Source organism: Streptococcus sp. HMSC034E12 (assembly GCF_001835915.1).
GTDB classification, from domain to species: domain Bacteria; phylum Bacillota; class Bacilli; order Lactobacillales; family Streptococcaceae; genus Streptococcus; species Streptococcus vaginalis.
The window spans coordinates 57,672-115,342 of the sequence record NZ_KV826440.1; the positions used below are offsets into that span (position 1 = coordinate 57,672).

Annotated in this window: 53 protein-coding genes and 9 pseudogenes; 8 read left to right on the top strand and 54 right to left on the bottom strand. The window is 38.8% G+C overall.

Going from position 1 to position 57,671, the window contains the following annotated elements; all coding sequences use genetic code 11:
* Positions 1-311: 311 nt before the first annotated feature.
* The 10 genes from HMPREF2574_RS05075 to truA form a co-directional block, all read right to left on the bottom strand.
* Positions 312-2,291, bottom strand: a complete 1,980-nt coding sequence (locus HMPREF2574_RS05075; protein WP_070812239.1) for a peptide ABC transporter substrate-binding protein — start codon at positions 2,289-2,291, stop codon at positions 312-314.
* 197 nt (positions 2,292-2,488) lie between these two features.
* Positions 2,489-4,465, bottom strand: a complete 1,977-nt coding sequence (locus tag HMPREF2574_RS05080) for a peptide ABC transporter substrate-binding protein (RefSeq protein WP_070812240.1) — start codon at positions 4,463-4,465, stop codon at positions 2,489-2,491.
* A gap of 166 nt (positions 4,466-4,631) precedes the next feature.
* Complete coding sequence (locus tag HMPREF2574_RS05085; RefSeq protein ID WP_070241965.1) at positions 4,632-5,318, bottom strand: B3/B4 domain-containing protein; 687 nt, start codon at positions 5,316-5,318, stop codon at positions 4,632-4,634.
* 162 nt (positions 5,319-5,480) lie between these two features.
* Positions 5,481-7,091 (bottom strand): CTP synthase, encoded by a 1,611-nt coding sequence (locus HMPREF2574_RS05090; protein ID WP_024052704.1) that lies wholly within the window; start codon positions 7,089-7,091, stop codon positions 5,481-5,483.
* A 182-nt stretch (positions 7,092-7,273) separates the two neighbouring features.
* Positions 7,274-7,861 carry a DNA-directed RNA polymerase subunit delta gene (rpoE, locus tag HMPREF2574_RS05095; protein ID WP_003035581.1) on the bottom strand — a complete coding sequence of 196 codons (588 nt, stop codon included), beginning with the start codon at positions 7,859-7,861 and terminating at the stop codon, positions 7,274-7,276.
* Positions 7,862-8,098: 237 nt separating this feature from the next.
* Positions 8,099-9,382, bottom strand: coding sequence for a trigger factor (gene tig, locus HMPREF2574_RS05100; RefSeq protein ID WP_003035482.1), 1,284 nt, complete (start codon positions 9,380-9,382; stop codon positions 8,099-8,101).
* A gap of 118 nt (positions 9,383-9,500) precedes the next feature.
* Positions 9,501-10,064, bottom strand: coding sequence for a TIGR01440 family protein (locus HMPREF2574_RS05105; RefSeq protein ID WP_070812241.1), 564 nt, complete (start codon positions 10,062-10,064; stop codon positions 9,501-9,503).
* A gap of 97 nt (positions 10,065-10,161) precedes the next feature.
* Positions 10,162-10,629, bottom strand: coding sequence for an ECF transporter S component (locus HMPREF2574_RS05110; protein WP_042754123.1), 468 nt, complete (start codon positions 10,627-10,629; stop codon positions 10,162-10,164).
* Complete coding sequence (locus HMPREF2574_RS05115; RefSeq protein ID WP_024052708.1) at positions 10,607-11,380, bottom strand: bifunctional hydroxymethylpyrimidine kinase/phosphomethylpyrimidine kinase; 774 nt, start codon at positions 11,378-11,380, stop codon at positions 10,607-10,609. The genes HMPREF2574_RS05110 and HMPREF2574_RS05115 overlap by 23 nt, the downstream gene beginning before the upstream one ends.
* Entirely contained in the window at positions 11,370-12,119 is a 750-nt protein-coding gene (gene truA, locus HMPREF2574_RS05120; protein WP_070812242.1) for a tRNA pseudouridine(38-40) synthase TruA, read from the bottom strand. Before truA ends, HMPREF2574_RS05115 begins: the two co-directional genes overlap by 11 nt.
* A gap of 123 nt (positions 12,120-12,242) precedes the next feature.
* On the opposite strand from truA, the pseudogene HMPREF2574_RS05125 reads away from it, so the two are divergent.
* Positions 12,243-12,722, top strand: a pseudogene (locus HMPREF2574_RS05125) (NUDIX hydrolase).
* A 12-nt stretch (positions 12,723-12,734) separates the two neighbouring features.
* Here HMPREF2574_RS05125 and dnaJ read toward each other — a convergent pair.
* The 9 genes and pseudogenes from dnaJ to HMPREF2574_RS10180 form a co-directional block, all read right to left on the bottom strand.
* Complete coding sequence (gene dnaJ, locus HMPREF2574_RS05130; protein ID WP_024052711.1) at positions 12,735-13,871, bottom strand: molecular chaperone DnaJ; 1,137 nt, start codon at positions 13,869-13,871, stop codon at positions 12,735-12,737.
* A 476-nt stretch (positions 13,872-14,347) separates the two neighbouring features.
* Positions 14,348-16,180 carry a molecular chaperone DnaK gene (gene dnaK, locus HMPREF2574_RS05135; RefSeq protein WP_070241972.1) on the bottom strand — a complete coding sequence of 611 codons (1,833 nt, stop codon included), beginning with the start codon at positions 16,178-16,180 and terminating at the stop codon, positions 14,348-14,350.
* 211 nt (positions 16,181-16,391) lie between these two features.
* Positions 16,392-16,922 (bottom strand): nucleotide exchange factor GrpE, encoded by a 531-nt coding sequence (gene grpE / locus HMPREF2574_RS05140; protein WP_003026205.1) that lies wholly within the window; start codon positions 16,920-16,922, stop codon positions 16,392-16,394.
* A 60-nt stretch (positions 16,923-16,982) separates the two neighbouring features.
* Positions 16,983-18,017, bottom strand: coding sequence for a heat-inducible transcriptional repressor HrcA (gene hrcA, locus HMPREF2574_RS05145; RefSeq protein ID WP_024052713.1), 1,035 nt, complete (start codon positions 18,015-18,017; stop codon positions 16,983-16,985).
* 266 nt (positions 18,018-18,283) lie between these two features.
* Positions 18,284-18,979 carry a histidine phosphatase family protein gene (locus tag HMPREF2574_RS05150; RefSeq protein ID WP_024052714.1) on the bottom strand — a complete coding sequence of 232 codons (696 nt, stop codon included), beginning with the start codon at positions 18,977-18,979 and terminating at the stop codon, positions 18,284-18,286.
* Between the two features lie 140 nt (positions 18,980-19,119).
* Positions 19,120-19,809: a histidine phosphatase family protein gene (locus HMPREF2574_RS05155; RefSeq protein ID WP_024052715.1), complete on the bottom strand. Its 690-nt coding sequence runs from the start codon at positions 19,807-19,809 to the stop codon at positions 19,120-19,122.
* A 201-nt stretch (positions 19,810-20,010) separates the two neighbouring features.
* On the bottom strand, positions 20,011-21,348 hold the full coding sequence (locus HMPREF2574_RS05160) for a PFL family protein (RefSeq protein WP_024052716.1): 1,338 nt from the start codon (positions 21,346-21,348) through the stop codon (positions 20,011-20,013).
* Positions 21,349-21,360: 12 nt separating this feature from the next.
* Positions 21,361-21,627, bottom strand: a complete 267-nt coding sequence (locus HMPREF2574_RS05165) for an ACT domain-containing protein (RefSeq protein WP_003026213.1) — start codon at positions 21,625-21,627, stop codon at positions 21,361-21,363.
* A 111-nt stretch (positions 21,628-21,738) separates the two neighbouring features.
* A pseudogene (locus HMPREF2574_RS10180) lies at positions 21,739-21,907 on the bottom strand (substrate-binding domain-containing protein); the annotation flags it as partial.
* Between the two features lie 160 nt (positions 21,908-22,067).
* Here HMPREF2574_RS10180 and HMPREF2574_RS10550 point away from each other — a divergent pair.
* From HMPREF2574_RS10550 to HMPREF2574_RS05180, 3 genes and pseudogenes are all read left to right on the top strand, one after another.
* Positions 22,068-22,610 (top strand): annotated as a pseudogene (locus HMPREF2574_RS10550) (zinc carboxypeptidase); the annotation flags it as partial.
* Positions 22,601-22,822: pseudogene (locus tag HMPREF2574_RS05175) on the top strand (site-specific integrase); the annotation flags it as partial. The pseudogenes HMPREF2574_RS10550 and HMPREF2574_RS05175, both read left to right, overlap by 10 nt.
* 173 nt (positions 22,823-22,995) lie before the next feature.
* A complete protein-coding gene (locus tag HMPREF2574_RS05180) occupies positions 22,996-23,193 on the top strand; it encodes a hypothetical protein (RefSeq protein WP_000793100.1) in 198 nt (65 codons plus the stop codon).
* 183 nt (positions 23,194-23,376) lie between these two features.
* On the opposite strand, the gene HMPREF2574_RS05185 is transcribed toward HMPREF2574_RS05180, so the two are convergent.
* The 4 genes from HMPREF2574_RS05185 to HMPREF2574_RS05200 are packed head-to-tail and all read right to left on the bottom strand — an operon-like array spanning position 23,377 to position 26,527.
* Complete coding sequence (locus tag HMPREF2574_RS05185) at positions 23,377-24,612, bottom strand: hypothetical protein (protein WP_070812244.1); 1,236 nt, start codon at positions 24,610-24,612, stop codon at positions 23,377-23,379.
* Positions 24,605-25,774, bottom strand: coding sequence for a DNA cytosine methyltransferase (locus tag HMPREF2574_RS05190; protein WP_083312996.1), 1,170 nt, complete (start codon positions 25,772-25,774; stop codon positions 24,605-24,607). Before HMPREF2574_RS05190 ends, HMPREF2574_RS05185 begins: the two co-directional genes overlap by 8 nt.
* Positions 25,775-26,164, bottom strand: a complete 390-nt coding sequence (locus HMPREF2574_RS05195) for a hypothetical protein (protein WP_070812245.1) — start codon at positions 26,162-26,164, stop codon at positions 25,775-25,777.
* 42 nt (positions 26,165-26,206) lie between these two features.
* Positions 26,207-26,527 carry a DUF5960 family protein gene (locus tag HMPREF2574_RS05200; protein ID WP_070812246.1) on the bottom strand — a complete coding sequence of 107 codons (321 nt, stop codon included), beginning with the start codon at positions 26,525-26,527 and terminating at the stop codon, positions 26,207-26,209.
* 57 nt (positions 26,528-26,584) lie between these two features.
* Between HMPREF2574_RS05200 and HMPREF2574_RS05205 the strand changes: the two are divergent.
* Positions 26,585-27,628, top strand: a pseudogene (locus HMPREF2574_RS05205) (tyrosine-type recombinase/integrase); the annotation flags it as partial.
* 285 nt (positions 27,629-27,913) lie between these two features.
* Here the strand turns inward: HMPREF2574_RS05205 and HMPREF2574_RS05210 are convergent.
* The 10 genes and pseudogenes from HMPREF2574_RS05210 to HMPREF2574_RS05255 form a co-directional block, all read right to left on the bottom strand.
* Positions 27,914-28,267, bottom strand: a complete 354-nt coding sequence (locus HMPREF2574_RS05210) for a type II toxin-antitoxin system RelE/ParE family toxin (RefSeq protein WP_070812247.1) — start codon at positions 28,265-28,267, stop codon at positions 27,914-27,916.
* The gene (locus HMPREF2574_RS05215; RefSeq protein ID WP_070812248.1) at positions 28,257-28,541 is read right to left on the bottom strand and encodes a type II toxin-antitoxin system RelB/ParD family antitoxin; all 285 of its coding nucleotides are present in this window, start codon (positions 28,539-28,541) and stop codon (positions 28,257-28,259) included. The genes HMPREF2574_RS05210 and HMPREF2574_RS05215 overlap by 11 nt, the downstream gene beginning before the upstream one ends.
* A 250-nt stretch (positions 28,542-28,791) precedes the next feature.
* The gene (locus HMPREF2574_RS05220; protein WP_257374201.1) at positions 28,792-29,229 is read right to left on the bottom strand and encodes a hypothetical protein; all 438 of its coding nucleotides are present in this window, start codon (positions 29,227-29,229) and stop codon (positions 28,792-28,794) included.
* A 164-nt stretch (positions 29,230-29,393) separates the two neighbouring features.
* Complete coding sequence (gene mobV, locus HMPREF2574_RS05225; RefSeq protein ID WP_070812250.1) at positions 29,394-30,635, bottom strand: MobV family relaxase; 1,242 nt, start codon at positions 30,633-30,635, stop codon at positions 29,394-29,396.
* 317 nt (positions 30,636-30,952) lie between these two features.
* Positions 30,953-31,354 carry a hypothetical protein gene (locus HMPREF2574_RS05230; protein WP_070584621.1) on the bottom strand — a complete coding sequence of 134 codons (402 nt, stop codon included), beginning with the start codon at positions 31,352-31,354 and terminating at the stop codon, positions 30,953-30,955.
* Positions 31,355-31,389: 35 nt separating this feature from the next.
* A pseudogene (locus HMPREF2574_RS05235) lies at positions 31,390-32,264 on the bottom strand (replication initiation protein).
* Positions 32,265-32,557: 293 nt separating this feature from the next.
* Entirely contained in the window at positions 32,558-33,199 is a 642-nt protein-coding gene (locus tag HMPREF2574_RS05240; RefSeq protein WP_003070636.1) for a hypothetical protein, read from the bottom strand.
* Positions 33,200-33,202: 3 nt separating this feature from the next.
* The gene (locus tag HMPREF2574_RS05245) at positions 33,203-33,529 is read right to left on the bottom strand and encodes a replication initiator protein A (RefSeq protein ID WP_024052729.1); all 327 of its coding nucleotides are present in this window, start codon (positions 33,527-33,529) and stop codon (positions 33,203-33,205) included.
* A 5-nt stretch (positions 33,530-33,534) separates the two neighbouring features.
* On the bottom strand, positions 33,535-33,813 hold the full coding sequence (locus HMPREF2574_RS05250) for a DNA-binding protein (protein ID WP_070812251.1): 279 nt from the start codon (positions 33,811-33,813) through the stop codon (positions 33,535-33,537).
* A 130-nt stretch (positions 33,814-33,943) separates the two neighbouring features.
* On the bottom strand, positions 33,944-34,243 hold the full coding sequence (locus tag HMPREF2574_RS05255; RefSeq protein ID WP_003070642.1) for a hypothetical protein: 300 nt from the start codon (positions 34,241-34,243) through the stop codon (positions 33,944-33,946).
* A gap of 174 nt (positions 34,244-34,417) precedes the next feature.
* On the opposite strand from HMPREF2574_RS05255, the gene HMPREF2574_RS05260 reads away from it, so the two are divergent.
* Positions 34,418-34,984, top strand: a complete 567-nt coding sequence (locus HMPREF2574_RS05260; RefSeq protein WP_070812252.1) for a helix-turn-helix domain-containing protein — start codon at positions 34,418-34,420, stop codon at positions 34,982-34,984.
* 66 nt (positions 34,985-35,050) lie between these two features.
* The gene (locus tag HMPREF2574_RS05265) at positions 35,051-36,223 is read left to right on the top strand and encodes a tyrosine-type recombinase/integrase (protein WP_070812253.1); all 1,173 of its coding nucleotides are present in this window, start codon (positions 35,051-35,053) and stop codon (positions 36,221-36,223) included.
* Positions 36,224-36,538: 315 nt separating this feature from the next.
* On the opposite strand, the gene rpsI is transcribed toward HMPREF2574_RS05265, so the two are convergent.
* From rpsI to pnp, 13 genes and pseudogenes are all read right to left on the bottom strand, one after another.
* Positions 36,539-36,931, bottom strand: coding sequence for a 30S ribosomal protein S9 (gene rpsI, locus HMPREF2574_RS05270; RefSeq protein WP_003035124.1), 393 nt, complete (start codon positions 36,929-36,931; stop codon positions 36,539-36,541).
* Positions 36,932-36,950: 19 nt separating this feature from the next.
* Positions 36,951-37,397, bottom strand: a complete 447-nt coding sequence (rplM, locus tag HMPREF2574_RS05275) for a 50S ribosomal protein L13 (RefSeq protein WP_003026230.1) — start codon at positions 37,395-37,397, stop codon at positions 36,951-36,953.
* A gap of 181 nt (positions 37,398-37,578) precedes the next feature.
* Entirely contained in the window at positions 37,579-38,448 is an 870-nt protein-coding gene (locus HMPREF2574_RS05280; RefSeq protein WP_070812254.1) for a DegV family protein, read from the bottom strand.
* Positions 38,438-38,958: pseudogene (locus HMPREF2574_RS05285) on the bottom strand (NYN domain-containing protein). Before HMPREF2574_RS05285 ends, HMPREF2574_RS05280 begins: the two are co-directional and overlap by 11 nt.
* Positions 38,955-39,683, bottom strand: coding sequence for a 23S rRNA (guanosine(2251)-2'-O)-methyltransferase RlmB (gene rlmB / locus HMPREF2574_RS05290; RefSeq protein ID WP_024052735.1), 729 nt, complete (start codon positions 39,681-39,683; stop codon positions 38,955-38,957). The pseudogene HMPREF2574_RS05285 and the gene rlmB overlap by 4 nt, the downstream one beginning before the upstream one ends.
* Positions 39,684-39,827: 144 nt before the next feature.
* A complete protein-coding gene (locus HMPREF2574_RS05295) occupies positions 39,828-40,958 on the bottom strand; it encodes an ABC transporter ATP-binding protein (RefSeq protein WP_003026236.1) in 1,131 nt (376 codons plus the stop codon).
* A gap of 110 nt (positions 40,959-41,068) precedes the next feature.
* Positions 41,069-41,941, bottom strand: a complete 873-nt coding sequence (locus HMPREF2574_RS05300) for a helix-turn-helix domain-containing protein (protein ID WP_070812255.1) — start codon at positions 41,939-41,941, stop codon at positions 41,069-41,071.
* Entirely contained in the window at positions 41,928-42,332 is a 405-nt protein-coding gene (locus tag HMPREF2574_RS05305) for a Mini-ribonuclease 3 (RefSeq protein WP_024052737.1), read from the bottom strand. Before HMPREF2574_RS05305 ends, HMPREF2574_RS05300 begins: the two co-directional genes overlap by 14 nt.
* Positions 42,325-43,668, bottom strand: a complete 1,344-nt coding sequence (gene cysS, locus HMPREF2574_RS05310) for a cysteine--tRNA ligase (RefSeq protein ID WP_024052738.1) — start codon at positions 43,666-43,668, stop codon at positions 42,325-42,327. The genes HMPREF2574_RS05305 and cysS overlap by 8 nt, the downstream gene beginning before the upstream one ends.
* A 43-nt stretch (positions 43,669-43,711) precedes the next feature.
* Positions 43,712-44,473: a nucleoside phosphorylase gene (locus HMPREF2574_RS05315; RefSeq protein WP_070241992.1), complete on the bottom strand. Its 762-nt coding sequence runs from the start codon at positions 44,471-44,473 to the stop codon at positions 43,712-43,714.
* A 4-nt stretch (positions 44,474-44,477) separates the two neighbouring features.
* On the bottom strand, positions 44,478-45,344 hold the full coding sequence (locus tag HMPREF2574_RS05320) for a GNAT family N-acetyltransferase (protein WP_024052740.1): 867 nt from the start codon (positions 45,342-45,344) through the stop codon (positions 44,478-44,480).
* Between the two features lie 11 nt (positions 45,345-45,355).
* Complete coding sequence (gene cysE, locus HMPREF2574_RS05325) at positions 45,356-45,973, bottom strand: serine O-acetyltransferase (RefSeq protein ID WP_024052741.1); 618 nt, start codon at positions 45,971-45,973, stop codon at positions 45,356-45,358.
* A gap of 15 nt (positions 45,974-45,988) precedes the next feature.
* The gene (pnp, locus tag HMPREF2574_RS05330; RefSeq protein WP_070812256.1) at positions 45,989-48,202 is read right to left on the bottom strand and encodes a polyribonucleotide nucleotidyltransferase; all 2,214 of its coding nucleotides are present in this window, start codon (positions 48,200-48,202) and stop codon (positions 45,989-45,991) included.
* Between the two features lie 426 nt (positions 48,203-48,628).
* On the opposite strand from pnp, the gene pepF reads away from it, so the two are divergent.
* Positions 48,629-50,428 (top strand): oligoendopeptidase F, encoded by a 1,800-nt coding sequence (gene pepF, locus HMPREF2574_RS05335; RefSeq protein WP_024052743.1) that lies wholly within the window; start codon positions 48,629-48,631, stop codon positions 50,426-50,428.
* Positions 50,429-50,656: 228 nt separating this feature from the next.
* Here pepF and HMPREF2574_RS05340 read toward each other — a convergent pair whose 3' ends face one another.
* The 8 genes and pseudogenes from HMPREF2574_RS05340 to HMPREF2574_RS05375 form a co-directional block, all read right to left on the bottom strand.
* Entirely contained in the window at positions 50,657-51,703 is a 1,047-nt protein-coding gene (locus tag HMPREF2574_RS05340) for an ArsR/SmtB family transcription factor (protein WP_024052744.1), read from the bottom strand.
* Positions 51,704-51,776: 73 nt separating this feature from the next.
* Entirely contained in the window at positions 51,777-53,036 is a 1,260-nt protein-coding gene (locus HMPREF2574_RS05345; protein ID WP_024052745.1) for an MFS transporter, read from the bottom strand.
* Between the two features lie 193 nt (positions 53,037-53,229).
* Positions 53,230-53,544 carry a thioredoxin gene (gene trxA / locus HMPREF2574_RS05350; protein WP_003039843.1) on the bottom strand — a complete coding sequence of 105 codons (315 nt, stop codon included), beginning with the start codon at positions 53,542-53,544 and terminating at the stop codon, positions 53,230-53,232.
* Between the two features lie 15 nt (positions 53,545-53,559).
* Positions 53,560-53,781, bottom strand: a complete 222-nt coding sequence (locus tag HMPREF2574_RS05355; RefSeq protein ID WP_003026254.1) for a DUF4649 family protein — start codon at positions 53,779-53,781, stop codon at positions 53,560-53,562.
* Between the two features lie 160 nt (positions 53,782-53,941).
* Positions 53,942-54,211 (bottom strand): 30S ribosomal protein S15, encoded by a 270-nt coding sequence (rpsO, locus tag HMPREF2574_RS05360; RefSeq protein ID WP_003026255.1) that lies wholly within the window; start codon positions 54,209-54,211, stop codon positions 53,942-53,944.
* Positions 54,212-54,345: 134 nt separating this feature from the next.
* Positions 54,346-55,074: pseudogene (locus tag HMPREF2574_RS05365) on the bottom strand (pseudouridine synthase).
* On the bottom strand, positions 55,061-56,233 hold the full coding sequence (locus tag HMPREF2574_RS05370; protein WP_024052798.1) for an MFS transporter: 1,173 nt from the start codon (positions 56,231-56,233) through the stop codon (positions 55,061-55,063). Before HMPREF2574_RS05370 ends, HMPREF2574_RS05365 begins: the two are co-directional and overlap by 14 nt.
* Positions 56,234-56,354: 121 nt before the next feature.
* Positions 56,355-57,631: pseudogene (locus HMPREF2574_RS05375) on the bottom strand (DUF4832 domain-containing protein).
* Positions 57,632-57,671: the final 40 nt, after the last annotated feature.

Consider the following 57,671-nt stretch of genomic DNA (forward strand, 5'->3'; position numbering starts at 1 on the left):
TTATTTTACATGATCTGCTAATTCTTTTTGTATTTTAATGATTCAGCATGAGTCACATCAGATATTCCACTTTAATAACTATGGTTAAGTTATTAAACATAACCTGTCAGCCAAGACCGAAGGAACTGATAGAGAAATGCCACGCGTCACGACAAATACCTATTTCCAATTTTAGAATACCTTCAATTTTTAAACTGATTGTTTAAAATTATATCACAATTTTGGTTAATTGTAAAACCAATTGTCAGAATATTTTTATCATAATTGAACTTTTTTTGTTTTTCTGTTAAAATTTATCTAATTTTTTTCAATTATTTAACATGATCTGCAAGTTCTTCTTGAGCCTTTTTATTAGACTCTGTGCGCTTTTTATTCCATTTTTCCATGGCCTTCTTGTATTGATTTTGAGTCACAGGCTCATCTTGGATTTCAAGGTATTTATAGAAAATTGTTTCACTATTTCCCTTGTTTCCTGACCAAGCAAAGGCATTACTAAATGGTACTGTACGAGAAAGAATTGGGCGACCCGTTAGTGTTGTTGTTGGAATGACCAATGCATTATCAGTCAACCAAGCTTGGGCTGCAGCATATTTTTCATAGCGTGCATTCGTATTGTTGGTTTCTTTTTCAGCCTCATTCAACAACTTTTCATATTCGTTCATACCAACTTGTGCTGCAGCAGCGTTGTTCGTGCCTGCATCAAATCCTAGATAAGTCTTAGTGCTTTCACCGCTTGAAGGTTTGATAACATCAAGATAGGTAGATGGGTCTTGGAAATCTGGACTCCAACCAACATTATCAGAAAGATCCCAATCTTCTGCAGCTGCGGATTCGGCAAAGTAAGTGATATTATTCACGTCGTCTTTAGACATTTGTTGAATATCAATCACAACATTTTCTTTCCCAAGATTTTTTTCAATCGATTGTTTCAATGATTGCACACGTTGAACTTTATTAGTTGCTGTTTGGTCAACTGGCATATCAATGTGGATTGGGAATTGAACACCGTCTGCTTGAAGCGCTGCTTTCGCTTTCGCTAATTTTTCTTTAGCTTTAGTTGGATTGTAAAGACCATCTTGCGCATCATTTAAGTTGACATCTTTCCAACTTTCATCATAACCAACTAATTTTTCTTTGACCAATTCTCCAAAGCTCTTGTCATCTGTTTGAACAAATGTTGGCGGTACAAAGAGATTACGGAGCATCTTCGTCGCACCGTCTTTACCATTCACCTGTGATGCATAAGCTGTGCGGTCAAATGCAAAGGTAATCGCTTGACGGAAATCCTTGTTTAGCAAAGCTTTCTTAGTAGAAGTCTTTTGAGCATCTGTTGTCTTTGAAGTATGTTTGTAAGATTGACGGTCAATGTTTGTAGCTACTAGGTAAGTCGTTGCATCTTGCGGAGTATAAACGATGTTGTTTTTGTATTTCTTGCTGACAGAAGCATAACTTGGACTTGTTGGAAATACTTTGGCATTGGTAAATGAGCCATCACTAAATCCTTTAGCAAGTTTGTCTTGGTCTTGACCATCATAGTAGGACAACTTGATGTTGTCAATGTGCACATTCTTCTTATCCCAGTAGTTTGGATTTTTAGCAAATTCAACAGATGATTTCGCTGTGATAGATTTCAGCAAGTATGGACCATTATAAAGAAGACTAGATGGGTCTGTTGCTTGTGCAAATTTATTGCCTTTTGATTTCAAAAATTCTGCATTAACTGGTGCTAGAACGCCCATTGTTGTTTTAGAATTCCAAAAGCTTTCTGGTCGATTAAGCGTGTATTGAACCGTGTAATCATCAACTGCTTTGATACCGACAGAAGAGAAATCTTTATTTTCACCCTTCATGTAAGCATCCAAGCCTTTGATTGAATCTTGCACCAAGTAAATAGCTTCAGATTTATTATCCGCAGCATATTTTAAGCCTGTCACAAAGTCTTGTGCCTTAACTTCTGCATACTCTTCGCCCTCTGATGTGTACCATTTCACACCCTTACGAAGTGTATAAGTATAAGTCAAGCCGTCCTTGGAGACTGTCCAATCCTTCGCTACAGAAGGAACTAGATTTCCGTAACGGTCATTTTCCAAGAGTCCGTCAATGGCATTACTGGTAAGATTTGCAGTGGCTGCTTTCCCAGTTGTCAAATAGTTCAGGTTATCTGGATCTTGCTCATAAATATATGAGAATGTTTTGTTCCCCGAGCTTGTTTTAGAGCCAGAACAAGCTGCTAGAGCTCCTGTTGCAAGCAAGGCTAGCGCTGCAAGGGTAATGATTTTACTTTTCTTCATGAATATTCCTCCCAAAATCATTATTTTTATACATTCTAGCACACAAAACATAAAAAGTAAATAGAATTTTCTAAATTTTATGACATATTTTTTAAACCTAGTATCAAAGGAATTATATTAACCTTACAATTTCATGGATAGAAAAAAGCAGGTTTTCCTCACCTTTTAGTAAGTTTTACCTGCTTTTATAGGTTGTATTATTTTACATGATCAGCTAATTTATCTTGAGCTTTTTTATTAGACTCAGCTTTTTCTTTTTGCCATTTCTTATTAGCTGCTTCATAGTCTTTCTTAGTGACAGCATCGTTACCAACTTTAATGTATTTGAAGTAGGTTGAGCTACCTTTGCTACCTGTTTGCGCAAATGGACCTGAGAATGGTTCGATACGTGAAACAAATGTTGCTGCACCCGTTGAAGCCATTGTTGGTAAAATCAAAGAGCTATCTGTCAACCAAGCTTGTGCTGCTGCATATTTTTCATAACGTTTTGCAATGTCTGTTGTTTCTGCACCTGCTTCATCGACTAATTTATTATATTCGTCCAAGCCAACTGCTTTAGCACCAGCATTTTCACTACCAGAGTCAAATCCAAACCAAGTTTTCGTATTATCAGAAGATGTTGATTTCAAAATGTCAAGATAAGTAGATGGGTCTTGATAGTCAGGAGTCCAACCAACGATACCTGAGAGATCCCAATCTTCGCTAGCTGCATTCGGAGCATAATAAGTGATGTTCATTACATCATCTTCTGACATCATATTCAAGTCCATGACAACATTTTCTTTGCCAAGCACTTTTTCAATAGATTGTTTCATAGATTGTATACGAGCAACAAAGTTTTTAGAAGTTTCAATTACAGGAACATCTATGTGGATTGGGAATTGCACACCTTGAGCTTGCAATGCTCCTTTTGCTTTTGCAAATTTCGCTTTTGCTTTGTCTGGATTGTACAAACCGTTTTGTGAATCTGCTAATTTGACACCCTTCCAGTCATCACCATAGCTAGCTAATTTTTCTTCTACAACATCGCTAAATGATTTTTCTCCAACTTGGACAAAGTCAGACGGTACAAACATATTGCGGATTGCTTTAGCAGCGCCATCTTTACCATTGACTTGTGCAGCGTAAGAATCGCGGTCAAGTGCAAAGTTCAAAGCTTGGCGGAAGTCTTTGTTCAACAATGCTTTTTTCGTTGAATTTTTTTGTTCATCTGTTTTTTTAGCAGTGTGGTTGTATGTTTGACGGTCAATATTAAGTCCTAAAACCGCTGTTCCTGCACCTGCTTCTGATGTATAGATATTGTCTTTGAAGTCCTTTTCAAAAGTTGCAAAGTTTGAACTTGCTGGGAAGAGACGTGCATACGTATAAGCGCCATCTTTAAAGTTACGTGCTAATGAGTCTTGGTCTTGACCATCATAATAAGCCAACTTGATGCTATCAACGTTTACATTATCCTTATCCCAATAATTGTTGTTTTTAACATATTCTACTGCAGACTTAGCTGTAATAGCTTTCATAAGGAATGGACCATTGTAAAGAATGGAACTAGGATTCGTTGATTGACCGAATTTATCTCCCTTAGATTTCAAAAATTCTGCATTGACTGGCCAAAGAATAGCTGACGTTGTTTTTGAATTCCAGTAAGGTTCTGGTTGGTTCAATGTATACTGAACAGTATAATCATCGACAGCTTTCACGCCTACAGTTGAAAAGTCTTTTGTTTGACCATTTACATAAGCATCCAAACCTTTAATTGAGTTTTGAACAAGATAAAGAGCTTCTGATTTCTTATCAGCAGCATGTTTCAAACCAGTTACAAAGTCTTGCGCCTTAACTTCTGCATATTCTTCGCCTTCTGATGTGTACCATTTGGCATCCTTACGAAGTTTATAAGTATAGGTTAAACCATCTTTTGATACAGTCCATGACTTAGCCATTGATGGTACAAGATTTCCATATTTGTCATTTTCTAACAATCCGTCAACTCCATTTGTCACAAGATCGCTAGTGGTTGCTTTTCCTGATGTTACATAATCCAAAGTTTCTGGATCACCAGTATATACATAACCAAACTTTTTTTCTGTGGAGTTCGATTTTGAACCCGAGCAAGCAGCTAAAAGACCAGACGTTAAAAGAGCAAGCCCCGCAACTGCGATGATTTTACTTTTTTTCATAGTTACCTCCGAAAAGTATGATATATTCTATATTATACTATATCTTCATAAAAAGTAAAGAATTTTCAAACAAATCTTTCAATAAAAAACGTTGTTGTGAGCCGAAATGCTTTCAAACAACGGACTCACTTCTCGTATCCTATTGATGGATACATTGCCTTTTAGGTTATTTCCCCTCTGGGTGAATGACATACGTTTCAAAATCCAGATTCGGCATACATTCTGCTAAATCGTTCTCAATGCGCTTCAGTGCTTCTAAACGCATTTCAACAGATGTATGAGCATTTCCTTGAATGATAAAAATGGCATTCTTTGTCTCATCATCAAATTTATAATGTTCTCCATCACGAACGTCCAACCACGCTAGAATACCTTTTTTATCACGATAGATGTAATCCGTGGGAGAAACATGTTTTTTCGTAGATAAAATCGGCAGAAAAACGTCTTCATTTTGGCTAACAGTAAACTCTATCTGCTCCTCTATTTTATCCAAATCATGCCCACCGATGGCTAATAAAGAATGTAAAGATTCAACATTATAAATATCAATAATACTATTAATATTCGGGATGGATCCACGATGTCGAATATTCCGAATAAGCGCCAAAACGGTAGGAGGATTCTTCTTGACACTACGTCCGACACTTTGCAACAAATCCTTGTAGCCTTGAATAACTGGAGTATCAGACACCTCATCTATATCGCAATTCAATGCCCACTTTTCCATCTCTTTTTGCTTTTTCAAAAATGAAGCAGGTAAAGGTGCATGTGGATCTACATTTTTAGCGATGCCAATAACCACATTTTTAATTCCAAGCATTGCGAGACTTTCATTCAGTATAAACTTCATCATGATCCACCTCCGTTTCATTATTTATTGAGCTCATCAACTATTCAAATTGTATCATTTTTAGGAGAAAATTTCTTACTTTAGTTTTAAAATGCTGTCTTTCATTCATATTGACAAATTTTTCTCCTATGAGAAATGCTAAAAAGACTGGAATTGCTTCCAATCTTATTTCTCACTATTTTCAACCGCAGCTGTAACAAAAGCTGTGTAAAGTCCTTCTGGACGATTAGGGCGGCTGGATAATTCTGGGTGATATTGACAAGCCACAAAGAATTGATTTTCTGGAATTTCAACAATTTCTACCAGACGATTATCAGGTGAAACTCCTGAGAAGACAAATCCTGCGTCTTCAAATTGTTGACGGAATTCATTGTTAAATTCGTAACGGTGGCGGTGACGACGCTGAACAACTTCTTGATTATCATAAGCTGCAGCGGCTTTGGAACCACGTTTCAACTTAGACGGATAAAGTCCTAAGCGAAGCGTTCCTCCCATATCTTCTACATCAATCTGATCACGCATCAAATCAATAACAGGATGCTTCGTATCAGGATTTAATTCTGAAGAATTAGCATCTTCAAATCCTAGCACATGGCGAGCAAACTCAACACAAGTCAACTGCATACCAAGGCAAATTCCAAGCATTGGCACATCATTTTCACGCGCATATTGAATGGTCGCAATCTTTCCTTCGGTTCCGCGATGACCAAATCCCCCCGGCACAATAATACCGTCTGCATCTTTCAACAATTCGGTGACATTTTCAGTTGTGACATCATTTGCATTGACCCAATTCAGCTTGATTTCTGCATCATTGGCATAACCAGAGTGCTTGAGAGCTTCTACAACAGAGATATACGCATCTGGCAACTCCACATATTTCCCAACAAGCGCAATTTTTACTTGTTTCTTCAAGTTCATGACTTTATCAACCATAGCAGACCAATCTGTCATATCTGCTTCTGGCACGTCCAACTTCAAGTGATCACAAACGATTTGGTCCATGTTTTGTGCTTGCAAATTCAGCGGAATTTGATACAAATGTTCCACATCTAGCGACTCAATCACTGCTTCTGGTGCTACATCACAAAATTGTGCCAATTTGTTCTTAATATTTTGGCCAGCCGGTTTTTCAGTACGAATAACAAGCATGTTCGGTTGAATTCCAAGACCACGCAATTCTTTTACAGAATGCTGAGTGGGCTTCGTTTTCATTTCCCCAGCAGCTTTCAGATAAGGAAGCAATGTCGTGTGGATATACATCACATTATCTGCACCAACATCTGCCTTCATTTGACGAAGTGCTTCTAAGAATGGCAAACTTTCAATATCTCCAACAGTTCCTCCTACTTCTGTGATAATCACGTCAGAGTCGGTTGTCGTTGCAGCGCGTTTAATCTTTTCTTTCAAAGCATCTGTAATGTGTGGAATGACTTGAACTGTTGCTCCAAGGTACTCACCTTTACGCTCTTTTCGAAGAACTTCACTATAAATCTTACCAGTTGTGACATTTGAATATTTATTTAGGTTAATGTCAATAAAACGTTCATAGTGTCCTAGATCTAAGTCTGTTTCTGCGCCATCGTCTGTCACGAACACTTCCCCGTGTTGGTAAGGACTCATCGTTCCTGGGTCAATATTGATATAGGGGTCAAACTTTTGAATGGTTACCTTAAGACCACGATTTTTCAAAAGACGGCCAAGACTTGCTGCCACAATCCCTTTACCGATTGAACTAACTACACCACCTGTAACAAAAATATATTTTGTTGCCATAAATACTCCTTATCTAAAATACAACGTCCATTGCTTTTTAAGACGTGTTCATGAATAGCAAAACAAAAATAGCTCCCTAGAGCTAGGGAGCTTCGACTTCTTAAAAGAAGTGCCCAATATTATAATATCGCAGAATAAAACTTTTGTCAAATAAGAAAATAAGAATATATCATTAAATTTGACTATTCTTCATCTTCTCCATCTACTTCATCGTCAGAATAATCTTCGTCCTCTTCATTGAGTTCGACTTCTTCACCTAAATCATCAGGTGCAATTTCATTGATTTCAGCATCATACGCTTCAACTTCACTCTTCTCGTCGTCCGGATTGTCCTCGTCATAATTAAGGGCAGGGTCTGCTTCGTATGAGTCTTCATCTTCTGGATCATCGTCATTGTAATCAATGGCATCTTCATCTCCGTCCATAAAGGCGTTCACACGTTTCTTCTTCCGTTTCTTCGGAGTTTCTTCATCATCTTCTTCAAGTGTGATAATTTCTTCATCCACCTCGTCAATCGCATACCATGAACGCAAGCCCCATTTGTTATCTCCAAGAGGAATGAAACTGCCGTCTACATTTAGCTCTGTATAAAAAAGTGGCAAGGCTTCACGAATATCACTATTTGATTTTTCAAGGTAATTTTGAATTTCATTGACAAGATCATTAAAATACATTTCATGATGACGACCACGCGTTTCTAAGATAGCACGCGCTACTTCAATCATAGAAAGTTCACTTTTTTCTTGTCCAGCAAATACTTCTAATTCCAAAGTCGATCTCCTTTTAAGTCTGAGGGCTTCTGCCCTGTTAGCTCTCAAATATTTAATTTATTGAATTTTTCGCTACTTTTTATTGTACGATAAAAATCTTCTTTCGTCAAAAGAATTTTATCTTCTATTCAAGAAAATCACCATTTTTACCAAAATGACTTCCGCTTTTATATAAAAAGAAGCAAAAAGGCAATTCAGCCAATTCTCTGACTGAACTTGCCTTATGTTATCGCTCGATTATTTTACTTTTGCAGTACTTGTAATCAATTCAACGGCTTTTTTAATCACAATATCATGTTTCAACATATCTGCTGAAAGAAGTTGACGAACGCGTTCTACTTCCATATTGTAATCAGCGGCAAGAGAAGCAATTTCTGCTTCAATATCTTCATCACTTGCTTCAAATCCTTCTGCTTTCGCAACAGCTTCAATCACAAGGTTTGTCTTAGTACGTTTTTCAGCATCAGCTTCATGTTGCTTGTGAAGATCTTCTTGCGTTGTACCAGTAATTTGGAAATACATATCTGGTGAAATACCTTGACGTTGCATGTTTCCAAGGAATTCATTTACAGAGCGGTGAACTTCTTCGTGAACCATTTCTTCTGGCAACTCAACGATTTCTGCATTTTCTACTGCAAGATCAAGCGCTGCAGATTCGACTGCGTCATCAAAAGCAATTTCTTTTGATTCAGCTAATTCTTTGCGGTATTTTTCTTTTAATTCGTCAAGTGTCTCAACATCTTCATCAATGTCTTTCGCTAGTTCATCATCTAGTTCTGGAACTTCTTTTTCTTTGACTTCATGAATGGTTGTAACAAACTTAGCATCTTTACCTGCAAGGTCTGTTGCTTGATAGTCTTCTGGGAATGTCACGTTTACTTCTACTGTTTCACCAGCAGCATGTCCAACCAATTGATCCTCAAAACCCGGAATGAATTGACCGCTTCCGAGTTCAAGTGAGAAGTTATCTCCTTTACCGCCGTCAAATTCAACGCCGTCAACTGTTCCAACAAAGTCAATCACAACTGTGTCGCCATTAGCAGCCTTGTCTTCTTTCAATACTAGCTCTGCTAAATTGTTGCGTTCGCGTTCAATTTTTGCGTCTACATCTGCGTCAGATACTTCTTTAGAGACATCAACAGACACTTCTAGATTTTTATATTCACCTAATTTTACTTCAGGTTTTGTAACCACTTCAGCGGTAATAGTCCAATCTTGACCTTTTTCCATAGACGCCACATCAAATTGTGGTTGAGCAACAACTTCAATTTCTGCTTCTTTAACAGCAGCTTCATAAGCAGCTGGGAGAAGGGCGTTTAGTGTGTCTTGGTAAAGAGCTTCTTCCCCAAATTTTTGGTTAAACACCGGACGAGGAAGATGACCTTTACGGAAACCTGGTACATTCAGAGTTTTCTTAACTGAGTTAAACACGCGATCCAATTCTGGCTTGATTTGTTCTTGACTGATTGTAAATGTCAAAACTCCGCGATTTGTTTCTTTGTTTTCAAATGATACAGACATTCTGTCATTTCTCCTTAAAATTTATTGAATACAATCAATTATACCATAAATACACGTTAATTCACAAATTTTCTAATGAAAATTTAATGATTTTCCATCAACTTGTTTATTTTTCTCTTTATGCTTTCCGAATTTTATCCTTTTGGTAAGCAGCACGTACTCCACCGATTAGCTTAGGGCGACTGGCAAGAGCAGTCACATGCGCTTCTCCTAATTCTCTCAAAATTGGTCGAACTGGGATTTGGACATGTTTGATATGCATACCAATCGCTGTATCTCCGATATCTAGCCCCGCTTGAGCCGTAATAAATTCCACTTCAACTGGGTTGTTCATATATTTAAAAGCTGCTAATTGACCACTTCCACCAGCATGAAGAGTTGGCAAGACATTGACAATTTCCAGGTTTTGTTTTTGCGCCAATTCTTTCTCCACGACCAAAGCGCGATTCACATGTTCACAGCCCTGAACCGCCAAGTAAATTCCGCGAACTGACAACGTATCCAACATAGTTTTGACAATAACTTCTCCCACTTCTTGACTGGAATTTTTTCCAATATGCCCTCCAATCACCTCACTGGAAGACAAGCCCAGTACAAAAATATCACCGGAAGAAAGAGCTGATTTTTCTAAAACATCTGTTAAAATGATTTGTGTTTGTATTTTCAATTCTTGTAAATCCATGATTTCACCTCGTTTTAATTGTATTATAAATGATTTTTATCGCTTTTACAAACTGAAATTCTTAAAAGTAAAAAGGGCACAACGCCCCTTATTTACTTTATTTTTTCAAAACATCTGCCAACAATTTATTCAAAATAGCTCCGGCAATCATTCCTAAGGTATTTTGGCAAAAGTTAGGAAATATTTCTGGAAAAGCTGCTCCCCAACCATGCATAATCGTGGAAGCGAGAGCATAACCTCCTACCATAACAAGCGTCGCCAATACTAAACCAAGATAGCGACTTTTTTCTTTAAAACCTGCAAAATAGCCTTGTAGACCATGAAAAATCAGGCTGAAAAACATCCACTGAGGATAACCCGAAATCAAATCAATAAGAAATCCGGCTAAACCACCAACAATTGCTCCTTCTTTTCTACCAAAATAAAAGGCGGTAAAGAAAATTCCTGCATCAAGGAAAGTTAAAATCCCTGTTGGTGTTGGAATTTTCAAATAATAGCCCAAAACAACTGTCAATGCAGCAATCATGGACAAAAGAACAAGTTTATATGTCTGATTTTTTTTCATATTGAACAACCCCATATTGATCTGAATGTTGGATAGCTTGATAAACAAATTTTTTGGAAATTTGAACAGCTTCAAAAGTTGATTTTCCTAGTAATAGCTGACTGGCAATGCTAGAAGCAAAGGTGCAGCCAGCACCCGTGTTATTGTTTTCTAAAACAGGTGATTCCAAAATTTGAAATTGTTCGCCGTCATAAAAAACATCTATCGCTTTTTGAGCATCTAAGCGATTTCCTCCTTTGATAACAACGGATTTAGCACCCAAGGAATGGAGAAGTTTAGCCGCTTCTTTGACATCCTCCAATGTTTGCAACTCTTTTTGAACTAACAGTTCGGCTTCTGGTAAGTTGGGCGTGACGATGCTTACGTAAGGAAAAAATTTAATCAGTTCATCTCGAAGTGCCGAAACCTCCACATCATGGGTTTCCTTGCAAACTAAGACAGGGTCTAACACAACAGGAGTCTCTGCATGAGCTTTCACAAAATCTAAAGCCAAATCTGCCACTTCTACATTGGGCAAAAGCCCCAATTTAATAGCTGAGAAAGGTACATCCTTGAGAGAATTGAGCTGCTGAGCAAAGACGGTCGTGTCTACAGGAACAACCTCAAAACCTTGCTCTGTCATAGCGGTCAAGCAAGTCACCGCCACAAAACCATGCAGTTGGTTGACCGTGTAGGTTGCTAAATCAGCATGCAGTCCGCCACCACTAAAAATATCATTTCCTGATATAGCTAAAATAAAGTTATTCTTCATATCGTATCTCCTTTAGATAAAGTCCGTTTGGTGCTGCTGTTGGTCCAGCCAAATGACGATTTTTCTCTGTTAAAATTCTATCAATCTGCTCAACTGGCATTCGTCCGTTGCCAATCTTCAGCAATGTCCCGACCATATTGCGGATTTGCTTATATAAAAATCCATTGCCAGAAAAAGTAAAAATCAGAAAATTACGTTTCTCATCAAAGCCTAAGCGTGCTTCTGTAATCGTCCGAACTTTATTTTCCACACTAGTCCCTGAAGCTGTGAAACCCGTAAAATCGTGAGTTCCTTCGAGCTTTGCAATAGCATTTTTCATTAAAGAAATGTCCAAAAGATAAGGAAAATGGGTTGCATAATGGCGCATCATAGGATTTTTAGGACGCCCAATATCCACTATAAATTCATAGGTCTTGCTGTGTTTACAATATCTTGAATGAAAATCTTCATTCACCTCTTCTACGCTAATAAAATCAATGTCTTCTGGTGTCTGCGTATCAAGTGCGAAACGTAGTTTTTCTTCATCCCTTTTTTGTGGTAAATTAAAATGAATTACCTGCCCCAAAGCATGAACGCCACTGTCTGTGCGTCCAGCTCCATGAACGATGACAGGCTTTCCTCTATTGATTTTAGTTAAAGTCTTTTCAATCTCTTCTTGGACGCTGCGAGCATGAGGTTGCCGCTGAAAACCAGCAAAATCATGACCGTCATAAGAAATAATCGCTTTATATCGTGTCATGTGTTTATTGTAACAAGAAAAAAAGCCCCTCGCAAGACTGTAAAAACAAAACTGTCTGGGTACAGATTGGGCTTGACAAGACTGACAAAAGACTATACACTTAATTAGCTAAGGAGGAGCCAAATGGCAGAAGATATTAGTTACACAAACGGGCATCAACGCTTTCGCTATCGAGCAGCCGCTATCATTATTGAAGAGGGAGCTATTTGCTTCATGAGCAGTCCTTCCGAAGACTATCATTACTCCGTTGGTGGAGCTGTTCAATTTGGCGAAACAACCGAAGAAGCTGTTCTTCGAGAGGTTATAGAAGAAACTGGACAGCAATATGAAATTGACCGCTTGGTCTGCTTTCACGAAAATTTCTTTTCAAATTCAAACGGTGTCTTAAGAGGGTTAGATTGCCATGAAATTTGCCTATACTATCTTATGAAACCAAAAGGAAAACAATTCCAAAGTCAAATAGAGGACGAAACAGTTCACTAGATTCCTATTCAAGAATTAGAAAACCACAGGGTATTTCCAACCTTCATTCCACAGATTTTAAAAGGATTAGATATGGGAATACAGCATATCATTACAAAAAATGGAGAACAGAAAAACTGATCCCCATTTATTTTATTCTCCTTCAAAGGCATCTTTCATTTTATCAAAGAAGCCTTTCTTTTTAGGAGTAACGGTTATATTTCCAGCAGCAGCAAAATCTTTCAATGCTGCTTTTTGTTTGTCATTAAGTCCTGTCGGTGTCACAACGTTGACCGTGACATATTGGTCTCCCATGCTACCACCACGAAGACTTGGCGCTCCTTTTCCACGAAGACGGAATCGTTTGCCTGTTTGCGTTCCTTCTGGAATGGTTAATTCCACATCTCCGTGAACAGTCGGAATTTCAACGCTATCACCTAAGGCTGCTTGAACAAAGTTGAGGTTCAGTTTGTAATAAATGGTAGAGCCATCTCGCTCAAATTTATCACTTGACTCCACCTGAACGACAACATATAGATCTCCGTACGGTCCACCATTGAAACCAGCCTCACCTTGACCAGACAAACGAACTTGTTGACCAGTTTCAACACCTGCAGGGATTTTCACATGAACACTATGGGCTTGTTTTTCATGCCCTGTCCCATTGCAGGTTTGACAAGGGTCTTTGATTTCTTGTCCGCGCCCATGGCAGACATCACAAGTGACTTGACGACGCATCATGCCAAGTGGAGTTTGCGTGTCCACATTGATGACACCAGATCCGTGACAACGACTACAAGTTATTGGGCTAGTTCCTGGTTTCGCACCCGAACCGTGACAAGTATGGCAAGTCGCCTCACGATTGTATTTAATTTCTTTATCTGTACCAAAAATCGCTTCTTCAAACTTAAGGTTGACCCGATATTGCAGATCATCCCCTTGACGAGGTGCGTTGGGATTGCGACTTGCACCACCTCCACCAAAGAAGCTAGAGAAAATATCTTCAAAGCCACCAAAGCTAGAACCGTCAAAGCCACCAAAACCGCCAGCTCCACCGCCGAAGCCTCCATTAGCACCCGCAGCACCATATTGATCATAGGCTGCCCGTTTTTGCTCATCACTCAAGGTTTCATAAGCCTCTTGGACTTCTTTGTATTTCTCTTCAGCACCCGGTTCTTTATTGATGTCTGGATGATATTTTTTTGATAATTTCCGATAGGCTTTCTTAATCTCATCCTGAGATGCGTTTTTTGAAACGCCTAAACGGTCGTAAAATTCTGTATTATTCATAATATAAGATACAAAGGGCGTTAAGCGGGCACAGCCAAAATAGGAGTTTTGACGAAGAAGCCAGAGATTCTAGGAAAAACTATCTTTTTGGCACAGTCCGTAGCCCGTGTTCAGTTACGAACACTTTCCTTTCGTTTTAATTTAACAGAACGAACTTTTTTAGGGCAGGTTCAATTCTAAGATTCCATTATCCAAAAACAGAGGTTGGTTTATCAACCCCTGAATTTATCTGTTACAAATCGGCTACAAGTAAGATTGAGCAAGCACTAAAATATAATCCGCAATCGTTCTTTCCAAGATGTGACAAAGGAGGTCTTAGGATTTTCCTGAGGCACTCCCATCTCATCGTTACGACGGGAAAAGACAAAGACGATTTTTTCTTTGTTTTCGAGCTAGTAAGCCGCCTAGCTCGACCGCCTTATAGTGGCAAGCGTTAGCAGATGAACTGCTTCGAGTAGCCATTTTGCTTTGGCGTCTTATTTCTCAGTAAACTCACCGTCTACGACATCATCACCTTTGTTGTCGTCTGTATTTGTTTGACTTGCTCCTTCTGCTCCTGCTTGAGCTTGTTGGGCTGCAGCCGCTTGTTCGTAAAGTTTCACAGCGAGGGCTTGAGCTTTTTCATTGAGGGCTTCAAGTTTTGATTTCATGTCATCCAAGTTGTTGTTTTCTTGGGCTTTTTTCAATTCATCAAGAGCAGCTTGAGCAGCGTCACGTTCTGCATCAAAGCCTTTGCCTTCTGTTTCTTTGATAGTCTTTTCAGTCGCAAAGATAGCTTGATCCACTTCGTTGCGAAGATCTACTTCTTCTTTACGTTTTTTATCTGCTTCGGCGTTTGCTTCTGCATCTTTCATCATGCGGTCAATTTCTTCATCTGTCAAACCTGAGTTCGATTGGATAACGATATGTTGTTCTTTTTGCGTACCAAGGTCTTTAGCCTTAACAGACACGATACCGTTTTTGTCAATATCAAATGTTACTTCAATTTGAGGGATACCACGAGGTGCAGCAGGAATGTCTGTCAATTGGAAACGTCCAAGTGTCTTGTTATCTGCTGCCATTGGGCGTTCACCTTGAAGAACATGGATATCCACAGCTGGTTGGTTATCAGCAGCAGTTGAGAACACTTGTGATTTAGAAGTTGGGATAGTTGTGTTGCGGTCAATAAGTTTTGTAAATACACCACCCATAGTTTCGATACCAAGTGACAACGGTGTTACGTCCAAAAGGACAACGTCTTTAACATCACCAGTAATCACACCACCTTGGATAGCAGCACCCATAGCAACCACTTCGTCAGGGTTTACAGATTTGTTTGGTTCTTTACCAGTTTCAGCTTTTACTGCTTCCACAACGGCTGGGATACGTGTTGAACCACCAACAAGAATAACTTCATCAATTTCTGACAAGCTAAGACCAGCGTCAGACAATGCACGACGAACAGGTTCTTTTGTGCGATCCACAAGCTCACGAGTCAAGTCATCAAATTTCGCACGTGTCAAGGTCATTTCTAAGTGGAGAGGTCCAGCTTCTCCCGCAGTGATGAATGGCAAGCTGATTTGAGTAGACGTTACACCAGAAAGGTCTTTCTTAGCTTTTTCAGCCGCATCTTTCAAACGTTGAAGAGCCATCTTGTCAGTTGACAAGTCAATACCATTTTCTTTCTTGAATTCTGCTACCAAGTGGTCGATAATCTTTTGGTCAAAGTCGTCACCACCGAGTTTGTTGTCCCCTGCAGTAGCTAACACATCAAAGACACCGTCGCCTAATTCAAGGACTGACACGTCAAATGTACCACCACCAAGGTCAAATACAAGGATTTTTTCTTCTTTATCTGTCTTATCCAAACCATAAGCAAGAGCCGCTGCTGTTGGTTCGTTGACAATCCGTTCTACTTCAAGACCAGCGATTTTACCAGCGTCTTTGGTTGCTTGACGTTGCGCATCGTTGAAGTAAGCAGGAACTGTGATAACTGCTTTGGTTACTTTTTCACCAAGGTAATCTTCAGCATAGCCTTTCAAGTATTGAAGAATCATAGCTGAGATTTCTTGTGGAGTATATTCTTTTCCATTTGCTGAAACTTTTTCAGAAGTGCCCATTTTTGATTTAATGGAGATAATCGTATCAGGGTTTGTCACTGCTTGACGTTTTGCTGCGTCACCAACGATGATTTCACCGTTTTTGAAAGACACAACTGATGGTGTTGTACGGTTACCTTCTGGATTTGCGATAATTTTGCTTTCAGTTCCTTCAAGAACTGCAACTGCTGAATTTGTTGTACCTAAGTCAATACCAATAATTTTGCTCATTATTTTTTCCTCTTTATTTAGAATTTCTTTTTTGATACTCTTCTTAAGTGGCGACACCATCAGAGCTTGACTAAGTCAATCTCTTTATTAAAGTTTGTGCAGAGAGCGCCACGGCGAGGAGTATCGCCAATTGTTCGCTTCGCTCACGGTTTAGCAGAGCGAAAATATATTTTCTTTCTTCATAGTTTACCGTCGTTTCGGACGAGATTTTTTATTCTGCTACTACTACCATAGCTGGTCTTAGGAGACGTTCATGGAGTTTGTAGCCCTTTTGGAAGACTTGTGCGATGCTTCCAGCTGGGTGATCATCATCTGCCGGCACCGTCTGAATAGCCATATGGAAGTTGTGATCAAATTCACCGTCTGTCGGAACTTCTTCAATTCCTTCATCTTTAAGAGCGGCAATCAAGCTTTCTTGAACCATTTCCAGGCCTTTTTTGACATCCTCAGTCAATCCCTCAACAGCCAAGGCGCGTTCTAAGTTGTCCAACGAAGGAAGGATTGCTTTCCCTAAGTCTTGGCTACGATATTTCTGCAATTGCTGACGCTCTTCATTTGCTCGGCGCTGAATATTTTGCATTTCAGCAGCTGCACGAAGATATTTGTTTTCAAATTCGTCTGCACGCTCATTTGCCAAGTCCAATTCGGACTTCTCAGGAGCTACCTCTGTTGTTTCTTCAGACGTTTCTTCTACCGAAACGTCCTCTTTTTTTGCTTCTTCTTGCTGTTTTTCTTCTGCCACTAGGCACCTCCTTATGGTATTTTAAGTATTTTTCTATCTATAACTATCAGCTCTGTCGCCTTAATGCACTTCATAATGATTGCTACTCAGATATCTATAAAAATCTGTGAGCTTCATCGTTAAAACGCGATTGACAACATTGAGTTGACTGACAACTCGCTGATAATCTAAATTGACTGGTCCAATGACCGCTAGCATACCAAATCCTCGGTAAGGAATGAGAAATTTGCTAGAGATGAGCGTCAAATTCGCCAGACTGCTTTCTCTGCTGTCTGCCACGCGCACCGTCTGCATTTGATCTTCAGCTAAACTATCTCGAATTTCAAAAGCCACTTTTTGCGGTTGATCAAAGAATTGATAACTCTTTAGATCTGAAAAATTCAGCAACTTCACCTTACCAGATACAATGACATTTTCTTTGAAAATATCACTAAAGATATGCTCGAAAAGATCCATAACATTATCGGTCGTTGTAAAATAACGCTGGATAATTTGTGGAATCTCTGTCCGAATCTTATAGTGAATATCAAGAACTGTCTGTCCTAAGAAACGCTCTTGTATCAATTCCTTCAGCTGAATCAAATCACTTCGCAAGAAATTACGGGGAATCATGAATTGACTGGTAATCGTATTGGACTCATCCAAAGTAAAGACTGCTAAAGCTGTATGCTGGCTGAGAATCACAATGTCAAAAGCCGTCAAGCGTTGTTGACTTGGTTCTACATCAAGTGCTACCACCGTACATCCACTTAACGTTGAAAGAACGTCCGCTGCCTGTTGAAGAACATCCTCTAATTTGAAGAATTCACGGTCAAATGCCTTGATCACTTCGTAGAGTTCATTTTCAGCAAGATGATCAAAGGAAAGGGAGTGTTTGACAAAGTATTGAAAACCTGCCACACTGGGTTTGCGCCCGCTTGATGTATGTGCTTTTTCTAAAAGACCTTGTTTTTCAAGAACAGCCATGTCATTACGAATCGTCGCGCTGCTAGACTGGATTGATTCTTGTAGGGATTTGGAGCCGACTGGCTCATGGGTCTTTGTAAAGATGTCAATGATCAAGTTTAAAATCTCATTCTGACGTTCCGTTACCATGACATCACCCCTTTCAGCTTTGAGCTGGAATATGAGATTTTTTATTTAGCACTCTACACACCCGAGTGCTAACTCATGATTCTATTATACACTCTTCCACACCAAAGTCAAGACAAAAACTCAAAAAATTAGCACTCTTTTTGCAAGAGTGCTAAAAATCGGTCCGAGGACCTACAAAATATCTTATAGAAGATGTTATAAATCTTAAGCTTTCCTCAATGTTAAATAAAACCGCAGCAAATTCACACGAATTGCACTACTAAAAACTAATCTTGCTCACCGTCATCCAAATATTTTTTGCCAACAGTGCGGTAAGACATATCTCCGATGCAATCAACTGTGAAGCGACCAGTCTCGTATTCAATGACGGTCACACTACCATTGTCTAAACCATGTGGTCTTGTTTGGTCAATGAGGTACACAAATGTTCCAATGGTCATACCGTGGCTAACAATCAGTGCATTGCCACCACCAGCAGCTTCGATTTCCTTGGCAATATCTGAAAATCCTTCCCAAATGCGGCTACTCAATTTTTCCCAGCTTTCAGCCCAACCAGCTGTATCAACCTCTACCAGACCCTCAGCCAACTCAGGATAACTCAATTGATGAACATGCTCTACATTGAAAACACGAGGCATCACTCCCATAAACAATTCACCATCATAAGCTCCATCAAAACTGCCAAAACACCATTCGCGAAGTCGTTTGTCTGTGCGATAAGGAATGCGTCCGGTTAATCCGAGTTCCTCTAGCATAATTCCCATGGTTTGAATCGTCCGCCCGCTATCGCTAGAAAAAGCTTTTGCAAATTGCAGCCCCGACTCGCGAAGTCCAATTCCTAGCTCACGAATTCCACGTTCTCCCACAGCGGTCAAAGGCGTATCAGACCAGCCTTGCGCCCGACCGATGGTATTAAACATGGTTTTCCCATGGCGAACAATGTATAATCTTGTTTTTGCCATATTTTACCTCCGTTTTTCTTACTATATTATATCATTTTTTGCAGAGAAGCATTTAAGAATGAAAGAAAAATCGGGAGTAAGATAAACGTCACCATTCGTAAAAAATAACTTTTCTCACATTCCCGTTTTTATGATTATTTCTATTCTTCCAATATCTTAGCACCTACTTGGCGATAAGACATATCTCCTAACGCTTCAATGGTGAATTTTCCATTTTCATATTCCACGACCGTTACACTGCCATTTTGTACGCCAGGATTTAAAATAATAGACGGATCAATCAAACAAGCAAAGGCACCGATTGTCATACTGTGGCTGACGACAAGAGCATTGCCCCCGCCAGAAGCCTCTACATCTTTTGCAATGGCTGTAAAACCTTCTAAAATACGTCCACTCAGCTTTTCCCAAGGCTCTGCCCAGCCAGCTGTATCCACTTCGACTAGACCGTCTGCCAATTCCTGCAAGGTTAGTTTCTTATAGTCTTCTACATCCAGCACTCGTGGAATCACGCCATGAAACAGATCGCCACCATAAGCACCGTCAAAACTGCCAAAACACCATTCACGAATCCATTTGTCAAAGGTATAAGGAATTTTGCCGGTTAAGCCGAGCTCTTCAAGGACAATCCCCATGGTCTGAATCGTCCGCCCAGAATCGCTAGAAAAAGCCCTTGTAAATGTAAGTCCTGATTCTCGCAGACCAATTCCTAATTCATGAATGCCACGTTCCCCTTCAGCTGTAAGTGGCGTATCACTCCAACCTTGTGCCCGACCAATTGTATTAAACATCGTTTTTCCATGACGAATAATATATAACTTCGTTTTTGCCATTTCAATCTCCTTTTCAAAAGAAGAAGCTGGGACAAAAGTGCTCAGCTTCCTTTGCTTATATAGTCATAATTATAAGACGCAGTGGCTGAGTGGACTCTAACACGTTGATAAATCAACTTTTACAACCCTACTCAACCGTGCAGAGGTGGGACGATGAAATCAAGTTTCTACGAAACTACTGATTTCTGTCCCACTCTCATTTTAATTTTTAAAACTATGAATCGGTGCTGGAATTTGTCCACCACGCGCAATAAAATCAGCTGATGAAGCTTTATTGACTCTCATCACTGGCGCAGTCCCTAAAAGACCTCCAAACTCAATCATGTCGCCTTCTTTTCCTTTAGGAATAATCCGTACCGCTGTTGTTTTCTGATTGATAACCCCAATAGCGGCTTCGTCTGCAATCATAGCTGCAATCGTTTCAGAAGGCGTGTCAGCCGGAATGGCAATCATATCCAATCCAACCGAGCAGATCGCGGTCATTGCCTCTAATTTTTCTAAATTGAGAGATCCGTTTTGAACCGCTGCAATCATCCCCTCGTCTTCTGAAACTGGAATGAAAGCACCAGACAAACCGCCGACTTGATTGCAAGCCATTACGCCACCTTTTTTGACTTGGTCATTAAGCAAAGCCAAAGCTGCCGTCGTTCCATGCGTACCGACTGTTTCCAAGCCCATTTCTTCCAGAACACGGGCAACAGAGTCGCCGACAGCAGGTGTTGGCGCCAAGCTTAAATCAACAATCCCGAATTTAACACCCAGCCGCTCACTAGCCATCTGTCCGACAAGCTGACCGATCCGAGTGATTTTAAAAGCTGTTTTCTTGACTGTTTCCGCCACTACATCAAAACTTTCGCCACGAACTTTTTCAAGGGCACGTTTGACGACACCAGGACCAGAAACGCCTACATTGATGACGACATCAGCTTCGCCAACGCCATGAAAAGCACCCGCCATAAAAGGATTATCCTCGACCGCATTGGCAAAAACAACTAATTTCGCTGCCCCCATGTCAGAAAGTTCTGCAGTTTCCTTGATGACACGTCCCATATCTGCAACTGCTGTCATATTGATTCCTGACTTGGTGGATCCAATATTAACAGATGAGCAAACCTTATCAGTCTCCGCTAAAGCTCGCGAAATGGAGCGGATGAGGATTTCGTCCCCTTTTTGATAGCCCTTTTGCACCAGTGCAGAAAAACCACCGATAAAATCAACACCGATTTCTTTTGCTGCTCGATCCAGCGCTTTTGCTAGAAGCACATAGTTATCACTATCTGTCGCAGCACCAATCAAGGAAATCGGGGTCACCGATACACGTTTGTTCACGATGGGAATACCCAGCTCCGCAGCTATTTCATCACCAACTGCCACCAAATTTTTAGCTTTCCTTGTGATCTTTTGATAAATTTTTTCTGCTGCTCGCTCAATATCCGTATCAATACAGTCGAGAAGTGAAATCCCCATGGTAATCGTCCGAATATCAAAATTTTGCTCCTCAATCATGGAAATGGTTTCAGTAACTTGCTTTATATCCATTTTTCACCTCTATTAGATATTGTACATAGCGTCAAAAATCGCTGCACTTTGAATGTTAATTTTAACATTGAGTGTATTGCCAAAGGCTTCAAATTCATTGCGCAATTCTGTAAAATCTTTCTTTTCTTCACTAGAAACAACCGCCATCATAGTGAAAAATTCATCTAAAACAGTCTGTGAAATATCATCAATATTCAAACCAAGCTCTGCAATTTTGCTAGACACTCCTGCCACAATCCCCGTTCTATCCTTGCCAACAACCGTAATAATTGCTTTCATTTTTTACTCCAATCAACATGCTTTTCCCTATTGTAGCATAAGTAAAGGAAATTTGCATAAACCGAAAGAGAAAAATACGACTTTTATCCCTTAAGCTCTGCCTAATCGTTATCAATTGATTGTTGATTCTTTCCAATGAACACTACAATCCAGCACTTGTTGTTTTTCTTCTTGATGACGCCCATCAATCTGGTCAATCAAAATCTTGGTTGCACGCTGGCCTTCTTCAAAAGCTGGTTGGCCTTGTCGTGATACTCGGCGAAGATAAGCTCGTCATCTCGATCAACGGACTGAACGAAAACTCGTTCACTTCATCCGAGGGTCAGACAGGCTACCCGAAAACTGGTTTACTCTGCCCTAAAGCGTTTTGTCAAGTATCTTTTTGATTTATTGATGCTTTTTCTTTTGACCTCATCCCCATTTTGAGCAAGAAAAACAGTAATGGTTCTGACCTCAAACTTTCTCTCAAATTCAATGAATTATTTGGAAATGACTTAAGTCTTCGGACACCAAACAATATCCGCAGAACCTATCGACAATTCATCGGAAATCATGAGCTCGTTGGAACAGATGAAGAGTCCGGTCTAACGATTCGAAAAACACTTGTTTTCCGACCATATGAAAACTTCCATACTCACGAAGAAATGTTAGCGGCTATCGAAAAAAGTCGTCAAGAAGCTAAAAATGATCGGCTTGTTCAAATTGAAGACATTGGTACCAGCGCTCAAGGACGGAAAATTAAGTTAAGCATTATCAGTTCTGATCAAAAAAGCATTGATGATTACCTCAACTCAACCAATAAAATGGCGCTAACCAAACCTGCTGAAATGTTAGCAGCCCTCAAAGACGGCAAATTAGACTACAAACTTCCTATCCTCATCAACAACACACATGCTGATGAGCAACCTGCTATTGATATTATTACCGGCTTGTTCAACTCTTTCGCAACCCAAGACCAAATCAGCTTTAAAACGACTCAAGCAGAAGACGGCACCCACGGTTAAAACATGCTACTCCGCATAAATTACGACACACTAGAGCAACACTTGCTAAGAAAGCTGGAATGAGCTTAGAAGCTATCTCAGAAGCATTAACTCATAGTGATACTCTCACAACTAAGACCTATGTCAACACTTCTAATGTTGTCCCTCTATCTGCTGGTCATGTCGCCTATCAACATCTTAAAAATGAGTAGTGCAAATTTAGGGCAAATTTTAGGGCAATTAGGATTAATCACCTATTCACTACCTTTTATGAAATAAGAAACTGATTCGTTTATTTAAAAAGAAGAGGAATTATAAAACGAATATTTTGATCATTTGAGAAAAGAAACATTATTTTTAAGAATTTATCTGATAAGATAGGAGTATGAAAAATTTAAAAGAAGATAACATTCAAAAATCCTTATGGCACATCAAACGACATTGCGAGAATATAGAGAAAAATACTGATGTTCTTAGAAGAAAAATCGAACTCCTTCATCTGAAGGAAAGTGTCGAGATACTAAAGAGAGTTTTTAACGATGAAAAACCCTATCCGAATTTGGATAGGGAGGAAGTTTTTTGAAACTTCGAACCATTTATTGCTTTTGAGCTAGGAAGTTAAGTAGTTCTGAGGTAAACTGAGTCATAGGAATAAATCTCTTTCTAGTAATGTTTCGCAACTCTACTATAACAGATTTATTCCTTTTTGTGTTTACACAATTTATTGTCTACTCTATTTTCATTTTTAGAGCGATTTAATTATTCGTTAACCCTCTCGCCATAAAGCGCCATCTGGAAACAACAAAGCATCTGAGAAATAGCTGTATACCCTAATTTCTTTAGGCTTACTGAACGTCGATCCAAATCTTAGTTGCATAAAATATCTCGGTAATTCTTCAAATTTTATATTGCTATAATCCTTTGTTAAAATGTCTTGTCTTAAAGCATTTACTTTAACCATATCAAACAAGTTGTTTATTGTTTGTTTTTTCGCAGCAATTATATCTAACTTTTGAGTCTTCTCATCATATTTTACATCTCCCCAAGCAAGAACTAAATTCATACTTCGATCCTCATATGTTTCACCTGTTCTTGTCAACATATAATCAAGAGCTGCCAAACATCCTGGATATGGATCACCTCTGAACCCAGCATTAACCTTATATATTATTGTTTCTTTGCGTTCAGACCAGATAGTATTGTCAAAATACATTCCTGGCATACCAGTTTTCACTCTTGATATGTAATCAATTACAGAACTTGATGGAACTTTAATCGTTGAAGTTATAGGTGATGCACTAGGGGTAGAGTTCCCACCCTTTCTATAATACTCTTGTTGCATATACATTTTTCTAGCACTCACAGCTGGCTGAGAAATCAAGGTACCTTGATTTTTATTCTGGTGAAATTGAATAATTTCATTTATACACTTAAACATTTCAGCCATCTCTCCATCAATAACAGGTTGGTCCGAGTTTGGTTGCAATAGTAACCCCTTATTCGTATTATTAATTTGAGCCGATGTCTTATTACTTCTAAAATCACTAGGATAATAATATAGGAGAGCCGGTGCCTCTGGATAGATATTTGATAGCTTTTCCATTGCATAAAATATCAACGGGTTTATGGGATCCCATTTCCAAGTATCTGATTTTTGTCTGTAAACTCTTGCTGCCTCTGGATAGATATAAATTGTTGGGACTTTATTTTCTACTGCTGCTGCAAGTCTAGCAAATCGTTGAAAAACATTATGACCTGTTCCTGCTTCCCGAGAAATCTCAATAGAAAGAATTGGCTCCCCATTTAAATCAATAATTAAATCTGGTGAATCAAGATATTGAATATTTTTTATATGAGTGGGCAATCTATGAAAGGACTTTGGTTTACTAGCATCGCTTTCTGGTAGGTACTTAAAAGAAACATTCTCATTTTTCAGTATTGTATTGGTATGTATAAACTTTGAAAAGCCATCTGTGCTTCCCCATAAAACAAATTTATCCATTTTTTTCTCCTAAAGTTTTCAATAATTCCTGTGCGACACTATAGGCTAGTAGTGGTGGAACTGCATTTCCCGTCTGTACTCTTCCTTGGACGACTCCACCAACGAAAATGAAATCATCTGGGAAACTTTGAATTCTAGCTCTTTCGCGCACGGACAACCCTCGAGGTTGATCTGGATGCCCAAACTGAAATTGCGGTCTAATTCCCCCTGCTAATTGTGTTGGGCTTTGGATATCCCATGCAAGTCTAATTCTTTGCTTATAATTTTTATACATTGGCTTTCCGGGAGTCGTTTCCCTTATCTTCGCTATTGTGCTTTCTGGATGTTTTGGGGACTTATGATTGTTTAAAGTCTCAATATTGGAATTCGCTCGCATCTCAACCTGATATTGGGTCTGAGGAGACTCATTATACTTTGTCACTTCATCATTGTTATTTAGTTTTGGCAAATCACCTATTGCATCTCGAATTGTTCTATAAGGCCTATCTGATGTCCCAAACTTAGGATTAGGAAAATGAAACTCACTTTCGATATCATTTCTAATGGCAACAAAAATTAATCTTTTCCGAATTTGAGGTACACCAAAATCAGCAGCATTAAGCAACTCTCTCTTAACTTTATATCCAAAATCTCCAGCAGATGAGAGTGCTTCTGCAATAGCTTTTTCAAACTCACCATTTTTAAGCGATCTCATACCCGAAACGTTTTCAATAACTACGACTTTAGGATTAAATAAATTTATAAATCTAATAACTTCTAAAAATAAGAAATTCCTTTCATCCTCAACATTTCTTTTTAAATTAGCCAGAGAAAATCCTTGACATGGTACTCCAGCAGCCACAATATCCACTTGCTGAATACCAATTGCCTCCTGATACAATTCATCAGTAATCTGCCTCACGTCTCCCAAAATAGTTGATGTATTGGGATTATTCAATTCATACGTTTTTAATGCCTCTGTGAATATATCAACACCTAAGATAGGAGTAATTTTGTTAGTGTCACTTAACCCCTTAGATAAGCCCCCTGCTCCACAACAGATATCAACTAGTGTATATTTTTCGTGTGTATCTTTATTTAGTTTCTTTTTTAAAATAGGGTCTCCATCCCAATAATAGCTACTTTTCTCTGTAAAACTTTTTATTTTTTCTTTAAAAATCATTTATACACCCCATACTCCATCAACTATCTGATAGTAATTATCTTTTACCCTTTGTTTTGCTTTTTTTGGTAAACCAATAAAAGTTTTCAGATCTAGTATTTCCAAGTCCAATCCTAATTTTACTTTAAAAGCATCTTTATATTCTTCTAGATTTTCTCTTAGAAATTTTAATTTTTCAAAATCTTTTTTATAAAATCTATCTTTGTTTTCAAATACCCACAATTTATCATCCTTTACTGCAATTATATCCAAATTTATTTTTGGTAACTTTGTATTTCTAGGGTATAAAATCACCCCAGTTCCAGACTGAGGATAGTCAAAAGCTTTTATTGTAAAACCTTTGTTAACTAGTTCACTTATAATCTTTTTTGTTACTTGCTCTTCTTTCATGCTATCAACTACATCTATTTTATTAATATTTCTTCTATTTTATCACATTTCTAACGAATTATGATTTATAAGATATCCCTTCAATTTTTTTAAATTGTGTACTTTGTATTTAAAGAGTCTTAAATTGTTTTTAAAATTGGATTCAAAATAAAAATAATGATCTCGTCCATCCTTAGAATTTTCTTTATTAAGTTTGAAGTAGTTTTTCTGATTCATAGCCATAGTTCTGAGAATATCATCAACTAGAAAAGTAAGTGGTATGTCCATTGCTGAATATTTTTGGAAATCTTCTTCAAAGTGGATATAGTCATCTGAGAAATAATCCATCTGTAATTTATTCTCATAGAGTTCTTTTCTATTCATAGGCAACCTCTTCTAGTAACTGTATGCTCAAAAAGTCTTCCACTTTAATCAATCGGTATCTTGTTCAAAGAATTTTATCAAGAGGTCTGGTTAGAACCATATAAGGCAGGGCAAACAACAACAACAACAACTATAAAACCTCCTACTAAAGCAACCATTTTTCAAACAGAGAGTCTCTTTATGTTACATATTTTACCAATACTAGGGGATTACTCACTAGAGCATTTAATCAATAATAAACAACTCGTTCTATCACTACTCACTCCTAAAGCAAATAGTTATGCTAATTTCAAAGTAATTAGGAGCTATGTAAACTCTGTTTTTGATTGGGCAGAAGAACTTGATTATATTTCTTCAAATAAGCTTCGAAAAACTATCAGTAGAATAAAAGCTAATAAAAAAATCCTCCTCAAAGAGAATAAACGAGAGGAGGATCTTTCTCTTGCTGAGGAAGAATTAAAACTATGGTTACAAGCTTTTGATACTGATCTTGCAAAGGGTGATATTGATTTCAAGGATTATACACTATTTTACACAACATTCTTCTTATCCGATCGTAAATCAGAAAGTTATGCACTACAGTGGAAACACATTGACTTTTCTACTGGAGAAATACTAATAGAGCAAGCATTAGACCGCTTTGGAAATGTAAAATCTACCAAGGGAAATAAAAGGACAATCTTTAAAGCTCCAATCGAGCTACTAGAAATACTAAAAAAATGGAAAATTCAACAACAAGAAGAGTTAAAACTTTTTGGAATTCGACAAAGCCAAAAACAATTTGTATTTACATATAACGATAGAACAAATAACATTAATAAACCACTCCATACCGACTATCTCAACTATAGAATGAAATCAGTAAGAAAGAGACACCCTGAACTCTCTCCAGCATCTCCCCATAAACTAAGACATACAGGCGCCACATTAGCTAAACAAGCCGGTGTTTCACTAGAGGCTATTTCTGAAGCACTGACTCATAGTGATAAACAGATTACCAAAATGTATGTAAATACAGCTGATACTGTTAATCAGACAGTTGGTGAGATTGTTTTTAGAAACCTAAAATATGACTCAGGGAAATCTCAGGGAAATTCCTGATTTTCAGATAAAAAAAGACATCCAAGAGTAAATTCTTGAATGTCTGTAAACGTTGATATAATCGTATTGATTAACGTTTACTAAATTGTGATGCTTTACGAGCTTTCTTAAGACCTGGTTTTTGGTTCACTCGATTATTTAAACTCAAATACCATTAAAATCAACGTTTCTAAAACAAAAAATCATCAAAAATCTTATTTATAAACAAATATCTAAACCTAAACGGTATCAAAAAGGTATCAATTTTCTATAGTTTCGGAGCTTATAAAATAAACGAAATCTGTCTCAATCATTTGAGCTTTTTTTATTGCTTTTTCGTAGTAAATTCACATAATCACTCTTAGTATGAAAGAGATGCCACAAGAATACAACTTTATCTTCTTCAATCACAAAATACAGTAGCACATATTGTCCAATAATTTTTCCCCTAGTCAAATACTTGCTATTTATCTTAACGCCTATTCGTTCATCAGCATCAAAACCTGCTTCAGGAAAGATTTCTAAACTTTTTAAGCTGTCTAAAATTTTAGTCACAGTATTTTTGGCAGATTGAGGGGATAGAAGTACCGTAGCTATATAGTCGTGTATATTGTCGATAGCTTCCTCGACCTCTTTTGAAGCAATCACTTTATAAGCCATAGCGTGCCCTCATATTGTCTAGGGAAGTGCCTTCTCCTGCCTCGTATTCTCTCAAGGCTCGTTCAGATTGGGCTTGTAATTCATCAATCAACTGTTCTCTATGTAGATCTTCGGCCGTCTTAATAGGCAAATCTTGCTCCAGGACTATTTGCTCCACAAATAAAGAAATAGCATCTGTCATTGTCATCCCCTTTTCCTTGATAATATTTCGAGCTTGTTCCATAGTGGCTTCATTCAGTTTAAAATTGTATTGTTTCGATAAAGTTATAGCCATTATATATCTCCAATCTATACGTTATAGATTGATTATATACTAGATATAGATTTTAATCAAGAAAAAAAGTTCTGTTTGATAACAGAACTAAGTTATTTCAATAGACGTCGTAGCGCTTTAGTTGACTGTCGTACAGAGCGGTCAAGAAAGCGTAATGCAGAAAATGCAAGCATCCAACCAAAAAGTGTTTTTCTCATGGCGTTACCTCCTTACTAAATAGTATACCACAGCTTTTTTTAGCTGCGATTTCCTAGACGGTCTTCTTTTTGAAAAATTCAATTTTTTCAATCGGAGTCATATTGCGATATGTTTTGATAAAATCACGATAAATCAGATACTTTTTATCAGGGTCAAGTAAGTCATTAAAGAGTTTAATAACTCCAGTTTTAAAGCTATCAATATCCTCAATAACAAGAAGAATATAAGGTGATTTTTGTATTAGATGGATGTTATAGTTATCCTTGAGACGAATTTCTAAAACATTGATAGCCAGGGCATTTGACCAAAACGATTCTCCCTGTTCATCTGAAGTAAAATAAGGCTCAATAATGCTGAGTGGATAGGCTGATGGTATATAGTTCCCAGTGATTTCCTTAAAAACTGACTGTAGGAAACCCAGTAATATTTTTCCGGAAAATGTACCGGGTTGTTTAATTTTGTGTACTAAAGGTTTGTTAATATTGTTCATCTTTTTCTCCTTGTTCATTTATTCCATGGTTCTCTTGACAACAAGTAACCTAGTCTTTTTTAGCCTTTGGCAATCGGTCGTCAGCTTTTCAGCCTGACGACTCGACTGACTTTAGTCTAAAGTCGACTAGCTTGTTATCAAGAGACTTTCACGGCATAAAGTGCTTAAAATATATTTTTTTCAATCATATTTTTAACACTTCGAGCGACTGACATAATGGTTATTATTGGTGGACGTATTTGATTTATGACATGTAACATTCTGCCGAATTCTTTAGGATGCATGTAATTTCTTGCTGTTTTGCGCCAAAGTGCAAGTTTTTTATTTACGGCATTTAATTGCTCACCTAATCGTTTTATACTTTCATTGAGTTTTTTATTTGCGTGTTTTAGTTTATCGACTTCTGATTTTAGCGTACGATTTTCAGACAATATATGATCACTCTTCATCAGTTCTTTAGCTAAGTTATTCTGTTTAGAAAGTGATTGCTGTAATTGATGTTCAAGTTTGCTGTTTTCGTGCCTTAGCCTATTATTATCTAGTGCATTTTGGGATGCTGTATGAAAGAGTCTGTCATAGGTTGCTTTATCCATTTTTAGTTTTCCGTCAAATGTACGTCTGACTAATTTGTCTTTTTTCATTTCTTCAATCTGTAAAGGTTGAATAGACTCCAAAACAGCTATATCATCTAGTAAAGCATCTTTCTCTTTTTCGTGTTGCTTGATTTTTTCGGTAGCTTGCTTTTCCTGTTTTTCTAGTTGCTTTAGTTTTTCGGTTTTATCAACTATCTTTTTATCAGTATCATCTAGTAAGCGTTGCTTTTCTTTAAATTCTGCTGTTTCGAGGTGTTTCTTCTTGCTATCAGATTCCCCACGTTGCAAATTATATCCGTGTTTGTTCAGGTATCTAGGAAATGCTTCCTGGATCTCTTTCAGTTGGTCACGACTGCCAAATAATGACTTAGAACTTAACTTGCCATTTTGCATAGGTACAAGTCCTAAGTGCATATGGGGCGTACTCTCGTCAAGATGTACCATAGCATAAGCGATATTACTATTACCGTATCTTTCAGCAAAGAAATTTTTTGCTGTTTCAAAAAAATTCTTAATCTGATCCGGACTCATATTCTCAAAAAATGCCTTGTCTGATGTAATAATCCATTCGTTACACAAAACGGCATCTTTACGTAGAGCACGTTTGGATATTTTATTATCGTTGATGTATTGTTTAATCTGTCTATCGTATGGGATAGAGCGGTCACGGTCGGTTAATTCATAGTTTAGGTGAGTTTTTTCTGGGTCAATATCCTTGTTCGAGTGATTTTCAAAAATTCGTTCATTGTGACGATAGGCACCACCAAGATTTCCAGATTTCATTTTTTGCATCCTAGCTACAGCGTAACTCATAGCTTGTTCTCCTTTCTCGGCTCAAAGGGTCGCCGAGCTGGTGGCGGAAGATTGCCACCAGGACTAAGTGACCCATAGGGTAGATTTTTTCCTGAAGAATCGGCACGACTTCCATGTAAAGTGTAACGCACTACACTTTACTCCGTAAATGTGCGTTCTCCGAAGGGTCTTGCAGACGGCACATCGCTCCGAATACAGGAGCGACATCGAATCACCTCTCGAGCCACAAGAGGAGTTTCGACTATACTCGCCGAAGCGAGTAGGGCACTCTGTCGGTGCCCCAGGGTCGGACGCTTCGCATTGTCCGACAAATGCCGTCAGAAGACGGCAAAGGCTAAAGCTACAAGGAAAGCTATAGATACAGTAGTGAGTGCAAGCATTAAGTAAACTCTATGTTGTTCCAATCGTTCAGCATAATCTGCCCAAGCTTTTAAGTTTTGTTGCTCACTCTTCCGATAGCCTCTCAAAAGTTGCAAATCTTGTTCTAGTTGTTTGCCTTGTTCTTTAGCCTCCTCTAATTCTTTCTCAAGTTTAATCACATCATTTTCAAAATGATAATCTTCAAGTATTCTAATGCCTATTAAATCAAGGTTTTCAACCTTTTGGTTGTCTAGGTATAAATGACCTTTCAACCTCTCTTTATATTTTGGAGATCGTATCCGTTTATAGATGGATTGACTACTAACTCCCAGGATATCAGCGTAGTCTTTTATTCTCATTTTAGGCCTCATAACTCCTTGTTAATACTGGATTTTCAACCAAATGGTTGAAAGCTATTTTTGTTTCTCTTCCCCCATAATAGGCAAGCTGTTTTTCTAATATTGGTCGTTCATGTTTTAATAAATCTTTCATCAATTTCAGATAGTCAATATCAGATGTTTTATAGGTTTCTAAAATCTTTTTATATTTAGTTCTTGTATTTCTATGTAATTTTTGCCAAACATTTTTATTGCGTGTATATGCGACTAAATATATCTGAGTTTCAACTGGTAAATCATCAAACATAAAAGGTTTAAAGATAATAGAGTCAATGACCTCGAATATTTCTTCAACCGAGCGACTCCGAAGCTGAAATTCTAAGCGCCACCAATGCTTAAATTGACTTGCAAATTCCTTTTCTTTGTCAGTCCCATTTTCTAGTTGCTCTTTTTTCTTGTTATACAGCCTAACCTGTTTTTCCGAGCGAGAAGCACCTAAATACTTCGTTTCTAGTTTTCCAGTATCTGAACGAAATTCTTTGGTCGCAGTGGGGCGCCCTTTTTTCTCTAGCACAAACTCACTACAATCAACCTCAAACAAATCAAAAGCTAAGTCAGCACGAGATATTGAAATATCTTCAAGATATGGTATAATAGTGTCTATAATTTCAGTATCTACTGAACGGAGTTTATTAGGGTTGAACTCCAAACGGAAAGGGCGAGCATTAAAGGCTTGTCCTTTTATTTTGTCATATTCCATGTGGAGCACAACTTGACCTCCATCCTTTGTGTAAGCTCTGAACATATCAGTCATAGCAGTCTGGACGATAATGGCTATATGACTTTCTATCAAACTTTTGAGATCAAGGAGTTTGATAGGTTTGATATAAGCTGTAATAGTGATGTTGTCTAAGCTAACTTTTAATTCCAAATCAACCTCCTTTCTTGTAGAGGTCGCCTATCGGCGCCAATTTTTTTGACTGCGTAAAGGCCTACGTAAAATGACATTCTCGGGGGAGCAACCCCGAGCCGACTTCGTCGGACCATTTTCATTTTGCTCCAGCCAAACTTGCCAAAAAACGGGTGTAGTAAATGCACATCAGATGTGCACATAGCGGGCTGTTAGAGGGCGCCCTGTTATAAATTTTTCGTAGCACCTCAAAATCTGACCCCTAAAATCTATTTTCATAATATTTTCACAACTGTTTTCATAAATATTTTTGACTAGAAATTTTGTAAATCTGAAGGAGATTTTTTAAAAAAGTCTTCTCGGTCAACTAAAAATATTTTGAGGATTTTTTCAATAATCTCATCAGGTGGCACCTGTTTATTTTTCTTGTAGCTAAAGAAACGGTCTTTAGTTTTTTTGATTTCTCCTAAATCATCTGACTCGTCAGCAAACAACAACTCATTCAATTCAAACCAACGTAGTTCAGATTGTTTGCGGAGTATTTCAAAATTTCTCCAGAATGTCCGACCTTCATCTAACTGATCCATCTTTCTCATCAGTTGAATTCTTTCGATTTTTCGATATTCTTTCGGCAAAAGTACCGTCACATACTCAGGAGACATGTTTGAATAGATAACCTCTTCTGTTACAACAATGGGAAGCTTTAGGGAACTATCAACATCTTTCAAAATCTTTCGAACAAATTGACTAAGGGTAATTTGTGTATTCAACTTATACTTCAACATCTTAGTGCTTAGTAGTTCAAAGATATCAGTTGACCTAAAAAGCCATTCCATCAGTGTTTTAGTATCTATATCTTTGCTTGAAAATGCTTGATAATCAAGATGATAGCTGTCCAATCGTGATTGGATAGCTTGATTAAGTGCATTATCTTTCCCAAAATAAATCTTTATCATTTTTCATACCTCGTTGATATACATTTTATAGGGCAAACTGTGACCATAATAAATATCTACTCTTTCACGTTCAATCAGATTGACTTCTTCCAATCGTCGCATAATGGTTATCATTGTAGTTCTACTACAAGAAAACATCTTGGCTAACTCGTTTAATTTAAAATTTAAATAGACACTCCCCTCAACATCTATCCAACCTTTTTCAGGTGCTTCTATCTGCTTGTCTTTTAGGACAGCATAGACAAACAAGTCTGTAGCAGACAGGCTACTGTAAAAATCATCTTGTAATAAAATTTTAGGTATTAAGTAATTTTCGTTATCATAGTCCATAGCTCTTACCTCTCAAATTGTTGTAACCATTGAGCGACTTTATGCTTGTCATACAAGGTCACTCCGTCAATGACCATGTGGGGCATGCCTTCACGTTGCCATTTGACAATAGTCGTCGTTGAGACATCTAGCCAACGGCACAAGCCAGCCATACGAACCATAGGCTTATAAAGCTCCTTGTCCTCAAGGGCTTTTTCTATAGCCTTCTGGACCATGGTATCGTAGCGAGAAAGCAATTTCTTTTCAGTTACTTTTGGAAGTTGTATAGTAAATCCTTCTGTCATCTGCGAGTTCTCCTTTTTGTTAAAATCATTTTTAAACTATTTTCATTGCCTATTTTCTGGAGATGGCTCAATCTCAAACAGTTCCATAGGGTAAATATACCTGTCTAGTATTTCAGACCGAGCAACACTCCTATTTTTCAAGGCTGGTTCTTGCTTGTTTCATACGTTCAGCAAGTTCTTGACGTTGTTCTTCGGTCATCTTGCGTTTTTTCTTAGGAAATACGTTGATTGAAAAATCCTCACCAATCTTCATAATGGCAGTTAGCCAAATCGTTCTGCCATCTTCTTCCTCAGTGTTTAACACTCCATAGGCTTCAGGAAGTTTTAGCACTTTTTGAATGTGTGGAGAATAATTTGTTTCAATCGTCCATTGTTTATCCAGTGCGTCAAATCGGACAAACGTTTCTTGTTCTTCTAGTGTGTAAGCCATAGCTGACTCCTTTCTTTATTGTATAAGCTTCGAAACAAAAATAGTTACAAATTAACTATAAATCTATTTTAAGTTATTTTTTAACTTATATCAATAGAAATATTCTTTTTTTAACTTTTTTGTTTTATCTTATGCTATAATCATCTATATATAACAAAATGAAGGGCGCTAGATATGACTATACGACTCAAAGAACTAAGAAAACAAAAAGGAAATACACAAGCTGAGGTAGCAAAAATACTAGGGACAAATCAATCCCAGTATGGCAAATATGAAAATGAACGAACACAGTTATCACTAGACAATGCTAAAATCCTTTCCGACTACTTCGGTGTCTCCGTCCCTTACTTACTAGGGCTTGATGATAATCCTAATCTCGTAGACCCAGGAGCACCTAAAGAAGTTTTGAAAGGTTTTACCAAGATACTCCAAGGAAAAAGTAGTATAGACAATAAAATCACCAAATGGACCCCTTTTGGAGATGAGTTAGCTATCATACTTGCGAAAATCAATCAGTCGGAAGCACTAGCTGATTATATTGACTTTCTAGCAAGTAAAAATGACTTTAACCCTATTTTAGTTAAAGCCATCAAGCAATTTATAGCCGACGAAAAACAAGGACTAATTCCTTTTCTGATTAACAAGTCAGGAGGGGAAAACTCACCATATCACTACGTTTGGCAAGCATGGGAAAACTCCGACGAATACAAGAGAAGAATGGCTGAAAAACGTAAAAAATAATTATAAAAACTCGTAATTTCTTTATTTTATAAGCTTCGAAACCTAAAAAATAAAGGAGAAATTACAATGTCCATTCACAAATACCCAAGTAAAAAAGCTAAGTCTGGCTATTTGTATTTTGTCAAGGTCTATATGACTAAAGACGGTCAACGTGCAGACCATGTAAAGCGTGGCTTTCGTACTCGAAAAGACGCCAAAGACTACGAAGCTAGACTCATCTATCTTAAGGCTTCAGGAAAGTTGGAAGAGTTCATCAAGCCATCTCAAAAATCTTATAGCGAGATTTTTGAAAAATGGTATCAAGCCTATCAAGATACGGTAGAGCCGACAACGGCTTCACGTACTCTTGATATGTTTAGGTTGCACATTCTGCCAGTCATGGGAGAATTACCTATCAGTAAAATCTCCCCTTTAGGCTGCCAGAACTTTATCACGGAAAAAGCAAAGACTTTCAAGAATATCAAGCAAATCAAGTCTTACACTAGTAAAGTCTTTGACTTTGCGATTAAGATGAAATTGCTTAAGCATAATCCTATGACAGAAATCATTATGCCAAAGAGGAAGAAGATACGGACAGAAAATTATTGGACGGTTCAAGAACTACAAGAGTTCCTAAACATTGTCCTTCAGGAAGAGCCTTATAAGCATTATGCACTCTTTAGATTACTAGCCTATAGCGGCTTAAGGAAAGGCGAGCTGTACGCTCTTAAATGGGCTGATATAGACTTTCAGAGCGAGGCTCTCAGCATAAGCAAGAGCCTAGGACGATTAGACGGTCAGGCAGTCGAAAAAGGCACTAAAAATAATTTTTCAGTTCGAAAGATTAAGCTAGATAGCGAAACTATCTCTATTCTGCAAGAATGGAAGTCAAATTGCCAAAAAGAAAAGGCACAACTAGCAGTCGCACCTCTTTCTATCGAGCAAGATTTTATCTTCACTTACTGCACACGTACAGGCTCAATAGAGCCACTACATGCAGACTATATCAACAATGTACTTTCAAGGATTATTCGAAAACATGGCTTAAGGAAAATCAGTCCTCACGGCTTCAGACATACTCATGCTACCTTGATGATTGAAATCGGAGTCGACCCTGTCAACACTGCCAAAAGGTTAGGGCATGCAAGTAGTCAAATGACTTTAGACACCTACAGCCATTCAACAGCTAACGGAGAAGATAGATCCATCAAACAATTTGCGAGTTATCTAAAAAACAATACAAAAAACTCCAGACAGTAAGTCTAGAGTAGAGTAATGCGGGCGATTTGCATCGCAATCCCGATTTTTTAGAAGAATTTTCTCCAAGGACAGCATCGAAGCCTGTTAGGAATGAATCCCAACCTGATTTTCCTGTCATTACACTCTCAAAGTTTAACATAAACAGGAAGTATACGTCAATTATATAAACTATTCAAAGATAAGAATATAATCAAAAAAGATGTAAAAGTTTTTCCAAAACGGTATCAAAAAAGGTATCAAAAGCAAAAATCAACTAAAAAAAGCACCTTGCAAGAGACTTGCAAAATGCTTGTAATCGTTGTTGTAAAGCGGTTCTTAACGTTTAGAGAACTGGCTAGCTTTACGAGCTTTCTTAAGACCTGGTTTCTTACGTTCTACCATACGGGCATCACGTGTAAGAAGACCAGCACGTTTGAGTGAGTCGCGGAAGTCTGGGTCTACTTGAAGAAGGGCACGAGCGATACCGTGACGGATAGCTCCTGCTTGACCAGCGTAGCCACCACCGAGAACGTTTACGAGAACATCGTATTGACCAACAGTTGAAGTAACTGCGAATGGTTGGTTGATGACAAGGCGAAGATCCGCGTGTGGGATATATTCTTCAACATCTTTTTTGTTTACGGTAATTTTACCAGTTCCTGGAACAAGGCGAACGCGTGCAACAGCGTTTTTACGACGTCCAGTACCTGCATATTGTGCTTGTGACATAGCTTATTTGTTCCTTTCCTTAGATAAGTCCTGAAATATCAAGAACTTCTGGTTGTTGTGCAGCGTGCGTGTGTTCAGCGCCTACAAATACTTTCAATTTCATACCTTGAGCACGGCCAAGAGTATTATGTGGAAGCATACCTTTAACTGATTTTTCGATCAAACGAACAGCGTTCTTAGAACGGAGTTCACCAGCAGTGATTGATTTCAATCCACCTGGGTACATTGAGTGAGTGTAGTAAACTTTATCAGTTGCCTTTTTACCAGTTAATTTTACTTTTTCAGCATTGATAACGATCACAAAGTCACCTGTATCAGTATGAGGTGTGAAAGTTGGTTTATTTTTTCCACGAAGTACGCTTGCTACAACAGCAGAAAGGCGTCCAAGAGGTACATCAGTAGCGTCTACTACATACCATTTACGTTCAACTTCACCTGGCTTAGCCATGTATGTTGTTTTGTTCATGATTTCTCCTATATGAATATCGTTTTTGTTTACAAGGCGGATGTTCCGGTCCGCAAGTTATTTGGAAGGTTCCGGGGCCTTACAAATGGGGTAAACAATACCGTTTACTATCATACCAAATTTTAGGGGTAAAAGTCAATATATTTGATAAATTATTTATGAAAGAACGGTTTCATTTCGCTTAATCTTGATTTTCATGGGCAATACTGAATAGCCCCAAAGTTCCAGGACCCGTGTGAGTGGAAATGACTGGTCCTAATGGTAAAATTAAAACTTCATTGACTTGCTCAGAGGCAAGAAGCTGATTTTTTAAGACTTGAGCCACCTCTTGGCTGTCTGCTCCTGCATAGGCAATTACCACGCGCGGATCGGCAATATCTTCCAAGGTCATGCGCACCACCTCAGTCTGATCCTTTTTCTTCCCACGGACTTTAGCCACAGAATCTAGCCTTCCATCTCCCTTAACTGCAATGACTGGCTTAATATTGACTAAACTTCCCATGAGAGCTGCGGTCTTTGAAATTCGTCCACCACGCATAAGATGATTTAGGTCATCTACTAGAAAATACGTTTTCACTTTTGGAACTAAAGATTTTATTAAGGCTACTACTTGTTCCAAACTTTGACCGGCAGCTTTCGCTTCCACCGCTTTCATCACCAGAATACCTTCTCCCATAGATGCCGCCTTGGTATCAATAATCCGGATAACTGCTTTTGGAAAATCTTCCAAAACCATATCCCGTGCCATAACCGCACTTTGGTAAGTTCCTGACAAGACTGAAGCAAACGCAATATAAAGAACTGGCATGCCGACCTCAGCATAGCGACGAAAGATATCTTCAAACTGACCGACATTGATTTGGCTGGTTGTTGGTTGGCTCCCTGCTTCCATTTTAGAGAGGAGCTGCTCACTCGTCAGTTTCTTATCCCCGACCGTTTCATAAGTTATCCCGTCCAACTGAATAGTCAAGCCAAGGATTTGAACATCATTTTTCAAAGCCCAGCTTTCTGGAAGATCTGTGGTTGAATCAGTTAAAATTTTAAAAGTCATCTTTCTTTTTCTCCATCATTTTCTGTAAATCGCGCAAGGTTGGATTGTCCATAGGACGCAAAGGTGGTTTTCCCATTTTAAGCTGTTGGCTCATTTGATTGAGATTTGACTTTGTAACAGCTACTCGCTTTTCTAGTTCACGAGTCGAAACACGCAAAGCCCCTTAAAGACAGTCCACTGCTCATTTAAGTCGCTCGTTGCCACAGATACCTGATTTCTAGGATTGTTGAGATCAGTTGCCAAACGCTCAATGTAATCGTCTGCTGTTTCTTCTTCCTCAGTGAACACAACCGTAACATTGAATTCATCATAAGTCTGGCGAACTCCCGGCATATACTGCGCATCAAACACACAGATAATTTCCAACTGTTCAAAACTGGCGTAATTACTGAGTTTGTTAAGCAGAATGGTTCGTGCTGCATCTAATTCCCCTTTGTTAAAGAGAGAACGAGTCTCTTGCCAAAAAGCCACCATATTATAGCCATCTACTAATAAAATTTTCCGTTTCATAGGCGATTTCTAAATACTTCATACATGAGAATAGCCGCCGCCACACTAGCATTAAGGCTCTGCACATGTCCATTCATAGGAATGGTAAGCATTTCATCAACTCGCTTTTTAATATTAGCAGAAATGCCCTTGCCTTCATTGCCGATAATCAGAGCCAGTTTACCTGCCGTATTCCACTTAGTCGAAGGGGTGCCATTCATATCTGTGCCAAAAATCCAAAAACCTGCATGTTTTAGTTTATCCAGAGCTTGGCTAAGATTGGTCACACGAGCAATAGGAATATGCTCCACCGCACCAGTAGAGGTCTTGGCGACGACCGGCGTGACACCAACCGCTCGATGCTTAGGAATAATGACACCTGTAACATTTGTCGCATCAGCCGTCCGTAAAATAGAGCCTAAATTATGCGGATCTGTTAGACCATCTAAAATGAGCAAGAGAGGATTGTCTTCCTGAGTTGCCATTTTCAACATCGCCTCAAAATCCGTATAAGCAAATTCTGAAACACGCAAGACAAAACCTTGATGAACGGCACCGTCTGTCATTTCCTGTAGTGTTTTTTTACTAGTCCAAGAAATGGAAACCTTTTTTTCTGCTGCCAAATCTTTCATCTTAGCAACATTTTTTCCACGTAGGTCATCTTGAATATAGAGTTTATTTCCAGTATTGGTCATGAGAGCTTCCGTCACAGCATGTACGCCGTAAACAATATCGTTATTTTCCATAGCTTTAGTATAACATAAAATTTAAAATGCTTCTTCTTATTTATAAATCACCTTATAGTTAACTTCTATAAAAAAACGCAGGAGTCTTGCATCAAACAAGGCATCCTGCATTTTCTTATTAATTTATTCTAGAGGCGTTGTAAATTAGTAAACTGTCTTTTCTGTTTCTGGATCAAAGAAGTGTGCTTTGTTCAAGTCAAAGCCAAGGTCAATACCTGCTCCAGCTTTGAGGTAATCACGAGCGTCTACTTTGGCAATAAATTCATTATCTGCAATTTGGCAATACAAGTGAGATTCAGAACCAAGCAATTCAGATACAGAAATTTTAGCATGTACAACTGAATCTGGGAAGGTTTCAAGGAAAGCAGCTTCTGTATTGATGTCTTCTGGACGAATACCAAAAATGAGTTTCTTGCCTTCATAGCCTTTTTCACGAAGTACCTTCAAGGCACCTTCTGGTACTTTCAGAGAAAGGTCTTGTGCTACAATTTCATCACCTTTCAAAGTTACATTGATGAAGTTCATCGCTGGGCTTCCGATAAAGCCTGCAACAAATTTATTGACTGGGTTTTTGTAAACTTCTTGTGGGGTACCGATTTGTTCTATACGTCCAATTGTCCCCGTTCCTGAAGGATTCTTTGTTGCAGACATGATAACGATACGATCAGCCAAAGTCATTGCTTCTGTTTGGTCATGGGTAACATAGATAGTGGTTGCCCCAATACGACGGTGGATTTTAGCGATTTCTGCACGCATAGATACCCGCAATTTCGCATCCAAGTTAGAAAGTGGTTCGTCCATAAGGAATACTTTTGCATCACGAACAATAGCACGTCCCATGGCTACACGTTGACGTTGACCACCTGAAAGGTCAGCTGGTTTACGATCCAAGAATTCTTTCAAACCAAGAATGTCCGCTGCTTCATTTACACGTTTTTCAATATCATCCTTGCTGTATTTACGAAGCTTCAAACCAAAAGCCATATTGTCGTGCACGGTCATATGTGGATACAAAGCATAGTTTTGGAAAACCATAGCAATATCACGGTCTTTTGGCGCTACGTCGTTCACCACGCGCCCGTCAATTGAACATTCACCTTCTGTAATATCTTCAAGACCAGCAATCATACGAAGTGTAGTAGATTTCCCACAGCCTGAAGGTCCTACGAAAACGATAAATTCTTTATCTTTAATATTCAAGTTGAAATCTTCTACAGAGTAGTGTTCGCTGTTTGGATATTTTTTGTAAATGTTTTTTAAATTTAATTCTACCATAAGATGGAACTCCTTTGTTATTATGATTTTATTATATATGAAAACGCTTCATTATCCTATGGCAAAGTGAACAAAATAAAAAAAATGTTTTGTGCAGGATGCACAAAACATTACACTAAATCATTGATGACAATATGGTAACACAGGGTCAAATCTGTCAGGTCTTTTAGCTGTAAGCCCGTCAGTTCTTCCCATTTATCAATGTGATATTGCAATGTGTTCCGATGAATATACAACTGCTGGGCAGCTTTTGTCACAACCGCCGTATTTTCCCACAAAGCAGCGATAATATCAATGAGCTGTTCCTGACTTTCAATCAATTGGTGAAGTTTCTTTGTTAAAATTGGCAATATGAAATCGTTTTGGCTAATCCCCCACAAAAAGAGTTGAGAAAAAGAATGCACATTGGAATGCTGAGCCTGTTCCCACCACTTGGAAAAAAGGGTATTCTCTGCTTGAAATAGCTCAGGATAGTTTTCCTCAAAAATGCGAGTCCAAATCTGTCCGATTTGAATTGTCAGAGTTAAGCTAAAGTCATATTCGATAGCCGATAAAGTATCACGGAGAACATCTTTTACAGGGACTAATTGCGTTTGATCCAGCACAAAGATGTAATCCTGAGAGGACAGCTGAAAATCTGCTATTCTATTAGGCAGTATGATTCGCATCATTTCCAACCAAGACCCAATTGTTTCATTTTCATAATGGAATAAATGACAATGGACGAACTGTAGCTTTTGAACGTTTTGAGGCATTTTGCCACGGTTATGAACCAAATAATCATACCAAGGTCCACCATCAAATGCAGAGTCTTTCCCAGTCAGTAAAGAAATAAGTTCTTGCTCTCGCTCTGTCAGACTGCTTTTTTTTAATAACAACCATTGCTTACTTGAAATGGGAATTGCCACTTCATTTTCGTTTGCATTTGGATTGGATTGAAGGCTACCTTGAGGGAACCATTCTAAAAGATTAGTTTTTACCATGCTGTGCGCCCTCCACTCTCACAATACACCAATCAATCAGCTCTTCTAAACGCTTGATTTGATCGGTCATGTGTAAATATCCCAGAACAGCTTCAAAACCTGTCGACATGCGATAGGTCACAATATCAGCATTTTTAGCCTTTGTATGGCTGTTGGCATTGCGCCCGCGCTTGTAGATTTCTTCTTCCTTTTCTGTCAGAATTTTTTCTTCCAACATTTGAGAAATGAGGTTAGCTTGCGCACGAGCCGACACATACTTGGTTGCTTCTCTGTGTAGCTGGTTCGGTTTTGTCAAGCCTTGGAAAATCAAGTGACGGCGGATATAAGTTGAGTAGATAGCATCGCCTTCAAAAGCCAAGGCAATACCATTTATAAGATTGACATCAATCACGGATCCACCTCACTCCGTCCTTGGTATCTAAAAGCTTGATCCCTTTAGCTGCCAATTCATCACGGATTTTATCAGCTGTTGCAAAGTCCTTGGCAACACGCGCAGCTTGGCGCTGCTCAATCAAGGCTTCAATATCCGCATCCAGTACTTCTGCTGTAAAGACAATACCAAAAACTTGCAGAAGCTCAGCAAAAGCTGTTTTTACTTCTTGACTGTAATGACCAGAATTGATCCACTTAGCCAGTTCAAAAACAACTGTAATCCCATTTGCTGCATTGAAATCTTCGTCCATAGCAGCTGTAAATTTATCCAGAAAAACCTGCAATTCTGTCAAATTGACCGTTCCCGTAAAGGGTTGCTCGTAAGTATTTTTCAGATATTTTAGATTCACTTCCGCATCGTGGACGGCTTTTTCTGTGAAATTGATAGGTTTGCGGTAATGCTGAGTCGCAAAAAAGAAACGCAGTACCTGTCCGTCAATGGTTTTAAGGGCATCGTGAACGGTAATGAAATTCCCCAGAGACTTAGACATCTTGACATCATCAATATTGACAAAGCCATTGTGCATCCAGTAGTTGGCAAAAGTCTTTCCAGTTTTAGCTTCTGATTGAGCGATTTCATTGGTATGGTGCGGAAATTCTAAATCAGCTCCGCCACCGTGAATATCAATCGTATCTCCCAGAATTTCTGTCGCCATGACGGAGCATTCGATATGCCAGCCTGGACGACCAGGTCCCCATGGGCTGTCCCAGAAGATTTCACCGGGCTTAGCAGCCTTCCAAAGAGCAAAGTCCACTGGATTTTCCTTGCGGGTGGTCTCCTCATCTGTCCGACCAGAAGCTCCAAGCTCTAAGTCTGCTAGACTTTTATTGGCTAACTTAGCGTAATTAGAGGACTTTTCAACCCGAAAGTAAACATCCCCCTCTGACTCATAGGCAAATCCTTTGTCCACCAAGACCTGTACAAAATCAATGATGTCCATCATGTAGTCCACTACGCGCGGGTGCTGGGTAGCTGGTTGAACCCCCAGCGTCGTCACATCCTCACGAAAGGCAGCGATGTACTTGTCCGCAACCTCCTGAGGCGTAATGCCTTCTTCCTTGGCGCGATTGATAATCTTGTCATCCACATCCGTAAAGTTGGAAATATAGGCAACCTCATAACCACGGTACTCAAAGTAGCGACGAATAGTATCAAAGGCTACTGTTGAACGGGCATTCCCCACGTGGATATAGTTGTACACAGTTGGCCCACAGACATACATCTTAACCTTATCGTCCTCAATCGGGACAAATTCTCGCAAATCACGGAACATGGTGTCATAGATTTTAATCACTCACTGTCTCCTTTCTGTTTCTTGTTTATCGTAAAGAGTCATTTCAATCCAACTCTCTAGCAATTACTAATGCTATCTCAAAGAAAGTCATAGCATTTGCTTTTCTGTCTTCGTATCTTGCATCCCACTCATGATTGTGATGGTCAACATAATCAGCCGTATAAAAAAATTGATAAACTTTTGCTTGTCGAAATTGTGCCCAAGCCATGATTGCTGAGGCTTCCATATCCACAACAGTCGCACCTGCTGCTAATCTGCGTTTGACCTTATCGGCTGTTTCACGATAGAAAGCATCTGTGGTCCAAGCCTTTGTTCGAATGTGCTCAATGCAAGATTTATTCAAAGCTTCTTCCATGGTTAAAAGCAAAGTTTCGTCATAAGCTATCTCATCACTTGCAGGAGCGTAATGATAACTTGTACCTTCATCACGTAGAGCTGAACTTGGTAGAATAATCTTATCTGCCTGAATAGACTGATCTAGAACTCCGCAAGAACCCAAAACAATAAAGTTCTTAAATCCTCTTGCTTTGAGTTCTTCTAAGAGTCCAACAAACATCGGGGCTCCAATCGTAGCTATAGCAACGGCTACCTTACTCCCATTTTTTTCATAGATATACCATGGAAGTCTGCCATTTAGATTGGTTAGATAGCCACCTTCATAAACATCTTCAAACTTCTTTACTCGTTCAACGATTTCTCCATTAAAAGATAAAATAATCGTGTCACAGATTTCTCCACCACCACGAATACTTCGATCAGTTGGTTCGATAACAGCAGGTACATTTTCGAATTCTTCTAATAGCATTTTTCTACTCTTTCTCATTCAAATAAACTACCTGTGTCTGTTTGACAAAGCCGATTTTTTCATACAAGCGTTTGGCACCTACGTTGCAGTCCTCTACTGCAATCTGAAATTCCTTATCATTTTGCTCGATCAGTTGGTTGACAAGGGATTTAGCTAAGTAGCTTCCATAGCCTTTTCCACGTTCAAGTTCCGATATTGCTAAACCGTAGAAATAATTCGTATCAGTCGATAAATCTACCGTGCAAGTTCCAATAACCTGACCGTCTTTTAATAAAATATATAGGCGACTTTCTGGATCCTTCAGAGCTTCAGCGACATATCTATCCACAACTTCTCTCGATTCATGTTCCTCTGAAAATGCCTGAAATTTTAACTGGCTAATTTGCTCCTGATACGAACTATCTGCTAACAAAACTTCAAGATTAGAAACAGTTACTAACGGATAAGGTCTTCTATCCTTACCTAACCAGGTTTCTGTCTCTTCTTCCTCGACCAATCCCCAGTTGCTGACAAAATCAGGATAACGCTCTAGAAAAATACGTTCTGTCTGAAAAGTAACTGAATGAATAGGGAAAGGAGCCGTTTCTTTCTCAAAACTCGTAAACAAAGCACGCGCAATTCCCTGACGGCGATGATTTGGATGAACCAGTATCGTCACTTCCACATCTTGGTCATCAGCATAGACAGTTAATAGACCAACAAGTTCGCCTTTTTCATAATAAAGGAAAAAGGCGGGCATGTTGGGGTCAAAATTAAGCATGTTAGAAAGATAGGGATCACGATAAGTTCCATCATAGGCTTGGCAACAGTTAATTAGTTTTTTCGCCTCAGATAACTCCTCTTTGCTCAACTTATTTCTTGCTTGAATCATATAGGTATCCTCTACAAACCAGACGATCTGCGGCTGGCTTCTCTAGCCTGCTCGAGTTTATTGACGTAGTACTCCCGTTTTTCTTCGACTTCATGGATGATAGGCTCATCCTTCCGTCCATGAACTCGGACGATCTTAGCCGGAATACCGACAACTGTTACATCACTAGGTACGTCTGCCACGACTACTGCAGCTGCACCAACCTTGGCATTTTCACCGATTTCTACCGGTCCGATGACTTGGGCATGGGCTGATATGAGAGCTCCTTTACGCACAGTCGGATGGCGTTTGCCAACATCCTTCCCTGTTCCACCAAGAGTCACTCCGTGATAGAGAAGAACGCCTTTTTCAACAATCGCTGTCTCTCCAATCACCAGACCTGAGCCATGGTCGATAAAAACACCTGAGTCAATCTGGGCACCCGGATGAATCTCGATTTGGGTCCAAAAACGCCAAAACTGACTGTGCATCCGAGCCAGGAGTTTGAAGCCGTGCTTCCATAGAAAATGCGAGAGACGGTGGGCAGCTAAGACCTTGACACCTGGATAAGTCAGCAACACTTCCAAACTGTTGCGTGCCGCTGGATCATTTTCTTTTACAATATCAATGGTTTCGCGCCACCATCCCATACATTTCTCCTTTTCTTATTCTGAATCTTTTGGTGTTTCTGTAAATTCTTTCTTAGGTTTGTGGCCCTTATGGTGACGTGGACGGTGAGGTCGCTCAGACTTTTCACCTTTTTCATCATGCTCAGGTTTTGGAGAACGAGGAAGAAGAGCTTTCATAGAGGCATCAATACGGCCTTTTTCATCAATCTTGATGATTTTGACATCTACTTCATCACCAAGTTGTACCAAATCTTCAACCTTATTAGTATGCGTCCAAGCCATTTCTGAGATGTGCACCAAGGCATCTGTCTTGTCAAAGAGATTGACAAAAGCACCGAATTTCTCAATCCGAACCACTTTGGCATGATAAACTTCATCTACTTTTGCTTCACGCACAAGAGCTGCAATGATTTCTTTGGCACGGTTAATCGCATCTTGATCGCTAGAGTAAATAGCAACATTTCCTTCTTCGTCAATGTCAATCTTGACACCTGTTTCTGCGATAATCTTGTCAATCGTTTCACCGCCTTTACCGATGACAATCTTAATTTTATCAACATCAATCTTGATGGTATCAATTTTTGGAGCGGTTGGAGCGAGTTCTGGACGAGGAGCTGGAATTGTACGTTCAATCAAATCTAAAATTTCAAAACGTGCTTTTTTAGCTTGAGCCAATGCTTCTTGCAAGATTTCAGCAGTAATTCCTTCAATCTTAATATCCATTTGAAGAGCAGTAATTCCTTCACGTGTACCAGCCACCTTGAAATCCATATCTCCGAAATGATCTTCTAAGCCTTGAATATCTGTTAAAATCGTGTAATTGCTACCATCTGAAATGAGCCCCATAGCAATTCCGGCTACAGGTGCTTTAATTGGTACCCCACCGGCCATGAGAGCAAGTGTCCCAGCACAAATCGAGGCCTGTGAAGAGGAACCATTTGACTCAAGAACTTCTGCTACCAAACGGATTGCATAAGGGAAATCTTCTAGACTAGGGAGAACTTGCGCAAGTGCACGTTCACCAAGTGCTCCATGACCGATTTCACGACGACCTGGTGCACCATAACGACCCGTTTCTCCTACAGAGTATTGTGGAAAGTTGTAGTGGTGCATAAAGCGTTTCTTGTATTCTGGATCCAAACCGTCAACGATTTGTGTTTCGCCCATTGGTGCCAAGGTCAAAACAGATAAAGCCTGAGTTTGCCCACGAGTAAAGAGACCAGAACCATGCACACGTGGTAGGTAGTCAATTTCAGCATCTAGTGGACGAATTTCATCAACCTTACGACCGTCAGGACGCACCTTGTCTTCTGTAATCAAACGGCGCACTTCAGCATGTTCCATTTGTTCCAAGATTTCAGCCACATCACGCATGATGCGTTCATATTCTTCATGGTCTGCATATTTTTCTTCGCAAACTGCTGTTACTTGGTCTTTAACTGCTTGAGTTGCAGCTTCACGAGCCAATTTTTCTTCCACTTGAACCGCTTTTTGGAGGTCGCTGTTGTAGGCTGCGATGATTTCAGCCTGTAATTCAGTGTCCACATGAAGCAATTCTACTTCTGCTTTGTCTTTACCAACTGCAGCAACGATTTCTTCTTGGAAGGCAATCAATTCTTTGACTGCTTCGTGCCCTTTGAGAAGAGCTTCCAACATGATTTCTTCTGACAATTCTTTGGCACCAGACTCTACCATGTTGATCGCTTCTTTAGTTCCTGCAACAGTTAATTCCAATAACGAAGCTTCTTTTTGTTCTTGACTTGGATTGATAACCAATTCTCCATTAATATAGCCAACTTGTACACCAGCAATTGGTCCGTTAAAAGGAATATCTGAGATTGATAACGCAAGAGATGAACCAAACATAGCTGCCATAGGTGCTGAAGCATCCGCATCATAAGAAAGAACGGTATTGATAACCTGAACTTCATTGCGGAAACCTTCCGCAAACATGGGACGAATGGGACGGTCGATTAAGCGAGCGGTCAAAGTCGCGTCCGTTGAAGGGCGTCCTTCGCGCTTGTTAAAGCCACCAGGGTATTTCCCAGCTGCGTACATCTTTTCTTCATAATTGACTTGAAGCGGGAAGAAATCGCCAGTCGCCATTTTCTTTGACATAACGGCTGCTGTCAGAACGGTACTTTCACCATAGCGCACCACTACGCTACCATTCGCTTGCTTCGCCACTTGTCCAGTTTCAACCACTAATTCTTTGCCAGCAAAAGTGGTTTTAAATACTTGCTTTGTCATATATATTCCTCGTTGAGCTTATACTCAATTTCTAATTTTTTTATACGTCTTGCCTACAAAGATCAAGATACAAAGCATTAAAATTGATTGGTACTTAGTACCTAATAAGTTTACGCTAATCGCTAAATGCCTTGCTAAGTCAAAGCCTCTTGCCAAATAATACCGATTTAACAAGTTCCTGTCGCAAATCTCGTTAAACGCTCACAATATTCATCTGCTGTACTTTTGAAATAAACAAGGATTGTCCCTAATAAGCCTTTAAATCCTCATCTTTGTATCAAGCACGTATAAACTTTATTTTATCATATTTTACACCAAAAGAAAAAGCCTTAAAATAGCTTTTTAACAAGAATTTTTGAAATGTTATCTATTATTCTTATTTTCTGCTATACTAGAAGAAAGTTAATGACAAGGAGAAATAGATTTATGGTTGAACAAAAACAACGTTCTGAATTTCCAGAAAAGGAGCTGTGGGACTTAACAGCCCTCTATCAAGACCGAGAGGATTTCTTGCGGGCGATTGAAAAAACGCGTGAGGACATTAACCAATTCACACGTGATTATAAGGATAACCTCCATACTTTTGAGGATTTTGAAAAGGCTTTTGCTGAATTGGAGCAAATCTACATTCAAAGAAGCCATATTGGCAACTACAGCTTTATGCCGCAAACAACGGACTACAGTGATGAAAGCTTTGCACAGATTGCGCAAGCTGGTACAGATTTTGAAACAGAAGCCAGCGTTGCGCTTAGCTTCTTTGACGCAGCTTTGGTAAATGCCAATGAAAAAGTACTCGACCGTCTCGGACAACTACCGCATTTGACTGCTGCAATTCGTCAAGCAAAAATTCAAAAAGCTCACTATTTAGGTGCCGATGTCGAAAAGGCTCTGACAAATCTCAGTGAAGTTTTTTACAGCCCACAAGACATTTACACCAAAATGAGGGCAGGTGATTTTGCCATGGAGGATTTTGAAGTAGACGGAAAAGTTTATAAGAATAGCTTTATCAGCTACGAAAATTTCTACCAAAATCACGAAAATGCTCAAGTCCGTGAAAAGTCTTTCCGGTCTTTCTCAGCTGGACTTCGCAAACATCAACATACTGCTGCTGCAGCTTATCTGGCTCAAGTGAAATCTGAAAAGCTGATTGCTGATATGCGGGGGTATGACTCTGTTTTTGACTATCTTTTGGCTGAGCAAGAGGTAGACCGTTCTATGTTTGACCGGCAAATTGACCTCATCATGACAGAATTCGCCCCTGTTGCACAAAAGTTTCTCAAACACGTTGCTAAAATCAACGGTCTTGAAAAAATGACCTTTGCAGATTGGAAATTGGACTTGGACAGCGCACTTAATCCTGATGTCACTATTGATGACGCTTACGAACTAGTAATGAAGTCCGTTGCTCCACTTGGAGAAGAATACACGTGCGAAATTGCCAATTATCAAAAAGAGCGCTGGGTGGATTTTGCAGCTAATGCCGGCAAGGACTCCGGAGGCTATGCAACTGACCCTTATCGTGTGCACCCGTACGTTCTCATGAGCTGGACAGGCCGTATGAGTGATGTGTATACTCTGATTCATGAAATTGGCCACTCTGGTCAGTTCATCTTCTCTGACAATAGTCAAAGCTATTTCAATACCCACATGTCTACCTATTACGTAGAAGCTCCTTCTACCTTCAACGAACTCTTACTTAGCGACTATTTGGAACATCAATTTGACAATCCACGCCAAAAACGCTTTGCTCTTGCGCATCGCTTAACTGACACCTACTTCCATAACTTCATCACTCACCTCCTGGAAGCAGCTTTCCAACGCCGTGTTTACAATCTGATTGAAGCCGGCGAAACCTTTGGTGCTGCTAAACTGAACAGTATTATGAAAGAAGTTCTGACCGAATTCTGGGGGGAAGCGGTGGAAATTGATGACGATGCTGCACTTACTTGGATGCGCCAAAGTCACTATTACATGGGACTGTACAGTTATACCTATTCTGCAGGTCTCGTTATCTCAACTGCTGGTTATCTTCATTTGAAAAATTCTGAAAATGGAGCCCGCGATTGGCTCAACTTCCTCAAATCCGGCGGAAGCACAACGCCTCTTGAATCTGCTCGCATCATTGGCGCGGATATCTCTACTGATAAACCACTCCGTGATACCATTCAATTCCTGTCGGACACAGTTGATCAGATTATTGCATACAGCGAAGAATTGGAAGAATAACAGAAACTATTCAAAAGGGAGTGGGACAAAAATCGGTAATTTCGAAGAAATTTGATTTTGTCGTCCCACCCCCGCACAGTTGAGTAGGGCTGTAAAGGTTTATTTATCAACCGAATAGAACCTACTCAACCACTGCGACTTGCAAGAAACTCATAAAAATCTGACGAGGTTAAGGACTTTTGCCCCAGCCTCTTTTTTCGTCTGTAACTAATCTAAAGATCTTTCTGTTCACTTTTCTTCCAAGCCAAAGTCACTCGTCAGCTTGGCAATGATTTCTCTAAGTAAACTTTTATTTACATCATATTTCACATCTTTATGGTCACGGTTAAAAAGCAGGAGTTTTGCATTGATGAGCTTTTGAGTATGAAAAGAAACTGCTGCTCCAGTAATATCTAACTCTTCAGCAATCCGTTTGCTCTTTGCATACGGTTTAGCTAATTCTACCATAACATTATAGCGTGTGCTATCACTAAGTACCTTGAGAACTGCGGCAAACGTATCCATATCCAGTTCTGTTCCACTTTTAAGTAATTGATCAATGCGGCAAGAAACGATAAAATAATGGCTCTCACTCGGTTCTGTTTCACTAAAATAAGATGCAAACTGCACCACCCATGGACTGACAACATAAAGCCTAATAAATTGATTTTCTTTAAAATTCCAATCAAAATGAGATAGGCTAGCAGACTCTGCAATGGTATTCTCCAATGAAAAGGATGACGCATAAGCTCTACGTTCAGCAGCACTTTTTTCCAAGTAAGGCTGGTAAAGCGGAATAAGTTCCCGAGACAATTCTATTAACTCTTTCATAGCTTCAAGTGGCTTCCGATAAAATTGACTGAAATACCACTTAGTTTCTGATTTAATAGATGATGCTTCTAAATAATCCCAAAAATCTCCACTTTTAGCCATGTGCTCAGGACCTGTGTTTAAGAGACCTTTTAGCTGTTCTCTTATCGCTTCGGCATCTAGCTGCAAACAGTAGGCATGTACCGCTTCAACCGATTTGGGCGTCAGCCCCTTATCTACCATCTCCAAATAGCAACTTTGCAGCAAGGTGATTCCATAACCAGTCAAATAATAGGTTTCCATTTTTTCCTTATAAGGTTGAAACAAAAGGCGAAGCTCTTCCATTATAGGAAAAACATCTTTAAAAAGCTCACGCTCTTTGCCACTAAAACTTTCGATAGTCTCTCTTCTATCCTGTATCAGAGTAGATAGAGAAAACTGCTCCATTAAATCACTTGCTTGTTCTGAATACTGTACTTCCACCATTATCTTTACTCCTTCTTTAGTGTTATCTTATCAAATTCACCCTAACAAGTAAACTGTTTGGAAAGCTATTGCATCACTTGTTTAGCATTTTTTTGGGCACTTTCAGTGTATAAAAGAATAAAATCGATGATAATATTAAAAATAAGAAAGCAATTTGGGCTGATGACAAGAACGTCACTAAAACTGCTACCAGCATTTGACAAAGAACTAAACCTAATGTGGAAAAACTACTAATCCCCGCACTGATTGTCGCCAAATGCTTCTCAGGAAGCGATGAAATGACAAAAGCATTCATCTTCGGCTGAAAAATGCCTACGATAACCATTGTCAAAAAATTCACCAAGAAAATAATATAAATACTGTGGAGTAAAAAACCAATAAAGAGAGCAGGAGGCATGAATACGGAAATCTTCAGCAAAAATTCCATACTTACTTTTTTTAATAAGGTCGTTACCAAAACACTCCCCAAAATATTTCCTATCAAAGTTACAACTGTAACGGTTGCTATAGTTGTGGCTGGATTGAGAAATGCAAAACTGGGATTTTCTTTCATATTTAGGAGGAGCAGTGCATTCTCTGCTGCAAATACAGCATTTAAACCAGCAATGGTAAAAATAGAAGTCTTTAAGACGGAGATATTCTGAACAGTTTGATAAGATTGCTGCAAACTATTCCATGTATTTTTAATAAAATGCCTCTCTCCCTCACGATTATCAACAGAAGAATGAATTCGATTATCTTTGAGCAGATTATTTAAACTGGGACGAAGTATCAACATTATCAAAGCACTAACTACAAAAGTTCCAGCATTAAAAAATGCAAGGTATTGGTAACTCATCAGCCCAACTAAAATTGCTCCGCTGGACTGAAAGAGAATCTTTAGGATAGAGCTTGCTCCTTGACGAAAGGCATACATGGCTTCACGATCTTCCAATGGAATAATACGAAGGCTGAGTGGTATATGCAAAGCATCTTCATATTGACCAGCTAGGTCAGATAAAAGATTGACCAATACAGCTAAAATCACTCCCCATAAAGCTGGCTGAAAGCCCATAGCCAGACCAATGAGCAGATACAGCCCTGTCCGAAACAGAAGCGTCGCCAAAATCGTATCTACTTTCTTCTTAGTACGATCGCCCCACATGCCCATGAAAATCATCGTTAGAAAAGGCAAACTTTCAGATAAAGTCACTAAAGAGATTGCAAATTTTGCTTCTGGCAATAGCAGAACATAATTCATTAAAGCCAAATAATAGAGTATATCTCCAAAATTAGACAACATATCCGAGACGAAAGTTCCCATAAACAGTTTATTTTGCAATATTCGTTTCATTTTATATCCGCTTTCTCTTCGTTAAGCAATCACTTAATTTTTTATTAAATGTAATTATACACTTAATTTTAAATAAGTCAATGCTTTATTTTGAGTTTTATTAGAATCCTCAAGAATCTCTTTTAGGTATCCTAGTGACTAAAAGTTTTCAGGCACCTAAAAATCCACTTAAAAACTAAGCGGATTTTATGCTTTATCCTAATTCTGCCACAATTTGCTTGATTTGTGCTGCTGTATGTACCCCGGCGACTTGTTTCACAACTTGACCGTTCTTTTTAAATAAGAGAGTCGGAATACTCATAATACCAAATTGTCGTGCGGTATTTGGATTTTCATCAACGTCTATCTTCACGATTTTCAATTCATCTTCTGGAATTTCTACGGAAAGTTTTTCTAGAATAGGAGCTTGCATACGACAAGGTCCACACCAAGTAGCCCAAAAGTCAATAAGAACAAGACCGTCCTTTGTTTCTGCTTCAAACGTTGCATCAGTAATAGCTTTTGTCATCATTTTACCTCACTTTTATTTGTATTGATTTAAATCTTGCTTCATTAGATAAAAGAAAACATCACCGTAAGTCCCTTGGTAATCCAATTCGTGTCCATTAACAAGCAGCTTTTGAACCGGATAATAATCTGCTACATTGATCAAGCAGGCCTGTTGAGATTGCTCAAATTCTTGATAGCTTTCAAACGTTATAACCCTCTCTTGCTTACTAGCATCCAAATAAGTGATTTCAATCATGGTCATTCTCCTTTTTATTATTCAATTACATTTGTAATTATTTTTATAAATACATTGTATCAATAGTTATTACAACAGTCAAAGGATATGCTTACTCTGACACATTTCTATTTCTAATGGTAAAAAAAGCTCTCATTTTCATGAGAGACTTTTAATTGAATTAACGACGAAGTCCGAGTGAGTTGATCAATTCACGGTAACGGTTAACGTCGTTCTTACGCAAGTAGGCAAGAAGGTTACGACGGCGACCGATTTTTTTCATCAATCCACGGTAAGTAGCGTGGTCTTTTTTGTGTACCTTGATGTGTTCGTTGAGGTGGTTAATTTCCCAAGTAAGAACAGCTACTTGTACTTCAACTGAACCTGTGTCACCTTCGTGACGTGCATATTGTGCAATGATTTCATTTTTTTTCTCTTTTGAGATTGCCATGATAGACTCCTTTTCTTTACGCTTCATCCGAGTGTTAGGCTTGGCCCACCTAATACCAAGAAAAAGTTATTTGTCTTTAACGACATCCTTATTCTACCAAGAAGAAAAGGTTTTGTCAAATGGGACATTCCGGCTTAGAGTTCTACACCAAAAATAGTGAGTTTTTCTAATTCTTCTTTTGTCAAACGACGGAACGTTCCTATTTCCAACTTTCTATCCAGAGTTAATGGTCCCATAGAAAGGCGTTCCAAGTCAGTTACTTTTTTGCCACATGCTTGAACCATTCGCTTCACTTGGTGAAATTTTCCTTCAGAAATTATAATCTCCACCAGAGAAGTTTGCTATTCTTCATTCACTTCTAATATGGTCAATTTTGCAGGCTGACAGGTAAAGTCCTTGAGTTCTATTCCTGCTTCAAAATGTTCCACATCTTTTTCAGTTATAATCCCATCTACCTTTGCACGATAAACTTTTGCTGCATGCTTTTTAGGAGACAGCATAGCGTGTGCCAAAGCTCCATTATTGGTTAATAACAAAAGACCATGAGTGTCAATGTCGAGCCATCCGACTGGAAAGACTGCTTTCTGGCGTGCATTTTCATCCAGCAAATCCAAAACTGTTCGATGCTTATCATCTTCGGTAGCAGAAATGACACCTTTGGGTTTATTCAAAAGATAATAGACAAATCTTTTATAGATCAGAACTTGGTTATTAACCGAAATTTCATCCTGATTTTCATCTATTTGAATTTTCGCAGATGTTTCTATTTTTCCATTCACCAAAACTTGCTTCTTTTTCAATAGGCGTTTGACTTCTGTTCGTGAGCCAAAGCCCATTTCTACTAAAAACTTATCTAATCGCATCCTTTCCCTCATTTTGTTGATAAGTGACAAAAGAAGCTAAAATGGATACTGCTATCATGAGAACCCCTAGTACACTAAAAATAAAGGTTGGAACAGAAGAAATGATTCCAATCAAGGATAGGACGAATGTTGATACTGAAGCACCACTACTGCAACCCAAGACAACAATCGCTGTTGCACGATTGACTAAATGGGCAGGAATTTTCTCTGATACAATATGAAATACAGCTGTTAGAGATACGCTATAAGCAAAACCAGCCAACAGAGCACTTAAACTTAAGAACCAAATGTGGCTCGAAAAACCAATCATCACTTGACTGAGACCAAAAATAATTCCCATTACTGTCAATAAGCGATTTTTCAGTAAACTCACTAGACTAGCAAAGCTAACACCAGCTAGAATCCCGATAAGCTGCATACAGCTGAGAATCAAGCTCGCTGTTTCAGCACTTCCCATTTTATTCTGTAAGACAAGACTTGGAATACGTAAATTGATAGCGACATTGGTACACACAATCATTCCAGCTATAAAAGCCAACAATATGCTTAAACGCACTTGTTTTGTGGTCATTTTCTGAGCAGACTTGAGATACTTATGTTTATCGACTTTGCTTTTTTCATAAGGAACAAACAAAAGATACAATGCTAAAACAATAAAGCCAACTGTATAAACCAGAAAAGTAGTTGTCCAACCAAAACGCAAGAGTTGCCCGACCGCTAAAGTCAGCAAAGCCATCCCAACAACTTCTGCTGACCCACGGTAGCCCAACATCTGCACACGCTCTCTCCCTTGGAATCGCTCACTAATAATCGCAATTGCTCGAGGGTTCATCATACCTAGCCCTAAACCAAAAATAAATCGCGAAGCAAAAACGAGACCATAAGCTTGATTGAAAAATGGGATGAGGCCACAAATAGAAAACAACAATAGTCCTAGTATAATCATTTGCCGCTCAGATAAAAAACGCTCCAAAATACTATTAAAAAGTAATAAAGACATAATCCCAATAGACGGCAAGGAGACTAATAACTCTACCTGACTAGAGGAATAATTCTTATAAAACTGAGACATTGCCGGTAAAGCGCTGGAAATTGAAAATGCCGTTGTCAACACAAATGATAAAGCCAGAATACTAGCTTTCTCCATGAATCTTTTCATCTTATCTTCTTTCTAAAATCACACTATCCCTATCATACAGTTTTTTATGAAAAGACGCAATCTAATTCTGACATAAAAAACCAACGCCGTAAATAAGAATACAACGTTGGTTTGCTTAGTCTCAATCTTCATACAAAGTCATCAATTTTTCTCTTTCCTGTCCTTTATTGGCAAATCGAACAGCTGGTTTCTTAGTGAGAGGAGAAACTATTCCCAAAGCGATTTTGTATCCATTTCCTTCACCAGTCACGTTAACAGTTGAAAGGGAAATTTGCACCTTTTGTTCTTTATCAGGTAAGATTTTTGTTAAAGCAATCGGTACGGTTTTACTTTCAATAATAGCACCCATTCTGTTGAGCACATAAATTTTCACTTTCCAATTGCGATAAAAGGGGGCAACTCCTTTATTTGCTAATGTCATCGTCAACTGAGTAGATGTCTTACCAGATGTCAAAGTCATCTGAGGAACCCATAAACGATAGCCCATGTTTTTCAAGATTTCATTATAGCCACTATTATCATTGTCTATCCTTTCAGCAATTTTAGGACCAAAAAAAGTAGTATGAGATTCCTGAAGTTCTTTGATGATCTGTTTCAGCTTTTTCCCCATGAGAGTTTTCATAGTAGCTGAACTGGTTAATTCACCACCTATAGGAGCAGTTTGCCAGGCATTTGGCATAGGGACTAAACCATTTTTGCATTTTCCTGATCATAATCTCCACCAGATTTAATCCAATTTAACCAAACTTTTTTACTTTCTTCGTCCCCAACCACATCATTATAAAGACCAAACCCATATTTTTTAGCTACTGTAAACGGACGCCGCATCAAAATATTCGCTTCTGGGAAAGCATCTATCCAAGGGGTAATATATTTTTCACGAATAGCCGCTTCTGGCAACTTCCGAATATTGGCTTCGTCATTCACATGCCACTCTCCCCAATGACCTAGTCCCCCTAGCTCAATAAAAGAAATTTGTCCTGAATCAGCCCATCTCTTCCCCATCGCCTCAACTGCTTTTTGATAATATTGAAGAAGTTTTTTATCCTCATAATTAGGAGAAAAACCTTTTCCATAGGAAGAAGTATAGCGGTCTCCCGGATCAGACATTTTTTTGATTAACCAAGAAGGAATATCCTCATGAGTGGCTTTCCGAGGATAGTCCAAAACAAAGCGAAAAACAACATGCTTTCCTTCTTTTAACCAGCGTTTAAGCTGATTTTTTGCTTCTAAGGCTTCCCAAGCATATACCCCTTTTTTAGGCTCCAATTCTTTCCAAGTTACATCCATATAAACCAACTGAACATCCTTAGTTACTTCTGATTCCTTAGCTGAAGGAGCATAGCCCATCAGAGGATTGGCTAGTGCTTTATCAGAGTAAGTAAAATTCTGCTCCACTCGTTTTCTACCTTTTTTAAAAGAAGGAGAAAAAAGCACT

Excerpts from the sequence above, each read along its gene's own strand:
- HMPREF2574_RS05075 (WP_070812239.1), bottom strand. The coding sequence starts at position 2,291 with ATGAAGAAAAGTAAAATCATTACCCTTGCAGCGCTAGCCTTGCTTGCA.
- HMPREF2574_RS05080 (WP_070812240.1), bottom strand. The coding sequence starts at position 4,465 with ATGAAAAAAAGTAAAATCATCGCAGTTGCGGGGCTTGCTCTTTTAACG.
- HMPREF2574_RS05085 (WP_070241965.1), bottom strand. The coding sequence starts at position 5,318 with ATGATGAAGTTTATACTGAATGAAAGTCTCGCAATGCTTGGAATTAAA.
- HMPREF2574_RS05090 (WP_024052704.1), bottom strand. The coding sequence starts at position 7,091 with ATGGCAACAAAATATATTTTTGTTACAGGTGGTGTAGTTAGTTCAATC.
- tig (WP_003035482.1), bottom strand. The coding sequence starts at position 9,382 with ATGTCTGTATCATTTGAAAACAAAGAAACAAATCGCGGAGTTTTGACA.
- HMPREF2574_RS05105 (WP_070812241.1), bottom strand. The coding sequence starts at position 10,064 with ATGGATTTACAAGAATTGAAAATACAAACACAAATCATTTTAACAGAT.
- HMPREF2574_RS05110 (WP_042754123.1), bottom strand. The coding sequence starts at position 10,629 with ATGAAAAAAAATCAGACATATAAACTTGTTCTTTTGTCCATGATTGCT.
- HMPREF2574_RS05115 (WP_024052708.1), bottom strand. The coding sequence starts at position 11,380 with ATGAAGAATAACTTTATTTTAGCTATATCAGGAAATGATATTTTTAGT.
- truA (WP_070812242.1), bottom strand. The coding sequence starts at position 12,119 with ATGACACGATATAAAGCGATTATTTCTTATGACGGTCATGATTTTGCT.
- dnaJ (WP_024052711.1), bottom strand. The coding sequence starts at position 13,871 with ATGAATAATACAGAATTTTACGACCGTTTAGGCGTTTCAAAAAACGCA.
- dnaK (WP_070241972.1), bottom strand. The coding sequence starts at position 16,180 with ATGAGCAAAATTATTGGTATTGACTTAGGTACAACAAATTCAGCAGTT.
- hrcA (WP_024052713.1), bottom strand. The coding sequence starts at position 18,017 with ATGGTAACGGAACGTCAGAATGAGATTTTAAACTTGATCATTGACATC.
- HMPREF2574_RS05150 (WP_024052714.1), bottom strand. The coding sequence starts at position 18,979 with ATGGCAAAAACAAGATTATACATTGTTCGCCATGGGAAAACCATGTTT.
- HMPREF2574_RS05155 (WP_024052715.1), bottom strand. The coding sequence starts at position 19,809 with ATGGCAAAAACGAAGTTATATATTATTCGTCATGGAAAAACGATGTTT.
- HMPREF2574_RS05160 (WP_024052716.1), bottom strand. The coding sequence starts at position 21,348 with ATGGATATAAAGCAAGTTACTGAAACCATTTCCATGATTGAGGAGCAA.
- HMPREF2574_RS05165 (WP_003026213.1), bottom strand. The coding sequence starts at position 21,627 with ATGAAAGCAATTATTACGGTTGTTGGCAAGGATAGAACGGGGATTGTG.
- HMPREF2574_RS05180 (WP_000793100.1), top strand. The coding sequence starts at position 22,996 with ATGAAAAATTTAAAAGAAGATAACATTCAAAAATCCTTATGGCACATC.
- HMPREF2574_RS05185 (WP_070812244.1), bottom strand. The coding sequence starts at position 24,612 with ATGGATAAATTTGTTTTATGGGGAAGCACAGATGGCTTTTCAAAGTTT.
- HMPREF2574_RS05190 (WP_083312996.1), bottom strand. The coding sequence starts at position 25,774 with ATGATTTTTAAAGAAAAAATAAAAAGTTTTACAGAGAAAAGTAGCTAT.
- HMPREF2574_RS05195 (WP_070812245.1), bottom strand. The coding sequence starts at position 26,164 with ATGAAAGAAGAGCAAGTAACAAAAAAGATTATAAGTGAACTAGTTAAC.
- HMPREF2574_RS05200 (WP_070812246.1), bottom strand. The coding sequence starts at position 26,527 with ATGAATAGAAAAGAACTCTATGAGAATAAATTACAGATGGATTATTTC.
- HMPREF2574_RS05210 (WP_070812247.1), bottom strand. The coding sequence starts at position 28,267 with ATGGCTTATAAAGTGATTGCTTCAAAAGAGGTCGAGGAAGCTATCGAC.
- HMPREF2574_RS05215 (WP_070812248.1), bottom strand. The coding sequence starts at position 28,541 with ATGGCTATAACTTTATCGAAACAATACAATTTTAAACTGAATGAAGCC.
- HMPREF2574_RS05220 (WP_257374201.1), bottom strand. The coding sequence starts at position 29,229 with ATGAACAATATTAACAAACCTTTAGTACACAAAATTAAACAACCCGGT.
- mobV (WP_070812250.1), bottom strand. The coding sequence starts at position 30,635 with ATGAGTTACGCTGTAGCTAGGATGCAAAAAATGAAATCTGGAAATCTT.
- HMPREF2574_RS05230 (WP_070584621.1), bottom strand. The coding sequence starts at position 31,354 with ATGAGAATAAAAGACTACGCTGATATCCTGGGAGTTAGTAGTCAATCC.
- HMPREF2574_RS05240 (WP_003070636.1), bottom strand. The coding sequence starts at position 33,199 with ATGATAAAGATTTATTTTGGGAAAGATAATGCACTTAATCAAGCTATC.
- HMPREF2574_RS05245 (WP_024052729.1), bottom strand. The coding sequence starts at position 33,529 with ATGGACTATGATAACGAAAATTACTTAATACCTAAAATTTTATTACAA.
- HMPREF2574_RS05250 (WP_070812251.1), bottom strand. The coding sequence starts at position 33,813 with ATGACAGAAGGATTTACTATACAACTTCCAAAAGTAACTGAAAAGAAA.
- HMPREF2574_RS05255 (WP_003070642.1), bottom strand. The coding sequence starts at position 34,243 with ATGGCTTACACACTAGAAGAACAAGAAACGTTTGTCCGATTTGACGCA.
- HMPREF2574_RS05260 (WP_070812252.1), top strand. The coding sequence starts at position 34,418 with ATGACTATACGACTCAAAGAACTAAGAAAACAAAAAGGAAATACACAA.
- HMPREF2574_RS05265 (WP_070812253.1), top strand. The coding sequence starts at position 35,051 with ATGTCCATTCACAAATACCCAAGTAAAAAAGCTAAGTCTGGCTATTTG.
- rpsI (WP_003035124.1), bottom strand. The coding sequence starts at position 36,931 with ATGTCACAAGCACAATATGCAGGTACTGGACGTCGTAAAAACGCTGTT.
- rplM (WP_003026230.1), bottom strand. The coding sequence starts at position 37,397 with ATGAACAAAACAACATACATGGCTAAGCCAGGTGAAGTTGAACGTAAA.
- HMPREF2574_RS05280 (WP_070812254.1), bottom strand. The coding sequence starts at position 38,448 with ATGACTTTTAAAATTTTAACTGATTCAACCACAGATCTTCCAGAAAGC.
- rlmB (WP_024052735.1), bottom strand. The coding sequence starts at position 39,683 with ATGGAAAATAACGATATTGTTTACGGCGTACATGCTGTGACGGAAGCT.
- HMPREF2574_RS05295 (WP_003026236.1), bottom strand. The coding sequence starts at position 40,958 with ATGGTAGAATTAAATTTAAAAAACATTTACAAAAAATATCCAAACAGC.
- HMPREF2574_RS05300 (WP_070812255.1), bottom strand. The coding sequence starts at position 41,941 with ATGGTAAAAACTAATCTTTTAGAATGGTTCCCTCAAGGTAGCCTTCAA.
- HMPREF2574_RS05315 (WP_070241992.1), bottom strand. The coding sequence starts at position 44,473 with ATGCTATTAGAAGAATTCGAAAATGTACCTGCTGTTATCGAACCAACT.
- HMPREF2574_RS05320 (WP_024052740.1), bottom strand. The coding sequence starts at position 45,344 with ATGATTCAAGCAAGAAATAAGTTGAGCAAAGAGGAGTTATCTGAGGCG.
- cysE (WP_024052741.1), bottom strand. The coding sequence starts at position 45,973 with ATGGGATGGTGGCGCGAAACCATTGATATTGTAAAAGAAAATGATCCA.
- pnp (WP_070812256.1), bottom strand. The coding sequence starts at position 48,202 with ATGACAAAGCAAGTATTTAAAACCACTTTTGCTGGCAAAGAATTAGTG.
- pepF (WP_024052743.1), top strand. The coding sequence starts at position 48,629 with ATGGTTGAACAAAAACAACGTTCTGAATTTCCAGAAAAGGAGCTGTGG.
- HMPREF2574_RS05340 (WP_024052744.1), bottom strand. The coding sequence starts at position 51,703 with ATGGTGGAAGTACAGTATTCAGAACAAGCAAGTGATTTAATGGAGCAG.
- HMPREF2574_RS05345 (WP_024052745.1), bottom strand. The coding sequence starts at position 53,036 with ATGAAACGAATATTGCAAAATAAACTGTTTATGGGAACTTTCGTCTCG.
- trxA (WP_003039843.1), bottom strand. The coding sequence starts at position 53,544 with ATGACAAAAGCTATTACTGATGCAACGTTTGAAGCAGAAACAAAGGAC.
- HMPREF2574_RS05355 (WP_003026254.1), bottom strand. The coding sequence starts at position 53,781 with ATGATTGAAATCACTTATTTGGATGCTAGTAAGCAAGAGAGGGTTATA.
- rpsO (WP_003026255.1), bottom strand. The coding sequence starts at position 54,211 with ATGGCAATCTCAAAAGAGAAAAAAAATGAAATCATTGCACAATATGCA.
- HMPREF2574_RS05370 (WP_024052798.1), bottom strand. The coding sequence starts at position 56,233 with ATGAAAAGATTCATGGAGAAAGCTAGTATTCTGGCTTTATCATTTGTG.